The sequence below is a fragment of the Variovorax fucosicus genome, assembly GCF_030316825.1.
GTDB classification, from domain to species: domain Bacteria; phylum Pseudomonadota; class Gammaproteobacteria; order Burkholderiales; family Burkholderiaceae_C; genus Variovorax; species Variovorax fucosicus.
In genome coordinates this window covers 450,951-508,008 of the sequence record NZ_JASZYU010000001.1, presented here as the reverse complement: position 1 = coordinate 508,008, position 57,058 = coordinate 450,951, and the positions used below count along the sequence as shown (strand labels likewise).

The window sequence follows — 57,058 nt, the reverse complement described above, 5'->3', positions numbered from 1 at the left end:
GCTGGGCTATGCGGGCGTCTATTCAAGTTTCCTGCGCCATGCCGAAGCGGCCGCGAAGAAGTACGACCTGAAAACCGTGGACATCCTCGTCGAACTGGGCGCTCGCAAGATGGTGGGCGGCCAGGAAGACATGATCGTCGACGTGGCGCTCGACCTGCTGCGTCGATCCGGACAAGGCGGTGTGCATTCCGGATCCGCGGCGGGCGAGCTGGCCCCGCGCTGATCAGCCCAGCAGGTCGGCCAGCGTGCGCGCGATCACCTTGGTGGCGCGGCGCAGGTCTTCCAGCTGCAGGCGCTCGTCGCTGCGCTTGGCATGCGACTCCAGCACGGTGCGCGGGCCGGCGCCGTAGATCACGCCGGGAATGCCGGCCTCGCCGTACAGCCGCACGTCGGTGTAGAGCGGTGTGCCCATGGCCTTGATGGGCTCGCCGAACAGTTGCTGGCCGTGCTTCTGGATCGCCTCGACCAGCGGCTTGTTGCCGGCCAGCGGCTGCATTGCGTTGGCGAGCAGCATCCGCTTGATGTCGACCGTGATGCCGGCGCTCTGCGCGGCCGCATCGGCAATCACCTTGCGGATGTTCGCTTCGACCTCGACCGGGTTCTCTTCCGGGATCATGCGGCGATCCAGCTTGAACACGACCTTGCCGGGCACGACGTTGGTGTTGGTGCCGCCCTCGATGCGGCCGACGTTGAGGTAGGGGTGCGTGATGCCCTCGACCTTCGAGGTGACCTGCTGGTAGAGCGTGTTCTGCGCGTAGAGCGCGTTAAGGATCTTCACCGCGCCCTGCAGCGCGTCGACGCCGGTGGTGGGGATGGCGGCGTGCGCCATCTTGCCGTGCACCGTCACTTCCATTTGCAGGCAGCCGTTGTGAGCCGTGACCACCTCGTAGCTGAAGCCGGCTGCGATCATCAGGTCGGGTTTGGTCAGTCCGTTCTTGAGCAGCCAGCCCGGGCCGAGAATGCCGCCGAACTCTTCGTCGTAGGTGAAGTGCAATTCGACGCTTCCCTTGGCAGGCCTGGCGACGGCTTCGAGCGCGCGCAGCGCAAAGGTGAAGCTCGCGAAGTCGCTCTTGCTGACCGCGGTGGCGCGGCCGTAGATGGCGCCGTTGTCGATCTCGCCGCCATAAGGGTCGTGCGACCAGCCTTCGCCGGGCGGCACCACGTCGCCGTGGGCGTTGAGTGCGACCGTCAATCCGGCGGCGCCGTACCTGCGCCGCACGATCAGGTTGGTGATCGATTCGAGGCCGTAGTCGTTGACCTCCTGTGTCGGCACGGCATGCTTTTCGGCCTCGAAGCCGAAGTCCTTCAGCAGCTCGGCCGTGCGCTCGGCGTGCGGCGCGTTGTTGCCGGGCGGCGTGTCGGTGGGCACCTGGATCAGTTGCTGCAGGAACTTCACTTCATCGTCGAAGTGGGCGTCGATCCAGGCGTCGAGAGCGCTGTAGTCGTTCATAAGGCGGGCGTTTGGGCTTGTGTTGCGGGGGGACACCGTGGAACCGGCTTCGCCGGGCCACTGGTGTCGTCCCCTTGAGGGGGGAATCGAGCTACACGAAGTGAGCGAGAAACGGGGGTGGGCCTATCCCGTCGAGCAGAAGCTGGAACGCCTCGACTGCCAACTGGATGTCGTCGTTGGTGCTCGATTCGAGCGGGTTGTGGCTGATGCCCGAATTGATGCCGCGCACGAACAGCATCGCCTGTGGCATCACCTCGTGCAGCTTCATCGCGTCGTGGCCGGCACCGCTGGGCATGCGGAACAGCGGAATGCCGAGTGCGTCGACTGCCTTCTCCCAGCGCTGCTGCCAGGCCGCATCGCTGGGCGCCGCGGCGGCGCGCATGGTCTCTTCGAGCGTGTAGCGCACACTGCGGCGCTCGCAGATTTCCTTCAGCGCGGCCAGGATGTCGTCGACCAGGCGGTCGCGCTGTTCGTTGTTCGGCGCGCGGATGTCCAGGCTGAACCTGCACGCGCCAGGCACCACGTTGATCGAGCCGTTGGGCACCTGCAGCATGCCGACGGTGGCAACCGAGTCGCCGTCTTTCGCGGCACGCTGCTCGGCGAACAGGATCAGCTCCGCCGTCGCCGCGGCGGCGTCACGCCGCCGATCCATCGGCGTGGTGCCGGCATGGCTGGCCATGCCGATCACCTCGCCCACGTAGCGCACGCTGCCGTTGATCGAGGTCACGATGCCGAGCGGGTAGTCGAGCTCGGTGAGCACCGGGCCCTGCTCGATGTGCACCTCGACGAAGCCGAGGTACTTCGACGGGTCGCGCTGGATCTTCGGGATGTCTTCGGGCTTGAGGCCGGCATGTGCCATGGCGTCGCGCATGGTCACGCCGTCGGCATCCTGCTGGTCGAGCCAGGCGTTGTCGAAGTGGCCGATCAGCGCCCCCGAACCGAGGAAGGTGGCCTTGTAGCGCTGGCCTTCCTCTTCGGCAAAGCCCACGACTTCGAACGCGAACGGGAGGCGCCGGTTCTGCTTCTTGAGCTCGCGCACGCAGGCCATCGGCACGAAGATGCCGAGCCGCCCGTCGTACTTGCCGCCGTTGCGCACCGTGTCGTAGTGCGAGCCGGTCAGCAGCGCCTTGGCATCGGGCGTGCTGCCTTCGTAGCGCCCGACCACGTTGCCGACTGCATCGATGTGCACCGTGTCGAAGCCGCATTCGCGCATCCAGCCCGAGATCTGTGCGGCACACGCGCGGTGCGCGTCGGTCAGGTAGGTGACGGTGAGCTGGCCCAGCTCGGCATAGCCGGGATCGGTGTGCACCGAGAGCTGTTCCTGCCAGTCCCACACGTCGTTGCCGAGCGTGAGATCGCGGCCGAACTTGTCGTCCAGGCGGATCTCGGCGATGCGATGGATGTTGCGCAGCGCCTCGCCCAGCTCGAACGACGGATGGTGGTGCAGCCGGCGCTCGAAGGTCGCGATGATTTCGCGCTTCGCGAGCCCGGTGCCGCGCGGCCCGCGCACCGCCAGGATGAACGGAAAGCCGAACTTATCGCCATACGCCTTGTTGAGCCCGCGGATGTGGGCGAACTCCTCGGGCGTGCAGTTGGTCAGGCCGGCCTTGCCCTGTTCGTTGGTGGATTCGGCCGTCAGCGTGTTGCTTTCCATCGCCTTGCCGGCCAGCTCTGGGTGGACGCGGATCAGGCCGATCTGCTCGTCGCTGCTGGCACGCTGCAGCACCTGCACCATCGCCAGCTTCAAGTGCGCAAGCGAGCGAAATGGCCGTGCAGCCAGCGCGCGCTCGGCCACCCAGGGCGAATGCTCGTACACGCCCTCGAGCAGGGCCACCGCTTCGGCCGCCGGGGCGGCGTTCAGTTGTTGGATGGTGAGCGGCATGTCAGGCTCCAGTGGGCGCGATGAACGGATGCACCTTCTTCCAGTGCTGCGCGATGTCGATGCGGCGGCAGACCCAGACCCGGTCGTGCTTTTGCACGTGGTCGAGAAAACGCTGGAGCGCGCCAATGCGGCCGGGCTTGCCCAGCAGGCGGCAGTGCATGCCGATGCTCATCATCTTCGGTGCGGTTTCGCCTTCGGCGTAGAGCGCGTCGAAGCTGTCCTTCAGGTAGTTGAAGAAGTGGTCGCCGGTGTTGAAGCCCTGCGCCTGCACGAAGCGCATGTCATTGCAGTCGAGCGAGTAGGGCACCACCAGGTGCGGCACCACGGTGCCGTTGGTTCGGGCGACCTGCATCCAGAACGGCAGGTCGTCGCCGTAGTAGTCGCTGTCGTACTCATAGCCGCCCTGGTCGACCAGCAGGCGGCGCGTGTTGGGGCTGTCGCGGCCGGTGTACCAGCCGAGCGGCCATTGACCGCCGGTCATGTCTTTCAGCACGTGCGTGGCCAGATCCATGTGGCGACGTTCGTTCGACTCGGGCAGGTTCTGGTAGTGGATCCAGCGCAGGCCGTGGTTGGCGATCTCGTAGCCGTTCTTCATGAAGGTGTCGAGCAGCTCGGGGTAGCGCTGCACCGCCATGCCGACCGCGAAGATCGTCATCGGCAGGCCGCGCGATTCGAACTCGCGCAGGATGCGCCAGACGCCGGCGCGAGAGCCATACTCGTACATCGACTCCATCGTCATGTGGCGGTTTTCGTAGGCCTGCGCCGTCACGAGTTCGGACAGGAAGGTCTCGGAGGTCGGGTCGCCGTGCAGCGGGTTGTTCTCGCCGCCTTCCTCGTAGTTGAGGACGAACTGCACGGCGATCTTCGCCTTGTTCGGCCACTGGGCATGCGGCACGTCGCGGCCGTAGCCGACCATGTCGCGCGGGTAGACGGAGGGTTGGGTGTCGTCGGTCATGACAAGGCCAGTGAGATGTCGTTGGTGGGCACCTTGCGGTCGAAGGTCAGGTTCGCTTCGACGTGCTCGAGGTGTTCGGTCATGAGGCGCACGGCGCGCTCTTCGTCACGGGCGGCCAGCGCTTTCACGATGTCGGCATGCTCGTCGTTCGAGTGTTCGGCGGCCGTGGCGCTCTGGTACATCAGCGTGATGAGTGCGCAGCGCGAAATCAGTTCGCCGAGGATCTGCGCCAGCACGGTGTTGCCCATGAGTTCGGCCATGCGCACATGGAAGTCGCCGAGCAGTTCGGTGCGGCCCGATACGTCGGCGCCGGCCACGGCCGACTTTTCGAGCGCGACGTGCTCCTTCAATGCCTTGATCTTGGACGGGGTGACGGTGCGCACGAACTCGCGCGTCATCGCGGCTTCGAGCATGCGGCGCACCGCGAACACCTGGCGCGCCTCGTCGACCGCCGGTGCAGCCACGAAGGCACCGCGGGCCGGCTCGAGCCGGATCAGGCGGTTCTGCGAGAGCTGGAACAAGGCTTGCCTCACCAGGGTGCGCGACACGCCGAAGTGGTCGGCCAGCTTCTGCTCGGCCAGCTTGGTGCCGGGCTGCAGGCGGTGATCGACGATGGCCCGGGTCAACGCATCGACGATCGAGCGGGTGGCGGTGGAGGACTCCATGAAATTCATGATAGCCCCAAAGCCAATAACTGTATACACTTTTGTCCACTGGAATTTCCGGCAGACATACAAGGAGCGATCCATGGGCCTGAGCACCCACGTACTGGACACGATGCACGGCGGCCCTGCGGCCGGCATGGAGGTGGCGCTGTACACCACCGACGGCGAACAGGCGACGCTGGTGCGTCGCTTCACGCTCAACGCGGATGGCCGCAGCGATGGCCCGCTCTATGACAACAACACGATCAAGGTCGGCACCTACCGCCTGGTGTTCGATGTGGCGGGCTATTTCCGCCAGCGCGGCGTGAAGCTGCCCGAGCCGAATTTCCTGAACAAGGTGGCACTCGATTTCGGCGTGGCGCACACCGACCAGCACTATCACGTGCCGCTGCTCGTAAGCCCCTGGAGCTATTCGACGTACAGGGGATCATGACCCCGACTTTTCGTGGGGCCGCCGCGCACGGCCGCCCGAAGCGGCCGGCCCGCCCCCGGAAGGGGGTTGGCGGAGCGACACGAAGTGCGCGCAGACTGGGGGCGAGCGATGAACTAAAGCTGGCCCTCGGTAAGGGTGTCCAATTGGAAATGCCCCCCTTTGTCCCACAACCAGGTGTCGGTCCAGGTGACCTTGCCGAGTTGCGTCGCGGCCGGGAACGGCGAGGCCGCCAGGACGGTGCGTTCGATCTCGGCGATGACTTCGGGCGCGTGCTTCGGCGCACGCATCCAGTGCATCGACAGCACCTTCCCGTTGGTGTCCAGGTTCACCTGCAGCGTGCCGACCGCGTACAGGATCGGTGGCAGCTTGCCTGCGTAGACACGTTCGCGGTTGGCCTCATACACATGGCGCGCCGCATCGCGCCGGTAGTCGCGCGGGTTGCCCGCGGCGGAGGCGCGGGGCACCGGCTTGCCGGCGGGGCCGGGCTGGGGCGTTGCGTCGCTGAGCTGGCCGGGCACCGGCGAGGTGATGGGTGCGGTCGGGCCGGTGCTTCCGCAGCCGGCAAGCCACAGCGGGGCGAGCAGGGCGGCCATGCGGCCAAGGTGGCGGGGTGTGGGCAGGCAAGTCATCCATCGGTTTATACCGTGCCGCGCCGTGCGCCAAACTGCCGGAGCGTTACACGATGAACGGCGCCGTCGACGAACTGCTGGCGCGGCTCGCGCACGAGAACGCGGTGCTCGTGCGCATCACGTCCACCCAGGGCTCGGCGCCGCGCGAGGCCGGAACCTGGATGGCAGTCTGGGCCGACGGGCTGACCGGCACCATCGGCGGCGGCCAGCTGGAGTTCCAGGTCACGCAGGTGGCGCGCGACATGCTGGCGGGCGCGCCGGCGGTCGACGGGGTTCAGCGCTACCCGCTCGGGCCCAGCCTCGGCCAGTGCTGCGGCGGGGTCGTGTTCCTTTCGTACCAGCAGGTGAGGTCTGTCGATGCGCCGGCCTTGCGCAGCGAGCTGGTGGCGAAGCTGCGGCCGGTCGCGCTGTTCGGCGGTGGGCATGTGGGCGCCGCACTGGCCCGCCTGCTGGCGACGCTGCCGTTTTCGGTGCGCTGGATCGACAGCCGCGACGGGGTGTTTCCCGCCGCGCTGCCGGCGCAGATCGAATGCGAGCACTCCGAACCGGTGCAGGGCGCGGTGGCCCAGCTCGCACCCGGCTCGCGCGTGCTGATCATGAGCTTCAGCCATGCCGAGGACCTCGACATCGTGATCGCCTGTCTCAAGCGCCTGCGCGAGCACGACGACCTGCCCTATGTCGGCCTGATCGGCAGCAAGACCAAGTGGGCGACTTTCCAGCATCGGCTCGAGGCACGGGGTTTTTCTGCCGCAGAAATGGATCGCGTGACCTGCCCGATCGGGGTGCCCGGCATCGGCGGCAAGGAGCCGGAAGTGATCGCGGTCGCCGTAGCGGCACAGTTGTTGCTGGATTGAGTTGGCCCAGAGAAAAAAGGCCACGACGGAAGAAACGTGTATACACTTCGGTTCACAGCAATCCGCCGCAGCGGAGCCAGGCGTCCCGCGCCTGCGTTCGCGGCTTTCTTTCTGCTTGCAGTGCCCGCCGTGGTAAGCAGACGCCAAAGCTACCTCGGCGCCCGCATGCGCCGACAAGGTTGAGAGCACATGGAAAGCTACTACCTCGATTGGGCCAATCTGCTGCTGCGCTGGGTGCACGTCATCACCGCGGTCGCCTGGATCGGCGCATCCTTCTATTTCGTGATGCTGGACAACAGCCTCGAGAAGCCGCAAGACCCCGAATCGCTCGACAAGGGCGTGGGCGGCGAGCAATGGGCAGTGCACGGCGGCGGCTTCTACAACATGCAGAAGTACCTGCTGGCACCGAAGAAGGTGCCGGACCACCTGCACTGGTCGTACTGGGAGAGCTACACCACCTGGATCACCGGGTTCGCGCTCTTCACGATGTCCTATCTCTGGAACGCGAGCACCTACCTCATCGACAAAACCAGGATGGACTGGCAGCCCGGCGCCGCCATCGGCGTGGCGCTGGCCTTCTTCGTCGTGTTCTGGATGGTCTACGACAGCATTTGCCAGATCTTCGGCAAGCGCAAGAACGGCGACACCATCGTCGGCGTGCTGATCGCGCTGTTCATCGTGTTCGCGACCTGGCTGGCCTGCCAGTGGTTCGCAGGCCGCGCGGCCTTCTTGCTGGTCGGCGCGATGATGGCCACCACCATGAGCGGCAATGTGTTCTTCTGGATCATCCCCGGCCAGCGCAAGAACGTGGCGGCACTGCGCGAAGGCAAGCCGGTCGACCCGGTGCATGGCCAGCGCGGCAAGCAGCGCAGCGTGCACAACACCTACTTCACGCTGCCGGTGCTGTTCGCGATGCTGAGCAATCACTACAGCTTCACCTACACGCACAAGTACAACTGGATCGTGCTGCTGCTGATCATGCTGGGCGGCGCGGCGATCCGCCAGTTCTTCGTGGTGCGGCATCGCTTCAAGCTCGGCAACGCGGGCAACCCGCTGCCCTATGCGTTGTTCGGTATCGCGGTGCTGGGTCTCACGATCGTCTGGATGAAGCCTGAGCCGGCTCCGGCGCCTGTGGCCGGTGCCGCGGCGCCCAAGGTGGTGTTCGGCGATGTGCAGAAGGTGCTGGAGCAGCGCTGCTACCAGTGTCACGGCGCGGCATTGCAGATGAAGAACGTGCGGGTCGATTCACCCGACCAGGTGACGGCGCACGCCCAGGGCATCTACCAGCAGGTGGTGGTCACGAAGATCATGCCGATGAACAACGCCACCGGCATCACCGATGCCGAACGTGCGCTGATCGGCAAGTGGTTCGAGGCTGGCGCCAAGACAAACTAGGCTCGTGCACAGTCAGCGCGCCGCCAGCGCCAGCTGCACTGCGAGTTGGTTGTGACGCTCCACCAGCGGCCCCAGGTCGACCGTGGCGAGTTGCCCCTCGCGCACCACCACGCGGCCGTTCACCACCGTCCAGGCGGCGGTGGGGCTGGCGCAGAGCAGCAGGCTCGCCACCGGATCGTGCACCGCGCCGCCGGCGAAGCCCAGCGTGCGCAGATCGAACAAGGCCATGTCGGCGCACATGCCTGGCGCCAGGTGGCCGATGTCCGTGCGGCCGAGCACTTCGGCGCTGCCGCGCGTGGCGACCGCCAGCGCGTCGCGCGCCGTCATTTCGCCCGGGCCATGATCGCAGCCGAACGGCTCGAGCGAGCGCCGCACGCGCGCCATCAGCATGGCCTGGCGCGCTTCGCCGAGCATGTGCGCGCCGTCGTTGCTGGCACTGCCGTCCACGCCCAGGCCGACGGGCACACCGGCGTCGATCATGCGGCGGATCGGTGCCAGGCCAGAGGCCAGCCGCATGTTGCTGCAGGGGCAATGGGCCACGCCGGTTTTTGTTTTCGCGAACAGCGCGATGCCCGCTTCGTCGAGCTTGACGCAGTGGGCGTGCCACACGTCACGGCCGACCCAGCCCAGATCCTGTGCGTACTCGGCCGGCGTCGCGTCGAACTTCTCGCGCGTGTAGGCGATGTCGTGGTCGTTCTCGGCCAGGTGCGTGTGCAGGTGCACGCCAAAGGCACGCGCCAGCCTGGCCGACTCGCGCATCAGGTCGCGGCTCACGCTGAAGGGCGAGCAGGGCGCCACGGCGATGTTGAGCATCGCGCCGTACGAGGCATCGTGCCAGCGCTCGATCAGGCGTTGCGTGTCGGCGAGGATCGCGTCTTCTCGCTCGACCACGCTGTCGGGCGGCAGGCCACCGGCCGACGCGCCCACGCTCATGCTGCCGCGCGACGCCACGAAGCGCATGCCGATTTCCTGCGCCGCCTCGATGCTGTCCTCGAGCCGCACGCCGTTGGGGTAGATGTAGAGGTGGTCGCTGCTGGTGGTGCAGCCCGACAGCAGCAGTTCGGCCATCGCGACCTGTGTCGACACCTGCACCATCTCCGGCGTCAGGCCGGCCCAGATCGGGTAGAGCCCACGCAGCCATGCAAACAGCTCGGCGTCCTGCACGCCCGGGATTGCGCGCGTCAGCGACTGGTACATGTGGTGATGGGTGTTGACCAGGCCCGGAATCACCAGATGGCCGCGTGCGTCGATCACCTCGTCGGCGTCTTGCGGCAACTCGGCCGCCGGGCCGATGGCTTCGATCAGGTTGTCGCGCACGAAGACCGATGCGTTCTTCAGTTCGGTGCGCGCATCGTCGAAGGTCGCGACGCAATCGGCATGGCGGATGAGCAGGGTGGTCATGGCGCGCGACAATCAACAGAAGGTGAATGGAGACACTGACATGATCGCATCGAACGACGGGGGCGCGACCCCCGATCCCGTGATGGCGCCCCGCGCCTTTCTCGAATACCTCTATCGCGTGGCGGTCGATCGCGCACTGCCGCTGTCCACGCTGGGTGCGCACCTGCCCAAGCCGCCGAAGGGCCGCACGCTGGTGCTCGGCGCCGGCAAGGCCGGCGGCTCGATGGCGCAGGCGCTCGAGGCGCTGTGGCCGGCCGAGGCACCGCTCTCGGGTCTGGTCGTCACGCGCTATGGCCACGTCCCGCCACGGCCCAAGGGGCTGGCGCAACGCATCGAACTGGTCGAGGCGGCGCACCCCGTGCCCGACGCCGCGGGCGAGCAGGCTGCACAGCGCATCCTGGCGCTCACCGAAGGGCTCACGGCCGATGACCTGGTGCTGTGCCTGATCTCGGGCGGTGGCTCATCCCTGCTGGTGTTGCCGGCCGAAGGCCTAGCGCTGGCCGACAAGCAGCGCATCAACAAGCAACTGCTCGAAAGCGGCGCCAACATCGGCGAGATGAACTGCGTGCGCAAGCATCTGTCGCGCATCAAGGGCGGACGGCTGGCCGCGGCCTGCGCACCGGCGAAGGTGGTCACGCTCACGATCAGCGATGTGCCTGGCGACGAGCCCGCGATCATCGCGAGCGGCCCGACCGTGCCCGACCTCACGACCTGCGCCGACGCGCTCGCCATCCTGGACCGCTACCGCATCGAATTGCCGGCCGCCGTGCGCGCCGACCTCGAAAGCGGCGCGCTCGAAACGCCCGACCCGCAAGACGCTGCCTTCGCCGGCAACGAGGTGCATCTGATCGCGACACCGCAGCAGTCGCTCGAAGCCGCCGCCGCAGCCGCGCGCGCCGCGGGCATCGACGCGCACATCCTCAGCGACGAGATCGAAGGCGAATCGCGCGAGGTCGGCAAGGTGCATGCGGCGCTGGCCCGATCGGTTGCGCACCGCGGCGCACCGTTTGCGCGGCCCTGCGTCATTCTTTCGGGCGGCGAAACCACGGTCACGATTCGGCCGCGCCAGCCCGGCCAGGCCAAGGGGCGCGGTGGGCGCGCCGGCGAGTTCTGCCTGGGCTTGGCGGGTGCGTTGATGGGCGTGCCCGCCGTGTGGGCGCTGGCGGCCGACACCGACGGCATCGACGGCGTGGAGGACAACGCAGGCGCTTTCGTCACGCCCGACACGCTGACGCGCGCCGAGGCGGCGGGCCACAAGCTCTCGGGCTTTCTGGATCGCAACGATGCCTACGGCTACTTCGACGCGATCGGTGACCTGCTGGTGACAGGGCCCACCCACACCAACGTCAACGACTTCCGGGCGCTGCTGATTCTCTAGCGCAATGCTAGGCTGCGCCTCTGCCGTCACCCCGGGTGCCTCAATGAACAACGCCGACGACCAGGCCAGCAAGCATCGCCAACGCGCCAGCCCCGATGGTTCGCGCGGCCATCGAACGCGGCGGTCGCGGCGGCGCCGGGGTTTCAGGGCCTATGCGGGGCTGCTGGTGATCGCGCTGATCGCGGTGGTCGGTGCGTGCCTGCTCTACCTGTGGACGTCCGAGCCGATTCCTGCCGCCGCAGCGCCCGACCGGCCGGCAGTGGCGCGCGGCGAAGCGGTCGAGCGAACCGCCGCACTGGCGCCGCTGAACCTGCCGGCCGACCACGCACCGCATGGCTCCGGCATGGAATGGTGGTACTACAACGGGATCCTCGACGCCAAGACCGGTGAGCGCTATGCGTTCCACGTCGCGGTCTTTGTCGCTAACACGCTGGTCAAGCACACGGTCATGCATGTCGCGCTGACGGACCTGCAGACCGGCAAGCGCTTTTCCAGCCAAAGCCGAACCGGTGGTGTTCCGGCGCAACGCGTCGCCAATGGCTATGACTTTCGGCAGGAGGGCTGGCGGGTCGCTGCGTCCGGCGCTTCGCACGTGTTGAGCGCTTCCTTTGAAGGGGCGTCGATCGCACTCGACCTGAGCGATTCGGCCCCTGTCGTCGCGCACCGCGCGGCAGGATCCAAGACGCCGGGCCTGCTCGATTTCGGCGCGAGTGGCATCAGCTATTACTACTCGCGCCCGCGCATGTCGGCGCAAGGCAGGATCTCCGTCGGTGGCGCGCCCGTCCAGGTGAGCGGCCAGGCATGGTACGACCACCAATGGGGCGATTTCGATGTGCTGAGCCTCGGCTGGAACTGGTTTGCATTGCACCTGGCCGATGGCTCCGACCTGATGCTCTATGAGCTTTTCGACAGGGAGGGCCGCAAGGTGACGACTGCCGGCACGATATCGACGGCGAGCGGATCGACGCCGATCCAGCCCGGCGAGGTCGAACTGCTGCCGGTCACACGCTGGACCAGCCCGCGCACCAGGATCGACTATGCGGTCGGATGGCGCATCAAGCTGCCCTCGGGGGTGCTGGACGTCAAACCTTTTTATGCCGACAGCGAATTCGATTCGAGTACGACAACGGCAAACGTCTATTGGGAGGGGCCCGTGAAGGTGACCGGGGCCACCACCGGCGAGGGATTCCTGGAGCTGAGCGGATACGACCGGCTCAGCGCCGCGCCTACGAATCGCAGATAGCCCGCGCCACGCGCGTCGCGGTTAGTTAAGTTGCTCGAGGTGATCGAGGAACAGTGGCGTCACTTCGCGCAGAAACGCCATTTCGGCCACGTCGATGGTTCGAGGTTCCAGATCGAAATGAATGAACGTCCCGTAGGGCGTTCCGCCAGCGCGCGTCAGCAGCCGGCCGTAGTACGACTCGACCAGGCCGACGTAGGGGCGGTAGTTGATCAGGATCTTGTCTTCCGAGACGTGGTCGGTCACGAATTCGCCGTGTTCGATCGCGTGCCGGCAGAAGCTCTTTTCGAGCGGAACCGCCTTCAGCCAGGTGCGGTACTCGGACAGCCGGTCGAACACATGCTCTGCGCGCAGCACGTCGCCGCTCAACTTGTAGATGGCCGTATATCGGAAGGGTGTCCGATCGTTGAGCATTGCCAATGCGGGACGAATCCCGTGGGTGGCAAGCACGCTGCGTACCGTGTCAATCTGCGCGGGCAAATCAATCTCAAGCATGGGGATCCGGGGTTAGGCGAAGTGCACAGGGCGTAGGCTGTCGGCGTCGATCGATGCGAATTCTAGAGACGTTCGCAAACCCTGCGGGGTCGCGGTCTTTTACTTTTGCAACGCGGCGCATTCCGTCACGGTTACCCGTACCAGGTAGCTCGTCGCTGTTCATCGAAAGTGCTACGTGGGCAAATCCGTTACCGCGCCACAAATCGCCATTGCCCCTCAGAATGCTGCGAATGAATGCCCCTACAACTTTGTCTGCCGACGCCCTCGCCGGCGCCGTTGACCCCGATCCGCAGGAGAGCGCCGAGTGGCGCGAAGCCTTCACGGCACTGGTCGCCGCGCACGGCCCGCAGCGCGCGCGCCAGATCCTCGATGGGCTGGCGCAGCTCGCGCGCCAGCAGCGCATCGGCTGGCAGCCCGAGTTGTCGACCCCGTACATCAACACCATCGCGGTCGATGCGCAGCCTGCATTTCCCGGCGACCTCGCGATCGAGGAACGCCTCGCTTCGCTGATGCGCTGGAACGCGCTCGCAATGGTGGTGCGCGCCAACCATTCCTACGGCGAGCTCGGCGGCCACATTGCCAGCTATGCGAGTGCGGCCGACCTGTTCGAAACGGGCTTCAACCACTTCTTCCACGCACGCAATGAAGCGCACGGCGGCGACCTGGTGTTCTTCCAGCCGCACAGCGCGCCGGGTGTCTACGCACGGGCCTACCTCGAAGGGCGCCTCAGCGAAGGCGACCTGCTGCACTACCGCCAGGAACTCACCGCGCCAGCCTTCATCGACGGCAAGGGCGCGCGCGGCCTCAGCAGCTACCCGCACCCGTACCTGATGCCGGACTTCTGGCAGTTCCCGACCGGCTCGATGGGCATCGGGCCGATCAGCTCGATCTACCACGCGCGCTTCATGCGCTACCTCACGCACCGTGGGCTGCTCGACTGCAACGCGCGCCGGGTGTGGGGCGTGTTCGGCGACGGCGAGATGGACGAGCCCGAATCGATGAGCGCGCTGACGCTGGCCGCGCGCGAGAAGCTCGACAACCTGGTGTGGGTGGTCAACTGCAACCTGCAGAGGCTCGATGGCCCGGTGCGCGGCAACGGCCGCATCATCGACGAGCTCGAGAAGCTCTTCGCCGGTGCTGGCTGGAACGTCATCAAGCTGGTCTGGGGCAGCGACTGGGATGGCCTCTTCGCGCGCGACACCACCGGTGCGCTGGCCCGCGCCTTCGCCCATACGGTCGACGGGCAGATGCAGACCTTTGCCGCGAAAGACGGCCGCTTCAATCGCGATACTTTCTTCGGACAGAACGACGAGTTGAAACGGCTCGCGCAGGGCATGACCGACGAGCAGATCGACCGCCTCAAGCGCGGCGGCCACGACCTGGTGAAGATCCATGCGGCCTATGCCGCGGCGGCAGCACACAGCGGCCAGCCGACCGTGATCCTCGCCCACACCAAGAAGGGCTATGGCATGGGCAGTGCAGGGCAGGGCCGCATGACCACCCACTCGCAGAAGAAGTTCGAGAGCGCCGATCTGATCGGTTTTCGCAACCGCTTCCACCTGCCGCTGAGCGACGAGCAGGCGACCTCGCTGGCGTTCTACAAGCCGGCCGACGACAGCCCGGAGATGCAGTACCTGCAGTCGCACCGCGCAGCGCTCGGCGGCGCCATGCCGCGGCGCGAAACGGCTTGCGACATCGTGCCCAAGCCCGAACTCGCCGCCTATGCGCAGTTCGCGGTGGCGGCCGACGGCAAGGAGATGAGCACCACGATGGCCTTCGTGCGCATGCTCGGCGCGCTTCTGAAAGACCCCGCACTGGGCCCGCGCGTGGTGCCGATCGTGGCCGACGAGGCCCGTACCTTCGGCATGGCCAACCTGTTCAAGCAGGTCGGCATCTACTCCAGCGTGGGCCAGCGCTATGCGCCGGAAGACATCGATTCGATCCTGAGCTACCGCGAAGCCACCGACGGCCAGATCCTGGAAGAAGGCATCAGCGAGGCCGGCGCCATCGCAAGCTGGACGGCGGCGGCCACCAGCTACAGCGTGCACGGCCTGGCGATGCTGCCGTTCTATATCTACTACTCGATGTTCGGCTTCCAGCGCGTGGGCGACCAGATCTGGGCCGCGGCCGACCAGCGCGCACGCGGCTTCCTGCTGGGTGCGACCTCCGGGCGCACCACGCTCGGCGGCGAGGGGCTGCAGCACCAGGACGGCACCAGCCACCTGATCGCCGCGACCATTCCGAACTGCAAGGCCTACGACCCGGCCTATGCGGGCGAGATGGCCGTGATCGTGGACGCCGGCATCCGCGAGATGCTGGTCGAGCAGAAAGACGTTTTCTACTACGTCACGCTCATGAACGAGAACTACGCGCAGCCCAGCCTGCCGCCCGAGGCGCATGCGGACGTGCTGCGCGGCTGTTATCGCCTCGCCGGCGATCCGGCTGCGGCGCCGCAGGCCAGGGTCACGCTGCTGGGTTCGGGCGCGATCCTCACCGAGGTGGTGAAGGCGGCGCAGCAACTGGCGGCCGAAGGCATCGCGGCCGAGGTGTTCAGCGTGACGAGCTGGAGCGAACTCGCGCGCGACGGCGTGGCCTGCGAAGCGGCGGCCGCCAAGCCCTTCATCGCGCAGCAGCTGGCCGGCGGAACGGGCCCGATCGTGGCCGCCACCGACTATGTGCGCGCCGTGCCGGAGAGTGTTCGCGCGTTCCTGCCCGCGGGCCGGCGCTACGTCACGCTGGGCACCGACGGCTTCGGCCGCAGCGACACGCGTGCCGCGCTGCGCGACTTCTTCGGCGTGGATGCGGCGAGCATCGTGCGTGCGGCGAAGGCGGCATTGGGTTAAACGCGCGGCTGTCCTGTCACCCGGAAATCGGGCGATCGGGCCACCACCGTGCCGATCTCCTGCATCAGGGCCCGCGCTCCCGGTGAAGGGAAGGCGCCCAGCCGCTGGGTGATCCCGATTTCGCGGCGCGTCTGGTCCAGCGGGAAGTCCAGCACGACGAGGCTGCCGTCACGGATTTCGTAGCGCAGCTGGTGGGCCGAGATTGCGGTCAGCATGTCGCTTTCGAGCAGCAGGCCGCGCAGCACGGCGAGGTCGCCGGTCTCGACCGCGGGCACCGGCGGCGCCTGCCGCGCGTCCGAAAAAAAGCGCTCGAGGAGTTCGCGCGACGGTGCGCCGTGGCGCGAGAGCGCCCAGGTCGCCTGGCGCAAGGCATCGAAGTCGATGCGTGAGGCGCGCGTGAGCGGATGGCCGGCGCGGGCGATCACCGAAATGCGATCCTCGAACAGCGCCTCCTGCTGCAGATCCCTGGCCTCGTCGGCGCTGCGCAATGCGCCGAGGATGAAGTCGATGTCGCCGCTGCGCAGCGATGCTGCCAACGCGTCGTACGGGCTTTCGACCGTCGCGACATGCAGTTGCGGATGGCGCGCGAGCAGCGAAGCGATCGCGAGCGGCAGGATGCGCGTGCGGCCGAGCGGGAGTGCCCCGACGTTGACGCTCCCCTGCAACGTCCCTTCGCTGGCCGCGATGTCCGGCCCGATGTGCCGCAGTTCCGCAAGCACCCGCTTGAAGTAGAACGCCACGGCCTCGCCCGCCGCCGTGGGCGCCAGCCCGCGCGTCTTGCGATCGAAAAGCGCGATGCCGAGCCCGCGCTCCAGTGCCTTCAGCGCACTGCTGATGGCCGGCTGCGTGATCCCGAATTCGCGCGCGACCATGGGCATGTTGCGGTTTTCCACAAGGCTCGCGATCACGGCAAGGCGTCGGCCGTTGAGGATCGAGGTGAACAGCGAATTGACGCCGGCAGAGGCCCTGTTGCCGTCGCGCAAGACGAGCTGGCCGCCTGCGTCTTCGAACTCGCGCTCGATGCGGCGCGCCCGCGCCAGCACCAGCTCGCCGTACGAGTTGAGCGTCATGCCGCGCGAGCGGCGATCGAACAGCGGCCGGCCCAGCGTTTGCTCGAGCTCGGAGATGGAACGCGTGACGCCCGAGGCGACGCGGTACAGATCCTCGGAGGCCGCGGCAATGCTGCCGGCCGCCGCCACCGCCGAGAACGCGTGCAGGTGCCGCAGGTTGATGGCAAGGGCGCCACCGTGCGTCCTGTCGATAACTTTGTCTTGTAGTTCCCTGCGCTTCACGGTCGCTTGTGTCCTCTTGTAAATGGGCTCGATGGTGCTTCGGGTAAACCCCATTCAATAAGAAAGTCTGATGGAAGGGTAACGCGAATTCAGCCCACGCACCGGTGTCGGCCATCACACTCGACGCCAAGCCATCAACCATTGGATTGCAGATGATCATCGACTGCCACGGCCACTACACCACGGCGCCTAAGGCGCTGGAAAACTGGCGCAACCAACAGATTGCAGGTCTGAAGGATTCCGCGCTGAAGCCCCGCGTCTCGGATCTGAAGATCAGCGACGACGAGCTGCGCGAATCGATCGAGAGCAACCAGCTGCGCCTGATGAAGGAACGCGGCAGCGACCTGACGATCTTCAGCCCGCGCGCCAGCTTCATGGCGCATCACATCGGCGACTTCGAGACCAGCGCCACCTGGGCCGCGATCTGCAACGAGCTCTGCCACCGCGTGGCACAGCTTTTTCCGGATCACTTCATCGGCGCGGCCATGCTGCCGCAGTCGCCGGGCGTGGATCCGCGCAGCTGCATCCCCGAGCTGGAGCGCTGCGTGCGCGAGTACGGCTTCGTCGGCATCAACCTCAATCCGGATCCATCGGGCGGCCACTGGACCTCGCCGCCGCTATCGGATCGCCACTGGTATCCGCTCTACGAGAAGATGGTCGAGCATGACATCCCGGCGATGGTGCATGTGAGCACGAGCTGCAATGCCTGTTTTCACACCACCGGCGCGCACTACCTGAATGCCGACACCACGGCCTTCATGCAGTGCCTGACTTCCGACCTGTTCAAGGACTTCCCCGCGCTGCGCTTCGTGATCCCGCACGGTGGCGGCGCAGTGCCCTACCACTGGGGGCGCTTTCGCGGCCTCGCGCAGGAGCTGAAGAAGCCGCTGCTGAAGGACCATTTGCTGAACAACATCTTCTTCGACACCTGCGTCTACCACCAGCCCGGCATCGATCTGCTGACGCGCGTGATCCCGGTCGACAACATCCTGTTCGCGAGCGAGATGATCGGCGCCGTGCGCGGCATCGACCCGGAAACTGGATTCTTCTACGACGACACGCGCCGCTACGTGGACGCAACGCCGATGCTCGACGCCGACACGCGGCACAAGGTGTTCGAAGCCAACGCGCGCCGCGTCTACCCGCGCCTTGACCGCGCCCTCACTGCCAAAGGCCTTTGACCATCATGTCCACCTCCCATACGCTCCAACAACTCGGTGTCGTCCATCGCAGCATCACCCGCGCCGACCCGGCCGCGGTCGAGAAGCTCTCGCGCTTCGGGGTTTCGACCGTGCATGAGGCCCTCGGCCGGCTGGGGCTGATGCAGCCGCGCATCCGCCCGATCTATCCTGAGGCGCGCTTTTGCGGCACGGCAGTGACCGTGCTGCTGCAGCCCGGCGACAACTGGATGATGCATGTGGCAGCCGAGCAGATCCAGCCCGGCGACGTTGTGGTCGCCGGCTGCACCTCCGACAGCACCGATGGCTTCTTCGGCGACCTGCTGGCCACCTCGTTCCAGGCGCGCGGCTGCAAGGGCCTGGTGATCGATGGCGGGGTGCGCGACGTGCGCGACCTCACCGCGATGAACTTCCCGGTGTTCAGCCGCGCCATCCATTCGAAGGGCTGCATCAAGTCGACGCTCGGTTCGGTCAACGTGCCGGTGGTGTGCGCCGGCGCGCTGGTGCAGCCGGGCGACGTGGTGGTGGCCGACATCGACGGCGTGGTGGTGGTGCCGGCGGCGCGCGCGCAGCAGGTGGCCGATGCGGCCGAGGCGCGCGAGGCCAGCGAGACCAGCAAGCGTGCGCGCTTCGCCGCCGGAGAACTGGGCCTGGACATGTACGCCATGCGCGAGTCGCTGGCCAAGGCCGGCCTGCGCTACATCGACTGACCGCGACAACTGCCCACACACCCATGGCTCGCATCATCGGCGCCGTCGCGTGTTCCCACACGCCCACCATCGGCTTCGCCTTCGACAAGAAGAAGCAGCAGGATCCAGTGTGGGCGCCCATCTTCGAGGCCTTCGGGCCCGCGCAGCGCTGGCTCGCGGACAACAAGCCTGATGTGCTGTTCTTCATCTACAACGACCACGTCAGCTCGTTTTTCTTCGACCACTATTCGGCCTTCTCGCTCGGTGTCGGCGAGCGGCACGAGGTGGCCGATGAAGGCGGTGGCGCGCGCGATCTTCCCGCGCTGGCGGGGCACCCGGCGCTCGCGCAGCACATCGGCCGCTCGCTGGTGGCCGACGAGTTCGACATGTCCTTCTTCCAGGATCGGGCGCTGGACCACGGCGTGTTCTCTCCGATGTCGCTGCTGTGCCCCCACGAGCCGGACTGGCCGATACCGGTGGTGCCGCTGCAGATCGGCGTGCTGCAGTCGCCCGTGTCGTCGGCGCGGCGCTGCTACCGGCTCGGGCAGGCATTGCGGCGCGCCATCGAGAGCTATCCGGAAGACCTGAAAGTGGCGATCGTCGCTACCGGTGGGCTGTCGCACCAGGTGCACGGCGAGCGGGCGGGCTTCAACAACACCGCATGGGATGCGCAGTTTCTCGATCTGATCGAGAACGACCCGGTGCGGCTCACCGAGATGACGCAGGCCGAGCTCGCCACCCTTGGCGGCATGGAAGGCGCGGAAGTGATCATGTGGCTGGTGATGCGCGGCGCGCTCTCCTCCAACGTGCGCAAGACGCACCAGAGCTACTACCTGCCGTCGATGACCGGCATCGCGACTGCGATCTACGAGAACCTGGCCAGCCCGCCTGTTGCCGGCGAAGTGCAGCGGCACCGGCGCCACATGGACCAGCAGCTGGCGGGCATCGAGGCGCTGGAGGGCAGCTATCCATTCACGCTCGAGACCAGCGTGCGCGCCTATCGTTTGAACAAGTTCCTGCACGGCATGACGCGCCCGGAACATCGCGCCCGCTTCGCTGCCGACCAGGAGGCGGCATTCGAGGCGGCCGGCCTGACTGCGCCGGAACGCGATCTGGTGCGCCGGCGCGACTGGCGCGGGCTTATCCACTACGGCGTGATCTTCTTCATGCTGGAGAAGCTGAGCGCGGTGGTCGGTGTCTCCAACCTGCACATCTATGCCGCCATGCGCGGGCAGTCGCTGGAGGAATTCCAGCAAACGCGCAACGCGCCCGGCGCGCTGTATTCGGTGGCCGGCAAGGACGCGGCACCGCAGACCTGGAACAAATCATGAAGATGCCTTCTCGCCGCCCTCTGCTTGCCTTGTTCGCCCTCGCGGGGCTGCTGGTGCTCGGCATGTCATCGAACGCTGGTGCGGCCGATGCCTACCCTTCGAAGCCGATCAGGATCATCGTCGGCTACGGCGCCGGCGGCGCGGTGGACCTGATTGCACGCTCGGTCGGCCAGCGGATGGCGAGCACCCTCGGCCAGCCCGTCATTGTCGAGAACAAGCCCGGCGCGGGCACCAACATCGCAGTCAAGGCGCTCATCACCAGCCCGTCCGACGGCTATACCCTGATGCTGGCGGCCAACGCCCTGGCGGTGAACCCCGCGCTGTTCCAGCCGGCGCCCTACAACCTGGAACGCGACCTGACGCCGGTGTCCCTGGTCGGACGCGTGCCGGTGGTGGCTGCGGTGCGCGAGGGCTCGGAGTTCAAGACCTTGCAGCAGCTGGTGGCCGCGGCCAAGGCGAAGCCAGGTGCGATCAGCGTGGCAACGCCGGGCAACGGCTCGACGCCACATTTGGCCATGGAGCTTTTTCAGCACACCGCCGGGCTTTCGCTGCGCCACGTGCCCTACAAGGGTGGCTCGCAGGCGCTCACCGACGTCATGGGCGGCCACGTGGACGTGGTGGCGGTCAACGCGCTCGAGGCGGCGCCACTTGCCAAGGCAGGCACGCTGCGGGTGCTGGCGCTGATGAGCCCCGAGCGCGCGGCGGTGCTGCCCGGCGTGCCGACGGTTGCGGAGTCGGGCTATCCCGGCTTCGAAGCCAGCGTCTGGTACGGTTTCGTCGCACCGGCCGGGCTGCCCCAGCCGATCCAGGCCAAGCTGCACGAGGCGGTGCAGAAGGCCCTCGAATCCGCCGAGGTGCGCGACCAGCTCGCCGCGGCGGGCGGCGTCGCCCTGCCGGGGCCCACGGCGCAATTCGACAAGCTGCTCAAGAGCGAGGCGGCCCGCTATGGGAAGCTGATCCGCGAAGCCAACATCAAGCCGGATTGAGACATGGCATCAACCCATCTTTGTCGGCAGCCACAGCGCGATGATGGGGAACGCGATCAGGATCACGAGCCGCAGAATGTCGGTCACGATGAAGGGCAGCACGCCCTTGAAGATGGTGGTGAAGCTCACGTCCTTCACCACGCTCTTGATGACGAAGACGTTCATGCCCACCGGTGGATGGATCAGGCCGAGCTCCACCGTCATCACGATGATCACGCCGAACCAGATCGGATCGAAGCCCAGCGCCACGATCACCGGAAAGATGATCGGCACGGTGAGGATGATCATCGCCATCGCGTCCATCAGGCAGCCGAGCACCAGGTACATCAGCATGATCAGCGCAAGCACGCCGTAGCGGCCGATGCCCAGGCCGGTGAGGAATTCGGTCAACTTCTGCGGGCTCTGCGTGATGGTCAGGAAGTAGCCGAACAGCAGCGCGCCGATCAACACCGTGAACACCGCGGCCGCGGTGCGCGTGGCCGACAGCAGTGCCTCGCGGATTTTCGGGCCGTCGAGCTTGCGCCGCAGCAGGCCGAGGATGAAGGCGCCGCTCGCGCCGACGCCACCGGCCTCGGTCGGGGTGAAGAAGCCGCCGTAGAGCCCGCCGATCACGAACACGAACAGCACCAGCGGCGCCCACACCGCCTTCAGGTCGACCAGGCGCTCCGACCAGGGCTTGTGCTCGCCGGCCGGCAGCCAGTCGGGCCGCGCCCGCACGATGATCGCGATGGTCATGACGTACATCGCCATCGCCAGGATGCCCGGCACGATCCCGGCCATGAACAGCTTGCCGATGTCCTGCTGCGTGAGGATCGCGTAGACCGCGAGCACGGTCGATGGCGGCAGGATCGCGCCGAGGGTGCCGCCGGCTGCGATCACGCCGGTCGAGAACGACTGCGGGTAGTTGAAGCGCCGCATTTCCGGGTAGGCCACCGCGGAGAAGGTGGCCGCCGTGGCCACCGACGAGCCGCAGATGGCCGCGAAGCCGCCGCAGGCCAGCACCGTGGCCACGCCGAGCCCGCCGCGCAGGTGGCCGATCATCGAGTTGGCGGCCTTGAACAGTTCGCGGCTCACCCCGGACACCGACACCAGCGCGCCCATCAGCATGAACATCGGGATCACGCCGAAGGTGTAGTCGGTAACGGTGCGCATCGAGGTCTGGCCGACCAGCTTGAGCGCAGGGCCGGGCCCGACGATCCAGCTGTAGCCCACCACGCCCACCAGTCCCATCGCCATGCCGACCGGCACGCGCAGCAGCATCAGTGCGAACAGCACCACGAAGCCCAGCACTGCAATCGCGTCGGTGCTCATTCGTCCGCCTTTTGTTCGGGCCTGGCTTCCTGGAGCAGCTCGGGCTGGAAGACCAGGCGGTAGGTGCGGATCGCGATCAGCAGCACCGCGCACACGTCCCCGAACCAGGCGACCGCGTAGAACGGCCAGGTCGGGATGTTGAGGTCGTAGGTCTGCACGTTGTCGGCCCAGGTGCCTCGCACCTTGTCGAACAGCATCGTGGTCTGCACCGCCACCACGAACAGCAGCACCAGCGTGGCGAACACGTCGATCACGCGCTTCATGCGCGGGCCGGCCGCCGTCCACACCAGGTCGACCGTGATGTGGCCGCCGCGGTAGCTCGTGGCCGCGATGCCCCAGAAGATCAGGATGCCGAGAAACATGCGGCCGAAGTCGTAGGCGTCGGGGATCGAGGTGTTGAAGAACTTGCGCAGGACCACCGCGACGAAGATGTTCAACGCGACGAGGCCCACGAAGATGGCGGCCAGCCACTCGATCGTATTGATCATCCGGTCCATAACGCCGGTGCGCGCTTTCACAACGGCTCCAGTGGGCGTATTCGCCGCAAGATCACAGCGCCGACTTGTACTTCGCGAGGCTGGCCTTGAGCGAGTCCATCACCGCCTTCGGATCCTGCCCAACCTTCTTCACGCCCTCGGCCCACTGCGCCTCGCCGGGTGCCACGGCCTTGCGCCAGGCGTCGAGCTGTTCGGGCGTGAGCTTGTAGACCTCGTGGCCCGGCAGGGCGGCGATCTTGGCGCGGCCGGCAAACTCGAAGTCGGCCCAGGGCGCTGCGACCTTCTGCGCCCACTCGCTGGTGCAGTGGTCGTCGATCACCTTCTTCTGTGCGGCCGACATGCTGTCGTACTTGCCCTGGTTCATGGCCCAGACGAAGTTGGTGACGTAGAGCGGCACGTCCATGTGGAAGTTCACCACCTTGTCGATGCCGAACAGGCTGATCGATCCCCACGGGAAGGTGATGGCGTCGGCCACGCCGCGCTCCAGCATGTCGCGCGACTCGGGTGCCGAGGCCTGCACGTTGGTGCCGCCGAGCGAGGTGACCATCTGGCCGATCGTGCTGGTGGCCGGTCGGATCTTCATGCCCTTGATGTCGGTCGGCAGCAGGATCTTCTTGCGCGCATGGAAGGTGCCGGGGTCGTGCACGAACGCGAAGCAGTACTTCACGTCCTTCATTTCCTTCGCGGCATAGGGCCGGTACCAGGCGTCGATGGCGGCGGAGCCCTCCTTGCCGTTGGAGAACAGGAAGGGCAGGGACGAGCCAGCCATGATCGGGAAGCGGCCGGGCTGGTAGCCCGGGTTGACGTAGGCGAAGTCGGCGATGCCGTCGCGCGCCATGTCGTAGTGGTCGAAAGCCTTGCCGAGCTGTTCCGACGGGAACAGCGTGGCCGTGATGCTGCCGTTCGACGCCTTCTTGATGTCGTCGGCCCAGGCCTGCAGCGACGGGTTGAGCGGATGCTGCGCCGGCACCCAGCTCGAGAGCTTGAGGTTGACCGGCTTGTCCTGCGCCAGTGCCGGCGACTGGGCTGCGAGGGCCAGCGCGGCGGCCAGGGCCAGTGTGGTGAAACGGTACGAAGTCATCGATGTCTCCTGCTGGGTGGCTGCCCAATTAATGAACATGTTAAGTTTTAGCGGTCTCGGGCGTTGCGTATATCCGCGTTTACCTTGAGTCAGCGCGGTTGCGGGTTGCGTTTCATCCAGCGGATCGGCTGCGCGAGCACCGGCCGTGCGGGTGCGCCGGCGCGCTGCAGCACGGCGTCGAGTGCGATGCCGGCGTCGTCGGCCAGTGCGGCGCTGCGCGCGGCAGCGATGGCCGTGGCGCGCACGGTGGGTGCGCCGTCCGGCAGCGGTGCCGTCGCCAGGTGGTCGATCACGTGCAGCAGGTTGGCCTTGCCGCGTTCGAGGGTGGCGCCGTAGCCCTTGATGAGCCGGCCGCAGAGCGCGATTTCGTGGCCGAGCCGCCAGTCGGTTCGGGTGCCGGCGACCACGGCGGCGAGCCAGCGCTCGATCAATGCCTGCTCCTCTGCGAAGCGGCTGCCGCGCTTTCTCAACCAGCGCAGCGAGGCGAGCACGCGCAGCGACAGCATGCCGAACACCGAATGGCTGCCCACCTTGAGCGGCAGCGCCCAGGGGGCTCTGCCGCGCGCCTGCCGCGCGCGATCCCAGGCGGTCACGCGTTGCGCCGGCGCCCGCGGCAACAGCGCCGCGAACTCGGCTGCGCCGGGCTTGAAGTGGTCGTAGACCTTGACGATGTCGTCCGCGCCGGCTTTCACCTCGGTGTGCACGCGCAGCGTGCGGCTGGCCCGGCTCTTGAGTTCGGCCACGCGCACGATGTCGTCGAAGGCCATCCACAACGCCAGCCAGCGTGCCATCTCTCGCGTGACCGCGAAGCCGTTGGCGCCAGCCGGATCGGCGGCGCGCTCGGCTGCCAGCACCTGCTGCAGGCGCGCGACGTACAGGGCGGCATAGCCGGCGTCCTGGTAGTCGAGCAGCCGCGCATGGCCGAGCGCGAGCATCGCGTGCACCGGCAGCGGAAAGGCCTGCGCCACATCGGGCGGCAGCGGCTGGGGGACGGGCGCCGAGGGCTCCTGGTTCGACAGCAGACTCGTCACCAGCGCCGCCTGCGCGCGCGGCGCACTCACCGCGTCGAACGCCCTGGCAAAGCCGCGCAGGCTTGCCGCGGCCATCTTGTCGACCTGCTCCGGTGCGGCGGTGTCGCGCCCGCGCACGACGGCCTCGTAGGCCTTGCGCGGAAACGGAAACAGGCCGCTGCCGGCAATGGCGCCGAGCATCACGGCGCTGACCACGGTGCCGGCCTCGCGCGCCATCGTGCCCATGTCGAACACATGGTGCTCGCGGCTGAAGCTCTTCACCGTGTCGAGCAGGCGCTGGGCGTCGGCGCGGCCATCGCCCGGCTGCATGCGCTCGGCGGTCGTGAGCGTGCGCGACGACGAGGTGATGACCAGCGTGCGCTGCGGCCCGCTCATGCCGTTGCCGATCTGGCGCGCGGTCTCGAGCAGCTCCGACGAGACGATCGCGTCCAGCGTGCCCGGCACGGGGCTCAGGCTGAACACCGGCCGCCGGCCGCCGAGCTGCGCCAGCGGCACCGGGAACACCTCGACGTAGTAGGTGGTGGCGCCGGTGCGTTGCGCCACGCCCGGGATCGAGGTGCTTTGCGCCGCGTAGCCGGCATGGCGTGCGATGTCGACCAGCCACTCGGTCAGCACGCCGCCGCCTTCGCCGCCGAGTGCGCAGACCAGCAGGCTGATCGGCTGGGTGCGGTTCATCGTGGTCGTCATCGCGATCAGGCCGGTTGCAGCGCGCGCAGCATGCGGGAACGCAGGCCGTGCAGCAGCCGCTCGTGCCACTTCGGGTTCTGCACCACCTCGGCCCGGTAGAAGCTCGGGCACAGCGTGGCCGCGTGCGCGTTCTCGCCGCAGAGGCCGCAGCCGACGCAGCCGTCGATCACCACCGCCACCGGGTCGACCTTGAGCGGATCGGGGTTGTCCTTGACCGTGAGGGTAGGGCAGCCCGACAGGCGGATGCAGGCGTGGTCGCCATTGCACACGTCTTCGTCGACGCCGTACTTCACGCGCACCACGCGTTCGCCGCGCTGCAGCAGGCTGGCCAGCCAGGGCTTGATGCGGCGTTGCCGCTCGAGCTGGCATTCGCCTTCGGCCACGATCACCTTCAGGCCGTTGAAGTCGCTGGTGAACGCCTCGTTGAGCGTGGCCCGCATCTTGTCGACGTGGTAGGTGTGCACCGTGCGCATCCACTGCACGCCCAGGCCCTTGAGCGTGGCCTCGATGGTCTGGTTGGTCTCGACCAGGCTGCGCTGCTTGTCCGGAGCTTCGGCCTTGGCCGCGTCGTCCGGCGTGGAGATGATGTCCTGCGTTCCGGTGGCCGAGGTGTAGCCGTTCTTGAAGATCAGCAGCACCGCGTCGTCGCCGTTGAAGAGCGCGCTCTGCACGCCGGTGAGCAGGCCGTTGTGCCAGAAGCCACCGTCGCCCATGATCGAGAGCGCGCGCCGCTTCATCATCGGCGACACGCCGGCCCGGCTGGCCAGGCTCATGCCGTAGCCGAGGATCGAGTGCCCCATCGAGAACGGCTCGAAGGTGCCGAAGGCATGGCAGCCGATATCGGCCGCGATGTGCACCGGCCCGTTGTCGAGCTGCGCGAGCTTCAGCGCCGAGAACACCGGCCGCTCGGGGCAGCCGATGCAGAAGCTCGGCGGGCGGTTCGGCAGCGGCGTGCCGAGCTGCGCGGCAACGGCGGCACGGCGCGCCTTGTTGCCCTGCAGCCAGCCCTGCGCCGCATCCTGCGCATGGCCCGGCAGCCAGCGCGCAGTGAACGCGCCGATGCCGGCCGAGAGCACCTCGACGCCGTATTCGCCGGCCGCCTGCAGCATGTCCTTGCCGTGCAGCGGCGTCTGGATGTCGCGCCGGCGCAGCAGCGTCGCCAGCTCCTGCTCGATGTACTCGGGCTGGCCTTCCTCGACCACCAGCACCGCGCGCTTGCCCATGCAGAAGTCGGCCAGTTGTTCGGGCACCAGCGGCCAAGTGACGTTGAGCACCAGCAGCGGGATCGCGCTGTCGCCGAAGGCATCGGCCAGGCCGAGTTGTTGCAGGCTGCGGATCAGTGCGTTGTAGAGGCCGCCCTGCACCACGATGCCGAGGTCGGCGTGTTCGCCGGGCATCAGTTCGTTCAGGCCCTGTTCGGCGATGTAGCGGCGTGCCGCCGGAATGCGCTCCTCGCCCTTGAGCTTTTCGTGGCGGAAGGTCACGGGCGGGTGCGCCAGCCGCATGTAGTCGAAGCCGGCCGGCTCGGCCATCAGCGCCCGGGTCGAGATCGCCGGTGCCAGGTTGTCCTTGCACTCGAAGCTGCCGCGCACATGGCAGGTGCGGATGCGCAGTTCCATCATGCAAGGCATGTTCGAGTGTTCCGACAGGCGAAAGCCATGCTCGACCATGTCGACCATCCTGCCGAGATCCGGCCGCGGATCGAGCAGGCACATGCTCGACTTGAGCGCGTAGGCGTGCGTGCGCTCCTGGATCACCGAGGCGCCTTCGCCATAGTCCTCGCCGACCACGATCAGCACGCCGCCTGTAACGCCCGGCGACGACAGGTTGGAGAGCGCGTCGGCCGCGACGTTGGTGCCGACGATCGACTTCCAGGTGACGGCGCCGCGCAGCGGGTAGTGGATCGAGGCGCCCAGCATCGCGGCGGCCGAGGCCTCGTTGGAGCAGGCCTCCACATGCACGCCGAGTTCGTCCATGTACGGCTTGGCCTGGACCATCACGTCGAGCAGGTGCGAGACCGGCGCGCCCTGGTAGCCGCCCACATAGGAAACGCCCGATTGCAGCAGCCCCTTGGTGATCGCGAGGATGCCCTCGCCATGGAAGGTGTCGCCTGCGCCCAGGCGCAAAGCCTCGATTTCCTTGCTGAAAGAAACTTCCATCTTGTCTCGTCGTCGTTGTGGCTATGGGGTGTCGCGCCGCGCAGTGTGCGGCGTGCGGCTCATGGCTTCAATAGAATCAAGCGCCTATCGCACATGAATGCCATGCATATTGACACGCTCGACCTGAACCTGCTTCGGCTGTTCGATGCGGTCTACCGCGCGCGCAGCGTGAGCCGCGCCGCCGAGGCGCTTGGTATCACGCAGCCGGCTGCGAGCCACGGACTCACGCGGCTGCGCTTGCTGCTGAAGGACGCGTTGTTCACGCGTGCGCCGGGCGGCGTGGCGCCAACGCCGCGGGCCGAGCGGCTGGCCGTCGCCGTGCGCTCGGCGCTCGCCACGCTGCAGCACGCGCTGGACGAGCCGGATCGCTTCGACCCCGCGGCCTCGAGCCAGCGTTTTCGCATCCACATGAGCGACATCGGCGAAAGCCGCTTCCTGCCGGCGCTGATGGCGCGGCTCGGCGAACTCGCGCCCGGCGTGCAGATCGAAACCTGGCCGCTTGCACCGGCCGAGATCGCGCCTGCGCTGGACAACGGCCGTATCGACTTTGCCTTCGGCTTTCTGCCGGAGGTCAAGGACACGCAGCGCGCGCTGCTGCTGAAAGACCGCTACATCGTGCTGCTGCGCGAGGGCCATCCGTTCGCGCAGCGCAAGCGCAGCGGCACTGCGCTGCTGGAGGCCATGCGCCGGCTCGAGTTCGTGGCGGTTCGCACCCATGCCGATACCTTGCGCATCCTGCAACTGCTCAAGCTTGAGGACCGCCTGCGTCTCACCACCGAGCATTTCATGGTGCTGCCCGCCATCGTGCGCGCGACCGATCTCGCCGTGGTGATGCCGCGCAACATCGCGCGCGGCTTTGCGCAGGAAGGGGGCTATGCGATTGTCGAACCGGCCTTTCCGCTGCGCGACTTCAGCGTGTCGCTGCACTGGAGTCGGCGCTTCGAGGGCGATCCGGCCAACCGGTGGTTGCGGCAGGTGATTCGGGAGCTGTTCGCGGAGGGGTGAGTCCTTTGTTCGAGGCGGGCTCAGGGCGGCGGGGCACGCTGCTCCGCGAATGTCCCCCGGGCTTCGCCCTCCTCCTTTATTTCGCTGCGCAGCGTGCCCCACCGCCCTGATCCTGGAAGCGATGTGACCGTTTCGCGCTGAGCACCACGAGCGTGCCCAGGCCGCTGGTGGTGGGTGGCCCCTGCAGCGAAATAAAGGAGGAGCCGAAGGCGGGGGACATTCGCGGAAGGGGCCACCCGCCGCCAGCGGCCCACCCCACAGGCCGACCCCGAAACGCTCAGCGACAAGGCATCGCTTCAAGGCAGGTTCTCCCGAAAGATCACCTGGCTGCGGGTTGACTCCACCGCGATCAGCGCCTCGCGCCCGTCGCGCAGGTTGGTGAAGATCCGCACGCAGTTCATCAGCGTGGTCTGCGGGCTCTGGGTGATCACGGCGTCCATGCTGCCGTCGATCAGCAGGGCGCGCGTGTCGGGCGTGAGGCCGTGGCCGACGAACACCACCTTGTGGTCGCGGCCGGCCTCCTTGAGGGCACGCGCCACCCCGTCGGAAGCGCCGCCGATGTTGTAGATGCCGGCCAGCTCCGGATGCTGGTCGAGCAGGGCGCGGGTCTGGCGGTAGTTCTTCTCGGCATCGTCCTGGCCCTCGCGCAGGCCCACCACCTGCAGCCGCTTGAACAGCTCGTCGATCACATGCAGAAAGCCGGCCTCGCGTTCCTCGTGCGCGCGGTAGCTGCGGCTGCCGGCGATCAGCGCCACCTTGCCCGTGGCGCGCGCACCGATGAAGCGGCCGATCAGATAGCCCGCGGTGCGGCCGGCTGCGCGGTTGTCGAGCCCGATGTAGGCCGCGCGAGCGGAGTTCGAGAGGTCGGAGATCAACGTGATCACCGGCACGCCCTGCGCGGCCAGCGTGCTCACCGCCTCGCGCACGGCCGGATGCTCGAGCGCCATCATCGCGATGCCGTCGCTGCGCTTGCCATGCCGCAGCAGCGCGGCCGCGAGTTCGTGCGGGTTGAAGCTCTCGATGAATTCGGCGCGGCAGGTCACGTTGAACGGCGCCCAGTGCTCCTGCGAGTAGCCCACCATGTCGCCGAGCATGCGGATGAAGCGGTTGGTGCCGGCCGGCAGCAGAAACTGCAGCCGCAGCGGCGGCGGCGCGAGCGCTGCGTAGAGGCCGGTTTCGGGCAGGTAGTCGAGCGCCTTGGCCGCCTTCAGCACGCGCTGGGCGGTCGCGTCGCGCACGCCGGGGCGGCGGTTCAACACGCGGTCGACGGTGGCGGTCGAGACCTGCGCCGCACGCGCGATGTCGGCCACGCGGGCACGGCCGGCGGCGTCGGAAGAATGCCCTGGGTTAACCCTCATACATCAAAAACCATCAGAGTCGAAGTTTGACGGGAGCGCATGCGCCTTCTATCGTTCGCATGCCTTTGATTCAATGATGCATCAAATCGCATCAGACACACAACGGAGACAACGCATGCCATCGATCACCCGCCGCAGCGCACTGCGCACGCTTTCAGCCCTTCCCGCCGCGAGCATCGTGACGGCCTTGCCGCGCATCGCACGCGCCGCCGAGTTCTCCTACAAATACGGCAACAACCTGCCGCTCAGCCACCCGCTCAACATCCGCGCGCAGGAGGCGGCCGACCGCATCGCGAAGGAAAGCAATGGCCGGGTCGAGATCAAGATCTTCCCGAACAACCAGCTCGGCGGTGACACCGACATGCTGGCGCAGGTGCGTTCGGGCGGCATCGACTTCTTCACGCCGTCGGCGCTGGTGATCGCCACGCTGGTGCCGGTGGCTGCGATCAACGCGGTCGGCTTTGCCTTCTCCGACTACAACCAGGTCTGGGGCGCGATGGACGGCAAGCTCGGTGCCCATGTGCGCGACGCCATTTCCAAGTCGCGCCTCTATGCCTTCGAGAAGATGTGGGACAACGGCTTTCGCCAGACCACCAGCAGCAAGGCGCCGGTGGGCAGTGCCAAGGACATGGACGGCCTGAAGATCCGTGTGCCGGTGAGCCCGCTGTCGATCTCGATGTTCAAGGGCCTTGGCGCCGCGCCGGCCAGCCTGCAGTTCAGCGAGGTCTACTCCGCGCTGCAGACCAAAATCGTCGACGCGCAAGAGAACCCGCTGCCGATCATCCAGGTGGCCAAGCTCTACGAAGTGCAGAAGTTCTGCTCGCTCACCAACCACATCTGGGACGGCTACTGGTTCATTGCCAACGGCCGCGCATGGGAGGCCTTGCCTGCCGACCTGAAAACCATCGTGGCGCGCGCCATCAACGATGCGGGCATGCAGCAGCGCGAAGACATCCGAAAGCTCAACGAGTCGGTGGTCGGTGACCTGCAGGCCAAGGGGCTGACCATCAACCGGCCGACGGCCGACAGCTTTCGCGCCAAGCTGCGCGACTCCGGCTTCTATGGCGAGTGGAAGGGCCGCTTCGGCCCCGAGGCCTGGGCGCTCCTCGAAGGCACCGTCGGCAAGCTCGCCTGATGTCGGCCGCGCTGCATCCTGCGGTCGTCAGCGCCGCGCCGCTCAACGCGCTGGGCCGCTGGGCCGGGCATGCCGACCGGTGGCTCGGCCACACGGTCGAAAGCCTGGCCGCGCTGCTGGTGCTGGCCGAAATCGTGGTGCTGTTCGCGGGTGTCACGGCGCGCTACGCCTTCCATGCGCCGCTGGTCTGGTCGGACGAGCTGGCGTCGATCCTGTTCCTGTGGCTGTCGATGCTCGGTGCCGTGGTGGCGTTGCGCCGCGGCGAGCACATGCGCATGACGGCGCTGGTCGACAAGCTCTCGCCGCCGCGCCGCGCGATCCTCGATGCCTTCGCCATCGCGGCGTCGGTGGCGTTCCTTGCGCTCGTGGCCTGGCCGGCGATCGACTATGCGCATGAAGAAGCGTTCATCGTCACGCCCGCGCTCGAAATCAGCAACGCCTGGCGCGCGGCGGCCATTCCGATCGGCATTGCGTTGATGATCGTGGTCGCGTTGCTGCGGCTGCTGCGCATCTGCAGCGGCCGCCAGATTGCGGTGGCGCTGCTCGGCACGGCGGCCGTGGTGGGGCTGTTCTGGCTGGCCGGGCCGCTGCTCGCGCCGCTGGGCAAGCTGAACCTGGTGATCTTCTTCATCGGCGTGGTGGCGGTCACGGTTTTCTCGGGCGTGCCGATCGCGTTTTCGTTCGCGCTCGCCACCTTCGGCTACCTGGCGCTGACCACACGCACGCCGATGCTGGTGATGGTGGGGCGGCTCGACGAGGGCATGTCGCACCTGATCCTGCTGGCCGTGCCGCTCTTCATCTTCCTGGGCGCGCTGATCGAGATGACCGGCATGGCGCGCGCCATGATCCAGTTCCTGGCCAGCCTGCTGGGCCACGTGCGCGGCGGGCTGAGCTATGTGCTGATCGGCGCGATGTACCTGGTGTCGGGCATTTCGGGCTCCAAGATTGCCGACATGGCGGCCATTGCGCCGGTGCTGTTCCCCGAGATGAAGAAGCGCGGCGCCAAGCCGGGCGATCTGGTGGCGCTGCTGGCCACCACTGGCGCGCAGACCGAAACCATCCCGCCATCGATCGTGCTGATCACGATCGGCTCGGTCACCGGCATCTCGATCGCCGCGCTGTTCACCGGCGGCCTGCTGCCGGCGGTGGTGCTCGGTCTCTGCTTGTGCGTGGTGGTCTGGTGGCGCTACCGCGGCGAAGACCTGAGCGGCGTCGAAGTGCACACCAAGCGGCAGATCGGCCGGCTGTTCGCGGTCGCGCTGCCGGCGGTGCTGCTGCCCTTCGTGATCCGGGCTGCGGTGGTCGAAGGCGTGGCCACCGCCACCGAGGTGTCGACCATCGGCATCGTGTATTCGGCGCTGATCGGCCTGGTGATCTACCGCCAGTTCGACTGGTCGCGCGTCAAGCCGATGCTGGTCGAGACGGCCTCGCTCTCGGGCGCCATCATCTTCATCGTCGGCTGTGCCACCGCCATGGCCTGGGGACTCACGCAGTCGGGCTTCTCGCAGGATCTGGCGAAGTGGATGGCCGCGATTCCGGGCGGGAGCTACGGTTTTCTGGCCATCTCGATCATTGCCTTCATCGTGCTCGGCAGCGTGCTCGAGGGCATTCCGGCCATCGTGCTGTTCGGACCGCTGCTGTTCCCGATTGCCAAGGCCGCGGGCGTGCACGAGGTGCACTACGCAATGGTCGTCATCTTTGCGATGGGCATCGGCCTGTTCGCGCCGCCGTTCGGTGTCGGCTACTACGGCGCCTGTGCGGTCAGCAAGGTCGATCCCGGCGAGGGCATCAAGTACATCGGCGGCTACATCGTGGCGCTGCTGGTCGGGCTGATCCTGGTCGCGGCCATCCCCTGGTTCTCCATCGGCTTCCTCAAGACCTGAACAACAACATCCTCACGGAGCAAGCAATGAGTCGATTCCTCGGCGAGATTCGCCAACTGGGCTATGTCGTGCACGACATCGAGGCCGCGATGGACTACTGGAGCAAGACGCTGGGCGTCGGTCCCTGGTACTACAACCCCAAGGTGCCCATCGTCAACTACCGGTACAAGGGCGAGGCGCACCAGCCGCACAACTCGGTGGCGCTGGCCAATTCGGGCTTCGTGCAGGTCGAGCTGATCCAGACCCGCAACGACGTGCCCTCGATGTACCGCGACTTTCTGCAGGCCGGCCGCACCGGGCTGCAGCACATTGCGTACTGGACGGCCGACTACGACGCCGATCTGGCGCGCCTCACACGCCAGGGCTTCAAGCCCGTGATGAGCGGCGAGGTGGGGGAGCGCGGCCGCTTCATCTATTTCGACACCGAGTACCACCCGGGCACGGTGATCGAGCTGTCCGAAGTTGCAGGCCCCAAGGGCAAGATGTTCGACCTGATCCGCGAATCGTCCGTCGGCTGGGACGGCAGCAATCCGGTGCGCCCGTTTCCCGACCTCGGCAAGCTCTGATGGCGCTGGATCGCATCCACGCGAGCTACCTGATCGAGACGCCGCTCGCGCCCGAGGCCGTGGCCGAGGTGATGGCGGGCGAGCAGTCGTGCGGCACCTTCACGCGGGTCGAGGGCGAGACCGATGCGCTGCGCGCGCGGGCGCGGGCGACGGTCGAGGCGGTCGAAGAACTCGCCGCCGTCGACGCACCGTCGCTGCCCAACGCGTTGCTCGAGCGCAAGGGCACGCCGGGGCCCTGGCGGCGCGCGCGCGTGCACCTGTCGTTTCCGGTCGCCAACATCGGCGCGAACCTGCCGACGCTGGCCGCGACCGTGGCCGGCAACCTCTACGACCTCGGCGAGGTCACGGGCCTGCGGCTCGAAACGATGCACCTGCCCGCGAGCTATCGCAACCGCTTCGAGCTGCCGCGGCTCGGCATTGCGGGCACGCGCCGCGTCACCGGCGTGGCGCAGGGTGCGCTGGTCGGCACCATCATCAAGCCGAACGTCGGCTTTTCGGCGGCCGAGACGGCCGAACTCGTGGGCCGCCTGTGCGCGGCGGGTGTCGATTTCATCAAGGACGACGAGGTCAGCGCCGACCCCGACCACGCGCCGCTGGCCGAGCGCGTGCCGGCCGTGATGGCGGTGGTGCGCGAGCACCAGCAACGCACCGGCAAGCACGTGATGGTGGCCTTCAACATCACCGACGAAACCGACGCCATGAAGCGCCATGCCGACCTGGTCGAGCGCGAAGGCGGTTCGTGCGTGATGGCGAGCCTCAACTGGTGTGGTTTCTCGGCCATCCAGACCTTGCGGCGCCACACCGGGCTGGCGCTGCACGGGCACCGCAACGGCTTTGGCGCGATGTCGCGCCATCCGATGCTCGGCATCGGCTTTCAGGCCTACCAGACGCTGTGGCGCCTGGCCGGCGTCGACCACATGCATGTGCACGGTCTGCAGGGCAAGTTCGCGCAGGCCGACGAGGAGGTGATCGGTTCGGCGCACGACTGCTTCGCACCGCTGGCCGAAGGCGTCGACGACGCCGTGATGCCGGCTTTCTCGTCCGGCCAGTGGGCCGGCACCGTGCCCGCCACCTGGGACGCGATCGGCCGCGACGACCTGCTGTTCATGTCGGGCGGCGGCATCCTCGCGCACCCGGGCGGCGCGGCGGCCGGCGTGGCAAGTATCCGCCAGGCCTGGGCGGCGGTGCGCGCCGGCACGCCGCTGGCCGACGCCGCGCGCACCCAGCCCGAACTGGCGCAGGCGCTGGCTTTCTTCGGCAGATGATGGGCGCCGCCGGGCCGCCGTCGATCGTTTTCTACGGTGATGATTTCACCGGCGCGACCGACGCGCTCGGCACCGCCGCGCGCGCCGGCCTGCGCACGCTGCTGTTCCTGGCCGTGCCCGACGACGCGCAACTGCAGCGCGCCGGCGCGCTCGATTGCATCGGCATTGCCGGCGCGGCGCGTTCGATGCCACCCGACACAATGCGCGCAGAGCTCGCGCCCGTGGCTGCGCTGTTCCGGCGGACCGGCGCGCGGGTGCTGCACTACAAGTGCTGCTCGACCTTCGACAGCGCGCCCGAGGTCGGCAGCATCGGCGTGGCGGTCGAGGCACTGCGTCCCGCCGTGGCCCAGCCCTGGGTCGCGGTGATTGGCGGGCAACCCGAACTGCAGCGCTATTGCCTGTTCGGCAACCTGTTCGCGGCGGCCGGGTATGGCGGTGCGGTGTGCCGCATCGACCGGCATCCGACCATGAGCCGGCACCCGGTCACGCCGATGCACGAGGCCGACCTGCGGCGCCACCTGGCGCTGCAGGGGTTCGAGGGCGTGCAGTCGCTGCCGTATCTCGCGTATGCGCGCGCCGCGGCAGCCGTGCAGGCCGACATCGAGACACTCGTCGGCCAGGGCACCGGCGCCATCCTGTTCGACGTCGCGCAGCAGTCCGATCTCGCCGTCATCGGCGCTGCGTTGCAGGCGCGGGCGCAGGCCGGCCCGTTGCTCGCGGTCGGCCCGAGCAGCGTGCTGCAGGCGCTTGCGCAGCAGCGTGCGCCCGCGGCGCCTGTTCCGGTGGCGGCGGCCGAAGGCCCCGTGCTGGTGCTGGCTGGCAGCCTGTCGCCCGTGACGGCGCGGCAGGTGGCGGCCGCACGCTCCTACGAACTCGTCCCGCTCGATGCGCGCGCCCTGGCCGACGCGGCACCCTCGCACCTCGACGCGGTGGCGAGTCAGCTTTCGGCGCGGCTGGCGGCAGGTCGCAATGTGTTGGCCTGCACCGCGCCGGGCGCGGCCGACCCGGAAGTGCCGGCCCTCGCCCTTGCAAAGGCCGGTGGCCTGCTGCTCGCGCGCGTGCTGGCGGCCACGCCGCTGAAACGCGTTGGCGTGGCCGGCGGCGACACCTCCAGTCATGCGGTGCAGGCGCTCGATGCCTGGGGCTTGTCGTACCTGGCGGCGCTGTCGCCCGGCGCGGCGCTCTGCCGCCTGCACAGCGACGCCCCTTCGCTCGATGGCTGCGAGATCCTGCTCAAGGGCGGGCAGATGGGCGGCGAAGACGTGCTCGAGCGGCTGGTGCACGGCACGCGCTGACGGGATGGCCCCGGGGCCCCGCCCGACCGGGCCCGACAATTGCTGTCTGATTGCCGCGGGTACCCGTGTAAACCCGAATAAGGTGCATACGGGGCCGGACATACGCACTATGGTGAGGGTTGTATGCGTCCGCGGCCTCGAAGCCCTAAGTTCGGTAGCGCCGGTTTTCGCACCCACGACAGCAATCAATCCATGAGCAGCAACACAAGCAGCCAGCCCCTTCGCTTCTTCCACCGCGACCGGATCGTCGAGGTGAGCGGCGTGCACCCCACCCGCACCGTGCTCGACTGGCTGCGCGAAGACGCGCGCTGCACCGGCACCAAGGAGGGCTGCAACGAAGGCGATTGCGGCGCCTGCACCGTCGTCATCGGCGAGCTGGCCGAGCCGGGCGCGCCGGGCGCGGTCGGCGGGTTGCAGCTGCAAACGGTCAACGCCTGCATCCAGTTCCTGCCGACGCTGCACGGCAAGGCGCTGTTCACGGTCGAAGACCTCAAACGGCAATGCGGCAAGTCGCTCGACACCCGGCAGCACGACAAGCACGCCGTGCGGCAACTGCACCCGGTACAGCAAGCCATGGTCGAGTGCCACGGCTCGCAGTGCGGCTTCTGCACGCCGGGCTTCGTGATGTCGCTGTGGTCGAGCTACGAACACCACAGCGCAGCCGGCACGCAGCCCACGCGCCAGCAGTTGGCCGACGAACTCTCGGGCAACCTGTGCCGTTGTACCGGCTACCGGCCGATCCTCGACGCGGGCCAGCGCATGTTCGACCTGCCCGCCGTGCGGCTCGACACGCAGCCCGTGGTGCAGGCGCTCACCGCCTTGCAGCGCGAGGGCACCTTCGACTACAGCGCCGTCTCCGGCGGGCGCACCGACCGCTTCCACGCGCCGACCACGCTGGCCGAGCTGGCCGCCCTGCGCCTTCAGAAGCCGGATGCGCAACTGCTGGCCGGCTCGACCGACGTCGGCCTCTGGGTGAACAAGCAGTTCCGCGATCTCGGCGACATCATCTATGTCGGCGACGTCGCGGAAATGAAGGCCGTGCGGGAGCAGGGCGGCGAGCTCTACATCGGTGCCGGTGCCTCGCTCGAAACCGCCTGGCACGCACTCGCACAGCGCTTCGAGGGCCTCACCGACGTGTGGCTGCGCTTTGCGTCGCCGCCGATCCGTAATGCCGGCACCATGGGCGGCAATGTCGCCAACGGTTCGCCGATCGGCGACTCGGCGCCGGTGCTGATGGCGCTCGACGCGCAGATCGAGCTGCGGCAAGGCGAGTGCGTGCGCCGCATGCCGCTGGCCGGGTTCTACGTCGACTACATGAAGAACCAGCTCGAGCCGGGCGAGTTCGTGCAGGGCATGGCCGTGCCGCTCTCGGTGGCAACGCGCCGCGTACGGGCCTACAAGATCAGCAAGCGCTTCGACTGCGACATCTCGGCGCTGTGCGCCGGCTTCTCGATCGCGCTGGACGGCGACACGGTCAAGGAGGTGCGGCTTGCATTCGGTGGCATGGCGGCCGTGGTCAAGCGCGCGGCGCAGGCCGAGGCCGCGCTGCTCGGCAAGCCCTGGACGCAGGCCAGCGTGAACGCCGCCAAGCTCGCGTTGGCGCAGGATTTCAAGCCCCTGTCGGACATGCGCGCCTCGGCTGCCTACCGGCTGCAGGTGGCGCAGAATCTGATTCAGCGCCTGTGGCTCGAGACGCGCGCCACCGACGCCCTGCCGCTGGAGGCGACCAGCGTCTGGAGCGTGATGCCGCACGTGATGACCCCCGGCGTCTGAGGAAATCGAGATGAACAAACCCATCGATGCCCGCCTGATGCAGCCCGCCGAGGCGTTCGCCGACTACCTGAAGAATGCGGCCGCGCGCATCGACGTCGGGGCCGAAGCCAGGGCCCACGACGACGGCGCACGCGTCGGCATCAGCCGGCCGCACGAGTCGGCGCAACTGCATGTGGCCGGCGAGGCGACCTACATCGACGACATCCCCGAACTGACGGGCACGCTGCATTGCGCACTCGGCCTGTCGCCGGTGGCCAACGGCCGGCTCACGGGCATGGCGCTCGACGCGCTGCGCGCGCTGCCCGGCGTGGTTGCCGTGCTGTCGGCGGCCGACATCCCCGGCACCAACGACTGCGGCTCGATCGTTCACGACGACCCGATCCTCTGCAGCGGCGACATCCGCTATCTGGGCCAGCCGGTGTTCGCGGTGATCGCCGAAACACGCGACATCGCGCGCCGCGTCGCGGCCAGGGCGAAAGACGTGTTGACGATCGAGGCCGCGCCGCCGGTGCTCACGCCGCAGCAGGCCCATGCCAAAGGCCAGTACGTACTGCCGCCGATGCATCTCGAGCGTGCCACGCACGAAGGTGGGGCCAAGGCGGCCATCGCGAAAGCGCCGCACCGCCTCCGGTCGACCTTCGAGGTCGGTGGCCAGGAGCAGTTCTACCTGGAAGGGCAGATCAGCTACGCGATCCCCAAGGAGGGCGGCGCCATGCATGTGCACTGCTCGACCCAGCACCCGAGCGAGATGCAGCACCTGGTGGCGCACGCGCTGCGCCTGCATGCCAACGAGGTGCATGTCGAATGCCGCCGCATGGGCGGTGGCTTCGGCGGCAAGGAATCGCAGTCGGGCCTGTTCGCCTGCGTGGCGGCGATCGCGGCGCACACGCTGCAGCGTCCAGTGAAATTGCGGCTGGACCGCGACGACGACTTCCTGATCACCGGCCGGCGCCACTGCTTCTGGTACGAATACGAAGTCGGCTACGACGACGAGGGCCGCATCCTCGGCGCCGAGATCTCGATGGTCTCGCGCGCCGGGCATTCGGCCGACCTGTCGGGCCCCGTGATGACGCGTGCGATGTGCCATTTCGACAATGCCTACTGGCTGCCCGACGTGTCGATGCACGGCTACTCGGGCAAGACCAACACGCAGAGCAACACTGCGTTTCGCGGCTTCGGCGGGCCGCAGGGTGCCATCGCGATCGAGAACATCCTCGATACGGTGGCGCGCGAACTGGGACGCGACCCGCTGGACGTGCGGCGCCTCAACTTCTACGGCAAGACCGAGCGCAATGTCACGCCCTACGACCAGGTCGTGACCGACAACATCATCGAAGAGCTGGTGACGCAGCTCGAAACCAGCAGCGACTACCGCGCGCGGCGCGCAGCCACTGCCGCGTTCAACGCCGCGAGCCCGGTGCTCAAGCGCGGCCTGGCACTGGCGCCGCTGAAGTTCGGCATTTCGTTCAACGTCAAGCACTTCAACCAGGCCGGCGCGCTGGTGCATGTGTACACCGACGGCTCGATCCTGGTGAACCACGGCGCCACCGAGATGGGCCAGGGCGTCAACACCAAGGTGGCGCAGGTGGTGGCGCACGAACTCGGCGTGAGTTTCGAGAGCGTGCGCGTCACCGCCACCGACACCACCAAGGTCGCCAACACTTCGGCAACGGCGGCCTCCACGGGTGCCGACCTGAACGGCAAGGCCGCGCAGGATGCGGCGCGGCAGATCCGCGAGCGGCTGGCCGCGTGCGCGGCCGAGCGGCATGGCGGCGATGCGGCTGCGGTGCAATTTGCCAACGACAAGGTCGTCGTCAATGGCCGCACGCTCGATTTCTGCACGCTGGTGGCCGAGGCCTACATGGACCGCGTGCAGCTCTGGTCCGACGGCTTCTATGCAACGCCGGGCCTGAGCTGGAACAAGGAAACCATGAAGGGCCGGCCCTTCTACTACTTCGCCTACGGTGCGGCCGTGAGCGAGGTGGTGGTGGACACGCTCACCGGCGAATGGAAGCTGCTGCGCGCCGACATCCTGCACGACGCTGGCCGCTCGCTCAACCCGGCCGTCGACATCGGCCAGGTCGAGGGCGCCTTCATCCAGGGCATGGGCTGGCTCACCACCGAAGAGCTGATGTGGCATCCACAGAGCGGCAAGCTCACGACGCACGCACCGAGCACCTACAAGATCCCGACGGCCAACGACTGCCCGCCGGTGTTCAACGTCCAGCTGTACGAAGGCGACAACTTCGAAGACTCGATCCACCGCAGCAAGGCGGTCGGCGAGCCGCCGCTGCTGCTGCCGTTCTCGGTGTTCTATGCCATTCGCGACGCCATTTCGTCGGCAGGCGACCACAAGGTCGACCCCCCGCTGCGGGCGCCCGCGACCAGCGAAGCGATCCTCAATGCCATCACGGCGGTGCAGGCGCTCCCAGCCTGATCAGCCATGCGTGACCAGGCGCTCTTCGACAAGATCGATCTTCACTTGATCCGGGTTCTGCACACCGTTCTGACCGACCGCAGCGTGTCGCGCGCGGCCATCCGCCTGGGCATGTACCAGCCCGCCGTGTCGGCCGCGTTGAAGCGCCTGCGCGAGCTCTCGGGCGACCCGCTGCTGGTGCGCTCGGGCTCGGGCATGGTGCCGACCGATGCCGGGCTGCGCATGATCGAGCCGAGCGCCAGCATCCTGCGGGCGGCCGAGGTGCTGTTCAGCGATGCGCGGGGCTTCGACCCGCAAACGGCCGAAAGCACCTTCCGCATCGCCGCGAGCGATTATCTGGATCCGATCTTCCTGCCGATGCTGGTGGCGCAGATCAAGAGCCAGGCGCCGATGTGCAAGATCGAGATCCATCCGCTCTCGCCCGATTCGGACTATCACGGCCACCTGTCGCTCGGCCATGTCGATCTGGTGATCGGCAACTGGCTCAAGCCGCCGGAAGACCTGCACATGGCGCGCCTGTTCGGCGACGAGATCGTCTCGCTGATCAGTCTCGACCATCCGGCCGCGCGGCGCGGCTGGGACGTCGGCACCTGGCTCGCCGCCGAGCACATCGCACCGACGCCGATGCATCCGGGCGCGCGCGGCATCATCGACCAGATGCTCGACGGGCTGAACCTGCAGCGCAACATCACAGCCCGCTGCGCGCATTTCGGGCTGATCCCGGACATGGTGGCGTCGAGCCTGCTGGTGCTGACCACCGGGCGCCAGTACTGCGAGCGTTTCACCGCGCGGCTGCCAGTGAAAATTGTCGAGTGCCCGGTCGCACTGCCGCGCCTGATGTACTACCAGCTGTGGCACGAGCGGACCCATTCGTCGAGCGCGGCGCGCTGGCTGCGCGACCGCATCAAGTCGGTGGCGGCGTCTCTGCGTCCGGTGCAGGGTGCCGGTGCCGGCTCCGCGAAACTTTCGGTTATTGAAGACAAACAACGGGATCGGGCATGACACCCTTCAGACTCCAGCTTGCAAACATCACCAAGCGCTATCCGGCCGTGGTGGCCAACAGCGATGTATCGCTGACCGTGCAGCCCGGCGAAACGCATGCGGTGCTGGGCGAAAACGGCGCCGGCAAATCGACCTTGATGAAGATCATCTACGGCTCGGTGAAGCCCGACGAGGGCACGGTGAGCTTCAACGGCCAGCCGGTGAACATCCGCAACCCGCAGGAGGCGAGGGCGCTCGGCATCAGCATGGTGTTCCAGCACTTCAGCCTGTTCGACACGCTCACGGTGGCCGAGAACGTCTGGCTCGGGCTCGACAAGAGCCTGGCGCTGATGGAGGTGACGCAGCGCATCACGGCCAAGGCCCGCGAGTATGGGCTCGACATCGACCCCTCGCGCCCGGTGCACACGCTTTCGGTCGGGGAGATGCAGCGCGTCGAGATCATCCGCGCGCTGCTGACCAACCCCAAGCTGCTGATCCTCGACGAGCCGACCTCGGTGCTGACGCCACAGGCGGTGCACAAGCTCTTCGTCGTGCTCAAGCAGTTGTCGTCGGAGGGCTGCAGCATCCTCTACATCAGCCACAAGCTGCACGAGATCCGCGAGCTGTGCACCGCGTGCACCGTGTTGCGCGGCGGCAAGGTCACGGGCGTGTGCAATCCGCAGAACGAAAGCAACGAGTCGCTCTCGCGCCTGATGATCGGCGCCGAGCCGCCGCCGTTGCAGCACCGCGAACTCAAGACCGGCGCGGTCGCGCTGCGCGTCAAGGGCCTGACGCTGGCGCGAGACGACCAGTTCGGTGTCGACCTCGATGGCGTCTCGCTCGATGTGCGGGCCGGCGAGGTGGTCGGCATCGCAGGCGTTTCCGGCAACGGGCAGAAAGAGCTGCTCTATGCGCTGTCGGGCGAAGACACGCGGGCAGAGCCAGCCATGATCGAGATGTTCGGCCATCCCGCCGCGCGCCTGCGCCCGCGCGGGCGGCGCAAGCTCGGCGTGCACTTCGTGCCCGAAGAGCGGCTCGGCCGCGGCGCGGTGCCGACGCTGAGCCTCGCACAGAACATGCTGCTGACGCGCGACAACGCGATCGGCAAGAGCGGCTGGATCCGCATCGGCGCGCTGCAGACGCATGCCGAAAAAATCATCGCGCGCTTCAACGTCAAGGCGGGCGGGCCGGGTGCGGCGGCGCGTTCGCTCTCGGGCGGCAACCTGCAGAAATTCATCGTCGGGCGCGAGATCGATGCCAACCCCAAGCTCTTCATCGTGGCGCAGCCGACCTGGGGCGTCGACGTCGGCGCAGCGGCGCTGATCCGCGGCGAGATCCTGGCGCTGCGCGACGCCGGCTGTGCGGTGCTGGTGGTGAGCGAAGAGCTCGACGAGTTGTTCGAGATCAGCGACCGGCTGTATGTGATCGCCAAGGGGCAGCTATCGCCCTCGGTCGATCGGGCCGCGGCCACCGTGCCGCAGATCGGCGAATGGATGAGCGGCTTGTGGCAAGGCGCCACCGCTGCACGGGAGGCCGCCCATGCTTAAGCTCGAAGCCCGCCCGCAGCTCTCGCGGTTCTGGAGCTACGGCTCGCCGATCCTGGCGCTGCTGATCACGGTGGTGATCGGCATGGCGCTGTTCGCCGCGCTGGGCAAGGACCCCGTCAAGGGCCTGCTCGTGTTCTTCTGGGAGCCCATCCGGAGCGGCTATGCGCTGGGCGAACTGATGGTCAAGGCGACGCCGCTGCTGATCATCGCCCTGGGCCTTGCCGTCTGCTTCCGCTCCAACGTATGGAACATCGGCGCCGAGGGGCAGTTCGTGATCGGTGCGATCGCGGCCGGCTATGTCGCTCTGCTGGCCGACAAGAGCACCGGCCCCTGGATCGTGGCGGCCATCATCGCGGCCGGCGTGCTGGGCGGCATGGCCTGGGCCGCGATCGTCGCGCTGCTGCGCGACCGCTTCAACGCCAACGAGATCCTGGTCAGCCTCATGCTGGTGTACGTGGCGACACTGGTGCTCGGCTACGTGGTCGCGGGCCCGCTGAAGGATCCGATGGGCTTCAACTTTCCGCAAAGCAAGACCTTCGACGCGGTGACGCAGATCCCGCGGCTCATGAAGGGCTCCCGCGTGAGCATCGGGCTCTTGATCGCGCTCGGCGGCGTGGCGGCGCTCTGGATCTTCCTGTTCCGCACGCGGGCCGGTTTTGCGCAGCAGGTCGGCGGCCTTGCGCCGGCAGCGGCGCGCTACGCGGGTTTCTCGGCCCGGCGCGCGGTGTGGATCGCGCTGCTGACCTCGGGCGGCGCGGCCGGCCTTGCCGGCGCGCTCGAAGTCGCAGGCCCGATCGGTCAGCTCACGCCCTACGTGCCGGCCGGCTACGGCTTCGCCGCCATCATCGTGGCTTTCGTCGGGCGGCTGCATCCGGTCGGCATGGTGTTCTCGGCCATCCTCATGAGCATGTTCTACATCGGCGGCGAACTGGCCCAGTCGCGCCTCGGGCTGCCCAAGTCGCTGACCGGCGTATTCCAGGGGCTGCTGCTGTTCACGCTGCTGGCCTGCGACACGCTGATCGCCTATCGCGTGCGGCGCAAGGCCGCGCCGAAGCCGGCGCCCGTATCGTCGCTATCGCCGGGCACGGCCTCCCTGCAGGTCAGCACACCCCTCACCGCGCAGCCTGTCGCGCACGCCACCGAAGGAGCTCTCTGATGGACGGGTATGCACTCCTGCTGGGCTCGATGCTCAGCGCCGGCACGGTGCTGGCGATCGCTTCGCTCGGCCTCCTGATCAACGAGAAGGCCGGCATCGTCAACCTCGGCGCCGAGGGGCTCATGCTGTGCGCCGCGATCGCCGGCTTTGCTGTCACGGTGCAAACCGGCAGCAGCTGGCTCGGCTTTGCCGCCGGCATGGTGACAGGGGCATTCCTTGCGGCCGTGTTCGGCGTGCTGGTGATCTGGCTCAACACCAACCAGTACGCGACCGGGCTCGCGCTGAGCCTGTTCGGCGTGGGCTTTTCGGCCTTTGCCGGGATCAACTATGTGCAGGCCAAGCTGCCCGAGAGCGTGCAGTACAAGCTGCCGTTCCTGGGCGATCTGCCGCTGGTCGGGCCGGCGCTGTTCCGGCACCACCCGATCGTCTACTTCGCGGTGCTGCTCACCTTTGCGCTGATCTGGTTCCTGTACCGCACGCGCTCGGGTCTGGTGCTGCGCTCGGTCGGCGAGTCGCCGGAGTCCTCGCATGCGCTCGGCTATCCGGTGCGGCGCATCCGTTTCCTGGCAGTGCTCGCGGGCGGTGCGCTCTGCGGGCTGGCGGGTGCCTACCTGTCGGTGGTCTACACCGGCCTGTGGGTCGAGAACATGGTGGCCGGCAAGGGCTGGATCGCGCTGGCGCTCACCACCTTTGCCACCTGGCGGCCGGCGCGCGTGCTGCTCGGCGCCTACCTGTTCGGCGGCGTCACGATGCTCGGCTTTCACCTGCAGAGCGTCGGCGTCGACATTCCGAGCCAGTTCCTGAACATGATGCCGTACCTCGCCACCATCGTGGTGCTGGCGCTGATTTCGCGCAACCCGGCCTTCATTCGCATCAACATGCCGGCGTCGATCGGGAAACCGTTCTACCCCGGCTCATAATCCGTTTGTGTTTTCTTGTTTCGCAACTTGCCTTTTGAGGATTTCCGACAATGAATGATCTGATGAACAAGCGTTCCCTGCTCAAGCTGGCGGCCCTGACGGCCGTCGCTTCGGCCGCCCTCGTGGGTTGCGGCAAGAAGGAAGAGGCCGCACCCCCCGCTGCCGCCCCGGCCGCACCGGCACCCACCGCCGCCGCACCGGCTCCGGCTGCGCCGCTGAACATCGCCTTTGCCTATGTCGGCCCGGTCGGCGACGGCGGCTGGACCTTCGCGCACGACAACGGCCGCAAGGCGCTCGAGAAGGAATTCGGCGACAAGATCAAGACCACCTTCGTCGAGAGCGTGCCCGAATCGGCCGACGCCGAACGCGTGTTCCGCGATCTCGTGGGCCAGGGCAACAAGCTGATCTTCGGTACCACCTTCGGCTACATGGAGCCCATGCTCAAGGTCGCGGCCGACAGCAAGGAAGTCAAGTTCGAGCATGCCACCGGCTACAAGACCGCCGAGAACATGCGCACCTACGACAGCCGCACCTACGAAGGCGCGTACATGGCCGGCATCATTGCGGGCGCGATGACCAAGAGCAACACGCTCGGCGTGGTCGGCTCGGTGCCGATTCCCGAAGTGCTGCGCAACATCAACAGCTTCACCATGGGCGCACAGTCGGTCAACCCGAAGATCACCACCAAGGTCGTGTGGGTCAACGAATGGTTCAGCCCGCCGAAGGAAACCGAAGCGGCCACCGCGCTCATCAACGGCGGTGCGGACGTGCTGTTCCAGAACACCGACTCGCCAGCCGTGCTCAAGACCGCGCAGGAAAAGGGCAAGCGCGCCTTCGGCTGGGATTCGGACATGACCGCCTACGGCCCGAAGGCCCACCTGGCCTCGGCCGTGATCAACTGGAGCCCGTACTACATCAAGGCCACGCAGGACGCGCTCGACGGCAAGTGGGCGACCGGTGCCAGCTGGTGGGGCGTGAAGGAAGGCGCGATCGACATCGTCTCGCTCGCCGACGACATTCCGGCCGACATCAAGACCAAGGTTCAAGAGGTCAAGAAGGGCCTGAAGGACGGCACCTATTCGATCTGGAAGGGCCCGATCGTCGGCCAGGACGGCAAGGAGCTCGTGGCTGCCGGCGCGGTGGCCGACGACAAGTTCCTGTCGGGCGTGAACTTCTACGTCAAGGGTGTTGACGGCAAGGTCCCCGGCGAAAAGAAATAGGCTCGCCCCCAGGCTGCGCGCACGTCGTGTCGCGCGCGCCTTCCCCCTACCGGGGGCAACACCAGCGGCCCGGCGAAGCCGGTTCCGCGGTGTTTGTGCGAAGGAGCACTCCACCTATAGAAGGCTGCCGGTTTGGCAGCCTTTTTTTGTTTGAGCGAGCTGCGATGCGCCGGGCATCAATTTGCTTTGGGCACAAAGGAAACCTGGCCCTGGGCGAGCACCAGCGTCCGGCCGTCAAGCGATGTGACGGTGCCACCAAGACCCAGGACGAGCCCACCCTTCGCCCGCGTGGCGACCGACGTCACGACCCATTCCAGAAGCACGCTCTCGGTCGCCTTCACCGCGTGGAGAAGTTCGAAGGAGAAGTTCATGCCGAGCACGCTTCCCCTGGAAGAGAAGTGCGTTGCAGTCAGCCCCATCAGAAGAGACGTGGTATGCGTGGCGCTGGCGATCAGTCCACCGAAGCGGGTGCCCGTTGCGTAGTCGGCGTCGACGTGCAGCGGATTCTCGTCGCCAGCAGCGAGCGAGAAGGATCGAACCTGCTCCTCGTCGAAAGTGTGAGCTCGCGAGAACCGGTAGCCGGTTCCCACGTCGGGACGATCGGTACGGCACACCTCAAGCATGGTCGGCCAGACGTGTGATGGCGGCCGCGCTTCCTGCCTCTTCACGGAGCTTGAATTTCTGAATCTTTCCGGTGGCCGTCTTGGGTAGCGTGTGAAAGAAGACGCGTCGTGGGCATTTGAAATGCGCAAGTCGCGCCCGGCAAAAGGCAACAATGTCCTGCTCCGACGGCGGCGCCACGCCAGCCCTCAGCTCGACGAACGCGCAGGGGACTTCGCCCCACTTCTCGTCGGGCTGGGCCACTACGGCCGCGTGCAGCACCGCCGGATGACCGTGGATGACATCTTCCACCTCGACCGAAGAGATGTTTTCCCCGCCGGAGATGATCACATCCTTGGAGCGATCGGTGATCTGCACATAGCCGCTGTCATGCTGGACTGCGACATCGCCGGTACGGAACCAGCCGCCGGCCAGCGCCCTGCGCGTCGCCGCCTCGTTCTTGAAATAGCCCATCATCACCGTGTTGCCGCGCAGCATGAGTTCGCCTGCGGTCCGGCCGTCCTGGGGCACAGGCTCCAGCGTATCGGCGTCGCCCACCATGAGGCCCTCGAACATGGCCGCACGCGCGCCCTGCCGGACTCGAAGTTTTCCCTGCTCTGCTGTGGGAAGCCGGTCCCAGTCGTCCTGCCATTCGCAGCTCACGGGCGTTCCGCACACTTCGGTGATGCCGAAGACGTGCTCCACGTCGAAGCCCATCGCACGAACCGCCTCCAGCACAGCCAGCGGGGGTGGCGAGCCGGCCGTGAGCACCCGCACCGGGCGGGGCAAGGTCTTGCCCTGGGCCGAGTCCGACAGCATTGCCATGACGATAGGCGCTGCACAGAGATGGTCGATGCCTTGCGAGTCGATCGCTGCCATGACCGCCTCGGCAGAAACCTTGCGCAGGCAGACGTGCGTTCCTGCCGCGGCGGTGATGCCCCATGTGAAGCACCAGCCGTTGGCATGGAACATCGGCAGCGTCCACAGGTAGCGCGGTGCCTTCGGCACCGACCAGTTGGTGATCTGCAGCTGGCTCATCAGATAGGTGCCCCGATGGCTCGCCACGACGCCCTTGGGATCGCCGGTGGTGCCGGAGGTGTAGTTCAGTGCAATGGGCTGCCACTCGTCGCTCGGCCAGATGCCGGCAAACCGCGGATCGCCGCCGGCCAGGAGCGACTCGTAGTCCACCTCGCCGATGGGCGCACCCGCCGGCGCCAAATGGTCGTTGATGTCGATGACGATGGGACGGTGGTCCAGCAAGGCCAGCGCCGCTGCGGCGACGCCGGCGTATTCCCGGTCGACCATGAGCAGCTTGCACTCGCCATGCCGGAGGATGAACGCCACGCCCTCGGCATCGAGTCGATGGTTGATGGCATTGAGCACTGCACCCGACAGGGGAACGCCGAAGTGGGCCTCCAGCATGGCCGGCGTGTTCGGTGCCAGAACAGACACCGTGTCGCCAGCTTGAATGCCTCTGGCCACCAGCGCGGACGCGAGCCGATAGCAGCGCTCGCGCGTCTGCGCCCACGTGCGTGTCAGCTCACCATGGACGACCGCGATGCGCCGGGGATGGACAAGGGCAGCCCGGTCCAGGAACCCCAGCGGCGTGAGCGGAACGTGGTTGGCCGCGCAGCGGTCCAGGCCCATTGCATAGGATGCAGCGCTCATGTCGTGGCCTCCTTCGGGTGCTCGTGGAAAGTGGTGAACGAAGACACCGGCTCCCGCTCGGTGGCCAAGGTGTTCTCGATGGACGATTCGTTGGCATGGCCGAGGCTCATGCCGCAGACGAGCATCTGCCCGTCCGGGATCTGCAGATGGCGAGCGATCTCGCGGTGAAACTTGAGGAACGCCGCCTGCGGGCAGGTGTGCAGATGGCGAGCTCGCGCCGCCACCATCACGCTCTGCAGGAACATGCCGTAGTCGATCAAGCTACCTTCCTGCAACTGGCGATCGACGGTGAAGAACAGGCCGACCGGCGCATCGAAAAAGCGGTAGTTGCGCCCGTGCTGAAGGTGCATGCGGGCCTTGTCGCCCTTTTCGATCCCGAGCAGCCCGTACAGGTCCCATCCCACTTTGCGGCGTCGCTCCAGGTACGGCGTCACCCAGTGGCGCGGATAGTAGTCGTAGGGTTCGGTCAGTTCAGCTGCGCGGGCTGGGTCGTCGTCAACTGCTGCAATGGCGGCACAAAGCTCGTTCTTGGCAGCGCCGGTCACAACGTGCACGCGCCAAGGTTGCATGTTCATGCCCGATGCACTGTGGCTGGCGGTTTCGAGGATGGCCTCGATCTCGCGCGTCGGCACCGGGGTCGGTAGAAATGCGCGCACGCTGCGCCGCGTCACGATGGCCCAGTCCACGGCCTCCCGAAGCGTCTGTCGGTCCAGCAACGACGCTGTCATTCGTTCCATCGGTGATGCCCTTCCAAGAGTGAACGGACCGCGAAGGTCTCGCCACGCACTGTAAGAAGGCCAACCCGTCGCGTCGATGCCCGGGCACTCCAACCGGCATGGGGTGCGCTGCCACCTTGGCGATCCACTGCTATCGCTTTGACTCGCCGGCTGTCCGATAGGCGCCCGGGCTGACGCCGGTCCATTTCTTGAACGCTCGGTGGAACGCGCTGGTCTCCTGAAAACCGGTCCGCGCTGCGACTTCCGACACGGTCATCGATGACGCAGAGAGCAGGTCGATCGCAATGTCGCGACGCAAATCGTCCTTCAGCCGCTGGTAGCTCAAGCCCTCCTGCTGCAACCGCCGCTGCAGCGTTGTGCCGGACACGTGCAAATCCTGGGCTAACTTGTCGACTTCGGGCCATTGGTTCGGCGATTGACTGCGCAGCTGACGTCGGACGATGGCGCTGGTGCTCGCTTCGTTGCGGTACTGCACAAGCAGGTTGCCCGGGGCCTCCGCCAGAAAGGCATCGACCGTATCGACGGTTTCGGCAATGTCGAGGTCCAGCAGGGCACTGTCGAAGACGATGTGCGTCGAGTCACCACCGAAGACCACGTTCTGACAGAAGCGGGTGCGGTAGTGGCTGTCATCGACAGGCGGCGGACACCGGAACTGCATTTCCCGAAGCGGAATGCGGCGATGAACCAGCCAGCACGCCAGGCCGTGGACCAGGATGAACCACGTGCCGTAGCCGAACAGTCTGCGCATCACGCCTGCGTCATGCAACACGATGCGTGCATCAGCGTCCGTGCGGATCAGCTCGCCCCGAAAATCGTCCAGCGTGGCATGCAGGAAACGCAGCATTCGACGCAATGCGTGCTCGAGGTTGTGTGTGTTGACAGCAGCGCGTGTCATGAGCGCGAAGCTGCCGCGCCGCAGACCGTGGCTGTCGAGGCCGAAAAACTCATCGTCCATGAGGTCGGCGAGCGCAACCCACATGCGCGAGTACGCGACCGCGGGTATTCGGGCGCGAGGTGACTGAAGCAACTCCCGATCCAGGGTCGCCGCCTCGAACACGCGGCTGAGGTCCATGTTCCTGAGAGAAGCGGCGTGGAGTGCCTCATGGACCAGTTCGATGGAAACAGTGCCCTTGGTGCCGGCAAGACTCATCACCGCACTGTAAGTTGAAACACGGCGAATGCCGGGTCTATCGAACACCCGCTTCGCAGGTCTCGCGCCAGAACGTCTCCGCGGCGCGCCCCAGCGCGATGTGGTCCCGGTACAGGCGAATCTCCAGAGGGATGCGCCACCTTGGAAGTGCTGCTTCGACCAGGGTGCGGGATGCAAGGTCTTCTGCGATCAGCGTCCGCGGCAACCAAGCAAGGCCTCGACCTTCGAGCGCCATCGTTCGAAGTACCGAAGCGAGGTGCGCCGAAAACACGACATGAACTGGCAAGGGTTCGAGTTCTGCACCCCACACGGCCCGGACGATGCGGCCCAGGCCAGACTCTTCGCTGTAGCTAAGAAGCGGCACTTGGTTCGCCCGCAACTCCGGTAGCCAGTGCCGAGCTTTGCCGGTCGCATCGGCAGCCGAAACCGGGATCAACTCATCGGTGCCCACCTGCATCGACGCGTAGCCCGAGGCTTCGAGCGCTCCCCGTGCTTTAGGGTGAGAGTGGCACAGGAGCAGATGCACCTTGCTTTGCTGCAACAGCGATTCGCAGCGCTGCAGGACATCTGAGTCAAGTTGGATGCGGCCCACCGGCGACCTTGCTTCCATCCCGCGCAACCACCCAGGCAGGAAGGTGAACGACAGCGCATGGGTGGATGCGAGGCGCAGCGTGCTCGAGTTGGCTTCGGCAACCGTTCGGGCCTCGCCGGGCAGCCTGGCAACGTGAACCAGAAGATCCCGTGATGCGCCACGAAACCACTCGCCGACCTCGGTCAGTTTGGCCGGCTGGACGCTGCGGTCGAACAGATCGGCACCCAACCACTCCTCCAGCGATCGAATGCGCCGGCTGAACGCGGGCTGGGTGAGATGCCTTTCATCGGCAGCCCGGGAGAAATTGCCAGTCTCGGCAAGCACCAGGAAGTCGTCGAGCCACAGAAGGTTCATGGCCGGTTCTTTCAAAGCATGGAAGGCGAGAAAAACAGCATTGGTCAGCAAGGCGTCAACGCGCGAGCATCTCGCTTCCGAACTTACCTCAACAGGAACCATACATGAAGATCGTAGAAATCCGGGAAAGGACACTTCCCATCAGCTCGCCCATCCGCAACGCCTACATCGACTTCAGCAAGATGACGCTGAGCCTCGTCGCCGTTGTCACCGATGTGATCCGCGATGGCAAGCCGGTGGTTGGCTACGGCTTCAATTCGAACGGCCGTTATGGCCAGGGCAAGCTGATGCGCGAGCGCTTTATCCCTCGCATCATGGAAGCCGACCCGAGCTCGCTCGTCGACGACGCTGGCACGAACCTCGATCCGCACAAGATCTGGAACACGATGTTCACCAACGAGAAGCCGGGCGGCCATGGCGAGCGTTCGGTGGCGATCGGAACGATCGACATGGCCGTCTGGGACGCCGTTGCCAAGATCGAAGGCAAGCCCCTGTTCCAGTTGCTGGCAGACCGCTATGGCGACGGCAAACCGAACCGCAAGATCTTCGTCTACGCCGCCGGCGGCTACTACTACCCCGGCCAGGACCACAAGAAGCTGCAAGATGAAATGCGCAGCTACATCGACCGCGGCTACACCGTGGTCAAGAAGAAGATCGGCGGCGCCTCGCTCGACGAAGACCTGCGTCGCATCGACTCGATCATGGAAGTGCTGCAAGACGGCCAAAAGCTGTGTGTCGATGCCAACGGGCGCTTCGACCTTGAAACCGCTATCGCCTACGCGAAGGCGCTTTCGCAATACGACCTCTTCTGGTACGAGGAGCCGGGCGACCCGCTCGACTACGAGCTGCAAGCGGCGCTGCGCAACTTCTACACGAACCCGATGGCCACGGGCGAAGACCTGTTCTCGATGCAGGACGCGCGCAACCTCATCCGCTACGGCGGCATGCGCCCCGATCGCGACTGGTTGCAGTTCGATTGCGCCCTGAGCTATGGCCTGGTCGAGTACTTGCGCACGCTCGACATGCTGAAGGAACACGGTTGGTCGGCCAGCCGCTGCATCCCGCACGGCGGCCATCAGATGTCGCTCAACATCGCCGCGGGCCTGGGCCTGGGCGGCAACGAGTCGTACCCCGACCTGTTCCAGCCCTTCGGCGGCTTCCCCGATGGCGTGAAGGTCGAGAACAGCTTCGTCACGCTGCCCGACCTGCCGGGCATCGGCTTCGAAGGCAAGGCGGACCTGTATCGCGAGATGCAGGCGCTCTCCGCCTGAAGCAAGCGCCAAAGCAAACCCAAGGAGACACAACCATGAAAAATGCATGGCGCTGCGGCGCCGGCCTGACCCTGTTCGCCGCAGCCTCGATGGCTTGCGCCGAGTTCCCTGAAAAGCCGGTCACGCTGGTCGTGCCGTTCGCGGCCGGTGGACCGAGCGACAAGATTGCCCGCGACTTGGCGGAGGCGCTGCGCAAGCCACTCGGCCAGACGGTAATCGTCGACAACGCGGCCGGCGCGGGCGGCACCATCGGGTCGGCCAAGGTGGCGCGCGCCGCACCGGACGGCTACACGCTGCTGGTCCACCACATCGGCATGGCGACCGCGCCCGCGCTGTACCGCAAGCTCAGCTACAAAGTCCCGGATGACTTCGAGACGCTGGGGTTGATCAATGAGGCACCGTCGGTGCTGATCGGCAAACCCAGCCTGGAGGCAAGGAATTTCGGCGAACTGCGCCAGTGGATTGCCTCCAACGGCGGCAAGGCCAATCTGGCCCACGCCGGGCTCGGCTCGGCGTCCCACCTGTGCGGCCTGATGTTCCAAAGCGCGCTCAAGACCAACATGACCCCGGTGCCGTACAAGGGCACCGCACCGGCAATGACAGACTTGATCGGCGGGCAGGTCGACCTGATGTGCGAACAGGCAACCAATGCGGTGCCGCAGATCGAGGGAAAGAAGGTCAAGGTCTACGGCGTGACAAGCCTGAAGCGCCTTCCGCTGCCATCGCTTAAAGACACGGCCACGCTGTCGGAGTCCGGGCTCAAGGATTTCGACGTTCAGGTCTGGCACGGTCTGTATGCCCCCAAGGGCACGCCCCCCGCGGTGCTGGCCAAGCTCAACTCTGCCTTGCGTGTCGCGCTGAAAGACCCGGAACTGATCAAGCGTGAAGAAGCGCTGGGCTTGACGGTTGTCAATGACGAGCGGCTTGAACCCGCCGGTCACCGCAAATTCATCGAAGCGGAGAAGACGCGCTGGTCAAAAGTGATCAAGGACGCCGGCGAGTACGCCGACTGAAGAGCTGGGCGAGGCCACTCAAGGGCCCGTCCTTCCATCCTGATGCTGCTTCAGGCTGCAGCGCGGATTTCCTCCAGCGCCGCCAGCGCATGGCCCGGCAGTCTCAGCGAAGCCGCTGCGATGTTTTCGCGCAGGTGTGCCACCGACGAGGTGCCCGGAATCAACAGGATGTTGGGCGAGCGTTGCAGCAGCCACGCCAGCGCCACCTGCATCTGCGTGGCACCAAGCTGGCTCGCCACGTTCGACAACGCGGTCGACTGCAAAGGCGTGAAGCCACCAAGCGGAAAGAAGGGCACATAGGCGATGCCCGCAGCGGCCAGTTCATCGATCAGCTCATCGTCGCCGCGGTGTGCGAGGTTGTACTGGTTCTGCACGCAGACGATGCTGGCGATCCCGCGTCCCTCGGTGATCTGGGTGCGCGTGACGTTGCTAAGGCCGATGTGGCGCACCAGCCCTTGGCGCTGCAGTTCGACCAGCGCGGTCAGCGGTGCCTCGATCGAGCCCTCGGCCGGCCCGTGCACGTCGAACATGACGCGCAGGTTGACCACCTCCAGCACGTCAAGGCCAAGGTTGCGCAGGTTGTCGTGCACAGCGTGGGCCAGGTCGTCGGCCGAGAGCGCCGGGTTCCACGAAGCATCCGCGCCGCGCAGGGCGCCGATCTTGGTGACGAGGGTCAGGTCTTTCACGTAGGGGTGCAGCGCCTGGCGGATCAGTTGGTTGGTGATGTGCGGGCCGTAGAAGTCGCTGGTGTCGATATGGTTGACGCCAGCGTCGACAGCCGCCCGCAAGACCGCCAGCGCTGCGTCCGTGTCCTTCGGCGGGCCGAAGACACCCTTGCCGGCCAGTTGCATGGCGCCGTAGCCGAGCCGGTTCACGGTACGGTCGCCGAGTCGAAATGTGCCTGCTGCGGCGATGTCTTGAGAGGTCATGGAATGGTCTTTGGGTGACTGATGAAGCGACTGTATGCAGCAAGGCGGCGTGCAACAATCCACTTCAATCGGCACGGGCTGTACGAAAAACAGAACAATAAACAGCCGGCCCGCGAACCATGACCACGAACCTCGCAGACATCAATGCTTTCCTGGCCGTGGCCCGCGCCTCCGGTTTTCGGGAGGCCGCCCGCGTCACGGGCAGCAGCGCTTCCAGCCTGAGCGAAGCGGTGCGCCGCCTCGAGAACCAGCTCGGCGTGCGCCTGCTGCATCGCACCACGCGCAGTGTGGCGCCCACCGAAGCTGGCGCGCGACTGCTGGATCGGCTCGAGCCCGCTCTCAAGGAAGTCGATGCCGCACTCGATCTGATCAATGGTTTTCGCGACAAGCCTGCCGGCACGCTGCGGCTGAACGTGCCCATCAGCGCTGCGCGTCTTGTGCTGCCGCGTATCGTTCCGGCCTTTCTCGCGGCCTACCCGGACATCCGGCTCGAAGTGATCGCAGAAGACAGCTTCGTCGACGTGCTTGCCGCGGGCTGCGACGCCGGCATCCGCTACGAAGAGCGCCTCGAGCAGGACATGATCGCCATCCCGATCGGTCCGCGCGAGCAGCGTTTCGCCGTGGCCGCCTCGCCGGCCTATTTGAAGAAGCATGGCCGACCGAAGCACCCGCGCGAACTGCTGGAACACGCATGCTTGCGCGGCCAGTTTGCAAGCGGATCGACACCCGCCTGGGAGTTCGAACGCAAGGGCGAGCGCGTCAAGATCGAGCCCACCGGTCCGCTGCTGGTGCGCATCGGCGCGGCCACCGACCTCGCGGTCGATGCGGCCGTGGCTGGCAGCGGCATCATCTATCTGTTCGAGGACTGGCTGCGGCCCTACATCGCACGCGGTGAACTTGAGCCCGTGCTTGAGCCGTGGTGGCCGCGTTTCTCCGGGCCGTTCCTCTATTACACCGGCCGCCGGCATCTTCCGACCACCCTGCGAGCCCTCGTGGATTTCGTCAAAGCCATGCCGCCGTGGCAGTGACGAGTGCGCGGATTCTGCGCAAATCGCTGGATTTCTTGCCTGTTTCTATGAGGGCGAGCCTCATTTGTAGATAGCGCTTTGCTTGGCGAGTAGAGTTCTTCGCGCAGGCTCCACTCCACATGGCACCCAGACAGTACGACACGGCACGGCACAGATCGCCACAAGAGACGATGGTGCACGTCATCGGCGCACGCGTCGCGCAAGCGGGCGACTACGAAACACCTATCGCCGGCCTCAGCTTCTTTCGGCGTGATTTTCCCGCTCTGCCTGCAGTCTGCATGGTGGAGCCCAGCGTCGTCCTCGTCGCCCAAGGTGCGAAGCAGATGTGGGTAGGCGGCAAGGCCTATCCCTATGACACCTCGCGATTCCTCATCACCTCATTGGACATACCCGCCAATTCAGAGGTGAGAGTGGCAAGCCCACAGCAGCCCTGTGTGGGTCTGGTTTTGAAGCTTGATGTGCGCACACTCGCCGAACTCATCGCGCAGGGCAGCCTGCCGCCGCATCGCGATCGCTCGGTCGGAGTGGGTGTGGGAATCGGTGCAGCAACGCCCGGCCTCTTGGCGCCGATCGTACGGTTGCTGGAACTGCTGGATGAACCCGAAGCCATCGCTGTTCTCGCACCGCTGATCTATCGAGAAATTCACTACCGGCTGCTGATGAGCGATCAAGCGGCGAAGCTGCGACAGATCGCCTCCGTGGATGGGCAGGGTCACCGGATTGCAAAAGCCATCGACTGGCTGAAGCTGAACTACGCCGCGCTGCTCCGCATCGATGAACTCGCGAACCGCGTGCAGATGAGCACACCTACGTTTCATCACCACTTTCGCGAGCTCACCGCGATGAGTCCGTTGCAGTACCAGAAGTGGCTGCGATTGAGCGAGGCAAAACGATTGATGCTGAATGAACATTTTGATGCATCGAGCGCCGCCTTCAAGGTGGGATACGAGAGCCCGTCCCAGTTCAGCCGGGAGTACAGCCGATTGTTCGGTGCGCCGCCCAAGCGAGACATCGAGATGCTGAGAGGGGGAGCAAAGGGCGCCGGAATGCTTGGGGAAAGTCGAACTGGCCAGGCGTGATGCGCCGAACACGTGCGGTATTGCGGGCCGTCACCGAACGTCGTGAGATCAGCGGATCAGGCAAGAAAACAAGCGGAATGCTCTACCAATCGCCGCGGAGCTCCAGAAAAATGAAGATCCGAGCCCGCTTGCTCCGATCCGGCGTGCAACAGCAGCCATTCGCCTATTGCCAGCGCTATGGGCTCGCGATATCAGCAGTGATCGCCGAAATACCCGAACCTCGAACAACAGGAG

General features: G+C 66.7%; 48 protein-coding genes (1 of these 48 running past the window's edge). 28 read left to right on the top strand and 20 right to left on the bottom strand.

Annotation, left to right across the window (positions count from 1 at the left end):
• On the top strand, positions 1-223 hold the 3' end of the coding sequence (dmpG, locus tag QTI05_RS02345; RefSeq protein ID WP_286622760.1) for a 4-hydroxy-2-oxovalerate aldolase. Its footprint begins 845 nt before the window's first position; 223 of the gene's 1,068 nt are visible here — the last part of the coding sequence; its start codon lies beyond the left edge, outside the window; its stop codon occupies positions 221-223.
• Here the strand turns inward: dmpG and QTI05_RS02340 are convergent, their stop codons facing one another.
• From QTI05_RS02340 to QTI05_RS02325, 4 genes are all read right to left on the bottom strand, one after another.
• Positions 224-1,450, bottom strand: a complete 1,227-nt coding sequence (locus QTI05_RS02340) for a M20 family metallopeptidase (protein WP_286622759.1) — start codon at positions 1,448-1,450, stop codon at positions 224-226.
• Positions 1,451-1,541: 91 nt separating this feature from the next.
• Positions 1,542-3,332 carry a 2-oxo-4-hydroxy-4-carboxy-5-ureidoimidazoline decarboxylase gene (uraD, locus tag QTI05_RS02335; RefSeq protein WP_286622758.1) on the bottom strand — a complete coding sequence of 597 codons (1,791 nt, stop codon included), beginning with the start codon at positions 3,330-3,332 and terminating at the stop codon, positions 1,542-1,544.
• A gap of 1 nt (position 3,333) precedes the next feature.
• Positions 3,334-4,287, bottom strand: coding sequence for an allantoinase PuuE (gene puuE / locus QTI05_RS02330; protein ID WP_286622757.1), 954 nt, complete (start codon positions 4,285-4,287; stop codon positions 3,334-3,336).
• Complete coding sequence (locus tag QTI05_RS02325; RefSeq protein ID WP_286622756.1) at positions 4,284-4,961, bottom strand: GntR family transcriptional regulator; 678 nt, start codon at positions 4,959-4,961, stop codon at positions 4,284-4,286. Before QTI05_RS02325 ends, puuE begins: the two co-directional genes overlap by 4 nt.
• A 73-nt stretch (positions 4,962-5,034) precedes the next feature.
• Between QTI05_RS02325 and uraH the strand changes: the two genes are divergently transcribed.
• The gene (uraH, locus tag QTI05_RS02320; RefSeq protein WP_286622755.1) at positions 5,035-5,385 is read left to right on the top strand and encodes a hydroxyisourate hydrolase; all 351 of its coding nucleotides are present in this window, start codon (positions 5,035-5,037) and stop codon (positions 5,383-5,385) included.
• A 113-nt stretch (positions 5,386-5,498) separates the two neighbouring features.
• Here the strand turns inward: uraH and QTI05_RS02315 are convergent, their stop codons facing one another.
• Positions 5,499-5,978 carry a hypothetical protein gene (locus QTI05_RS02315; protein ID WP_286622754.1) on the bottom strand — a complete coding sequence of 160 codons (480 nt, stop codon included), beginning with the start codon at positions 5,976-5,978 and terminating at the stop codon, positions 5,499-5,501.
• 89 nt (positions 5,979-6,067) lie between these two features.
• Between QTI05_RS02315 and xdhC the strand changes: the two genes are divergently transcribed.
• Both xdhC and QTI05_RS02305 read left to right on the top strand, forming a co-directional pair.
• Positions 6,068-6,868, top strand: coding sequence for a xanthine dehydrogenase accessory protein XdhC (gene xdhC, locus QTI05_RS02310; RefSeq protein ID WP_286622753.1), 801 nt, complete (start codon positions 6,068-6,070; stop codon positions 6,866-6,868).
• Between the two features lie 189 nt (positions 6,869-7,057).
• The gene (locus tag QTI05_RS02305; RefSeq protein WP_286622752.1) at positions 7,058-8,263 is read left to right on the top strand and encodes a urate hydroxylase PuuD; all 1,206 of its coding nucleotides are present in this window, start codon (positions 7,058-7,060) and stop codon (positions 8,261-8,263) included.
• 12 nt (positions 8,264-8,275) lie between these two features.
• On the opposite strand, the gene QTI05_RS02300 is transcribed toward QTI05_RS02305, so the two are convergent.
• A complete protein-coding gene (locus tag QTI05_RS02300; protein WP_286622751.1) occupies positions 8,276-9,664 on the bottom strand; it encodes an 8-oxoguanine deaminase in 1,389 nt (462 codons plus the stop codon).
• A gap of 40 nt (positions 9,665-9,704) precedes the next feature.
• On the opposite strand from QTI05_RS02300, the gene QTI05_RS02295 reads away from it, so the two are divergent.
• Both QTI05_RS02295 and QTI05_RS02290 read left to right on the top strand, forming a co-directional pair.
• A complete protein-coding gene (locus QTI05_RS02295) occupies positions 9,705-11,042 on the top strand; it encodes a glycerate kinase type-2 family protein (protein ID WP_286622750.1) in 1,338 nt (445 codons plus the stop codon).
• 43 nt (positions 11,043-11,085) lie between these two features.
• Positions 11,086-12,285, top strand: a complete 1,200-nt coding sequence (locus QTI05_RS02290; RefSeq protein WP_286622749.1) for a lipocalin-like domain-containing protein — start codon at positions 11,086-11,088, stop codon at positions 12,283-12,285.
• A gap of 21 nt (positions 12,286-12,306) precedes the next feature.
• Here QTI05_RS02290 and QTI05_RS02285 read toward each other — a convergent pair whose 3' ends face one another.
• On the bottom strand, positions 12,307-12,777 hold the full coding sequence (locus tag QTI05_RS02285; protein WP_286542233.1) for a hypothetical protein: 471 nt from the start codon (positions 12,775-12,777) through the stop codon (positions 12,307-12,309).
• Positions 12,778-13,007: 230 nt separating this feature from the next.
• On the opposite strand from QTI05_RS02285, the gene mdeB reads away from it, so the two are divergent.
• Entirely contained in the window at positions 13,008-15,620 is a 2,613-nt protein-coding gene (gene mdeB / locus QTI05_RS02280) for an alpha-ketoglutarate dehydrogenase (protein ID WP_286622748.1), read from the top strand.
• On the opposite strand, the gene QTI05_RS02275 is transcribed toward mdeB, so the two are convergent.
• Positions 15,617-16,912, bottom strand: coding sequence for a LysR family transcriptional regulator (locus QTI05_RS02275; protein ID WP_286622747.1), 1,296 nt, complete (start codon positions 16,910-16,912; stop codon positions 15,617-15,619). The genes mdeB and QTI05_RS02275 overlap by 4 nt on opposite strands.
• A gap of 152 nt (positions 16,913-17,064) precedes the next feature.
• Here QTI05_RS02275 and QTI05_RS02270 point away from each other — a divergent pair, with 152 nt between their 5' ends.
• Genes QTI05_RS02270 through QTI05_RS02255 form a run of 4 tightly spaced genes read left to right on the top strand, consistent with a single transcriptional unit; the run spans position 17,065 to position 21,096 of the window.
• The gene (locus QTI05_RS02270) at positions 17,065-18,093 is read left to right on the top strand and encodes an amidohydrolase family protein (protein WP_286623333.1); all 1,029 of its coding nucleotides are present in this window, start codon (positions 17,065-17,067) and stop codon (positions 18,091-18,093) included.
• 5 nt (positions 18,094-18,098) lie between these two features.
• On the top strand, positions 18,099-18,800 hold the full coding sequence (gene ligK / locus QTI05_RS02265) for a 4-carboxy-4-hydroxy-2-oxoadipate aldolase/oxaloacetate decarboxylase (RefSeq protein ID WP_286542237.1): 702 nt from the start codon (positions 18,099-18,101) through the stop codon (positions 18,798-18,800).
• A gap of 23 nt (positions 18,801-18,823) precedes the next feature.
• Positions 18,824-20,110: a gallate dioxygenase gene (locus QTI05_RS02260; RefSeq protein WP_286542238.1), complete on the top strand. Its 1,287-nt coding sequence runs from the start codon at positions 18,824-18,826 to the stop codon at positions 20,108-20,110.
• Entirely contained in the window at positions 20,107-21,096 is a 990-nt protein-coding gene (locus QTI05_RS02255) for a Bug family tripartite tricarboxylate transporter substrate binding protein (protein WP_286542239.1), read from the top strand. Before QTI05_RS02260 ends, QTI05_RS02255 begins: the two co-directional genes overlap by 4 nt.
• A 9-nt stretch (positions 21,097-21,105) precedes the next feature.
• Here the strand turns inward: QTI05_RS02255 and QTI05_RS02250 are convergent, their stop codons facing one another.
• The 5 genes from QTI05_RS02250 to QTI05_RS02230 all read right to left on the bottom strand — a co-directional run bounded on the left by QTI05_RS02250 (position 21,106) and on the right by QTI05_RS02230 (position 27,862).
• Complete coding sequence (locus tag QTI05_RS02250; protein ID WP_286542241.1) at positions 21,106-22,407, bottom strand: TRAP transporter large permease; 1,302 nt, start codon at positions 22,405-22,407, stop codon at positions 21,106-21,108.
• Positions 22,404-22,925 (bottom strand): TRAP transporter small permease, encoded by a 522-nt coding sequence (locus tag QTI05_RS02245; RefSeq protein WP_286657780.1) that lies wholly within the window; start codon positions 22,923-22,925, stop codon positions 22,404-22,406. The genes QTI05_RS02250 and QTI05_RS02245 overlap by 4 nt, the downstream gene beginning before the upstream one ends.
• Positions 22,926-22,956: 31 nt before the next feature.
• The gene (locus QTI05_RS02240) at positions 22,957-23,985 is read right to left on the bottom strand and encodes a TRAP transporter substrate-binding protein (protein WP_286542243.1); all 1,029 of its coding nucleotides are present in this window, start codon (positions 23,983-23,985) and stop codon (positions 22,957-22,959) included.
• Positions 23,986-24,074: 89 nt separating this feature from the next.
• Positions 24,075-25,691: an indolepyruvate oxidoreductase subunit beta family protein gene (locus QTI05_RS02235; protein WP_286542245.1), complete on the bottom strand. Its 1,617-nt coding sequence runs from the start codon at positions 25,689-25,691 to the stop codon at positions 24,075-24,077.
• A 17-nt stretch (positions 25,692-25,708) separates the two neighbouring features.
• Positions 25,709-27,862 carry a thiamine pyrophosphate-dependent enzyme gene (locus QTI05_RS02230; protein WP_286622746.1) on the bottom strand — a complete coding sequence of 718 codons (2,154 nt, stop codon included), beginning with the start codon at positions 27,860-27,862 and terminating at the stop codon, positions 25,709-25,711.
• Positions 27,863-27,955: 93 nt separating this feature from the next.
• Here QTI05_RS02230 and QTI05_RS02225 point away from each other — a divergent pair, with 93 nt between their 5' ends.
• On the top strand, positions 27,956-28,867 hold the full coding sequence (locus QTI05_RS02225; RefSeq protein ID WP_286622745.1) for a LysR family transcriptional regulator: 912 nt from the start codon (positions 27,956-27,958) through the stop codon (positions 28,865-28,867).
• A 296-nt stretch (positions 28,868-29,163) separates the two neighbouring features.
• On the opposite strand, the gene QTI05_RS02220 is transcribed toward QTI05_RS02225, so the two are convergent.
• The gene (locus tag QTI05_RS02220; RefSeq protein WP_286542249.1) at positions 29,164-30,225 is read right to left on the bottom strand and encodes a LacI family DNA-binding transcriptional regulator; all 1,062 of its coding nucleotides are present in this window, start codon (positions 30,223-30,225) and stop codon (positions 29,164-29,166) included.
• 115 nt (positions 30,226-30,340) lie between these two features.
• Between QTI05_RS02220 and QTI05_RS02215 the strand changes: the two genes are divergently transcribed.
• The 12 genes from QTI05_RS02215 (at position 30,341) to QTI05_RS02160 (ending at position 46,403) form a co-directional block, all read left to right on the top strand.
• Complete coding sequence (locus QTI05_RS02215; protein ID WP_286542250.1) at positions 30,341-31,360, top strand: TRAP transporter substrate-binding protein; 1,020 nt, start codon at positions 30,341-30,343, stop codon at positions 31,358-31,360.
• Complete coding sequence (locus tag QTI05_RS02210) at positions 31,360-33,243, top strand: TRAP transporter large permease (RefSeq protein WP_286622744.1); 1,884 nt, start codon at positions 31,360-31,362, stop codon at positions 33,241-33,243. The genes QTI05_RS02215 and QTI05_RS02210 overlap by 1 nt, the downstream gene beginning before the upstream one ends.
• Positions 33,244-33,269: 26 nt before the next feature.
• The gene (locus QTI05_RS02205) at positions 33,270-33,809 is read left to right on the top strand and encodes a VOC family protein (RefSeq protein ID WP_286542252.1); all 540 of its coding nucleotides are present in this window, start codon (positions 33,270-33,272) and stop codon (positions 33,807-33,809) included.
• Positions 33,809-35,074 carry a ribulose-bisphosphate carboxylase large subunit family protein gene (locus QTI05_RS02200; RefSeq protein WP_286622743.1) on the top strand — a complete coding sequence of 422 codons (1,266 nt, stop codon included), beginning with the start codon at positions 33,809-33,811 and terminating at the stop codon, positions 35,072-35,074. Before QTI05_RS02205 ends, QTI05_RS02200 begins: the two co-directional genes overlap by 1 nt.
• Positions 35,074-36,369 (top strand): four-carbon acid sugar kinase family protein, encoded by a 1,296-nt coding sequence (locus QTI05_RS02195; RefSeq protein ID WP_444812884.1) that lies wholly within the window; start codon positions 35,074-35,076, stop codon positions 36,367-36,369. Before QTI05_RS02200 ends, QTI05_RS02195 begins: the two co-directional genes overlap by 1 nt.
• A 192-nt stretch (positions 36,370-36,561) precedes the next feature.
• Positions 36,562-38,142, top strand: coding sequence for a xanthine dehydrogenase small subunit (gene xdhA, locus QTI05_RS02190; protein WP_286622741.1), 1,581 nt, complete (start codon positions 36,562-36,564; stop codon positions 38,140-38,142).
• 10 nt (positions 38,143-38,152) lie between these two features.
• Positions 38,153-40,579 (top strand): xanthine dehydrogenase molybdopterin binding subunit, encoded by a 2,427-nt coding sequence (gene xdhB, locus QTI05_RS02185; RefSeq protein ID WP_286622740.1) that lies wholly within the window; start codon positions 38,153-38,155, stop codon positions 40,577-40,579.
• 6 nt (positions 40,580-40,585) lie between these two features.
• The gene (locus QTI05_RS02180; RefSeq protein ID WP_286542257.1) at positions 40,586-41,581 is read left to right on the top strand and encodes a LysR family transcriptional regulator; all 996 of its coding nucleotides are present in this window, start codon (positions 40,586-40,588) and stop codon (positions 41,579-41,581) included.
• On the top strand, positions 41,578-43,107 hold the full coding sequence (locus QTI05_RS02175; protein WP_286622739.1) for an ABC transporter ATP-binding protein: 1,530 nt from the start codon (positions 41,578-41,580) through the stop codon (positions 43,105-43,107). Before QTI05_RS02180 ends, QTI05_RS02175 begins: the two co-directional genes overlap by 4 nt.
• The gene (locus QTI05_RS02170; protein ID WP_286622738.1) at positions 43,100-44,263 is read left to right on the top strand and encodes an ABC transporter permease; all 1,164 of its coding nucleotides are present in this window, start codon (positions 43,100-43,102) and stop codon (positions 44,261-44,263) included. The genes QTI05_RS02175 and QTI05_RS02170 overlap by 8 nt, the downstream gene beginning before the upstream one ends.
• On the top strand, positions 44,263-45,183 hold the full coding sequence (locus QTI05_RS02165; protein WP_286622737.1) for an ABC transporter permease: 921 nt from the start codon (positions 44,263-44,265) through the stop codon (positions 45,181-45,183). The genes QTI05_RS02170 and QTI05_RS02165 overlap by 1 nt, the downstream gene beginning before the upstream one ends.
• Before the next feature lie 50 nt (positions 45,184-45,233).
• Complete coding sequence (locus tag QTI05_RS02160; RefSeq protein WP_286542263.1) at positions 45,234-46,403, top strand: BMP family ABC transporter substrate-binding protein; 1,170 nt, start codon at positions 45,234-45,236, stop codon at positions 46,401-46,403.
• Between the two features lie 176 nt (positions 46,404-46,579).
• Here the strand turns inward: QTI05_RS02160 and QTI05_RS02155 are convergent, their stop codons facing one another.
• The 5 genes from QTI05_RS02155 to QTI05_RS02135 all read right to left on the bottom strand — a co-directional run bounded on the left by QTI05_RS02155 (position 46,580) and on the right by QTI05_RS02135 (position 51,555).
• Positions 46,580-47,026 carry a MaoC family dehydratase gene (locus tag QTI05_RS02155; protein ID WP_286542265.1) on the bottom strand — a complete coding sequence of 149 codons (447 nt, stop codon included), beginning with the start codon at positions 47,024-47,026 and terminating at the stop codon, positions 46,580-46,582.
• Positions 47,019-48,671 carry an AMP-binding protein gene (locus QTI05_RS02150; protein WP_286542266.1) on the bottom strand — a complete coding sequence of 551 codons (1,653 nt, stop codon included), beginning with the start codon at positions 48,669-48,671 and terminating at the stop codon, positions 47,019-47,021. The genes QTI05_RS02155 and QTI05_RS02150 overlap by 8 nt, the downstream gene beginning before the upstream one ends.
• Positions 48,668-49,408 (bottom strand): nitroreductase, encoded by a 741-nt coding sequence (locus tag QTI05_RS02145; RefSeq protein ID WP_286542267.1) that lies wholly within the window; start codon positions 49,406-49,408, stop codon positions 48,668-48,670. The genes QTI05_RS02150 and QTI05_RS02145 overlap by 4 nt, the downstream gene beginning before the upstream one ends.
• 130 nt (positions 49,409-49,538) lie before the next feature.
• The gene (locus QTI05_RS02140) at positions 49,539-50,558 is read right to left on the bottom strand and encodes an AraC family transcriptional regulator (protein WP_286622736.1); all 1,020 of its coding nucleotides are present in this window, start codon (positions 50,556-50,558) and stop codon (positions 49,539-49,541) included.
• 37 nt (positions 50,559-50,595) lie between these two features.
• Positions 50,596-51,555 (bottom strand): LysR substrate-binding domain-containing protein, encoded by a 960-nt coding sequence (locus QTI05_RS02135; RefSeq protein WP_286657779.1) that lies wholly within the window; start codon positions 51,553-51,555, stop codon positions 50,596-50,598.
• A gap of 53 nt (positions 51,556-51,608) precedes the next feature.
• Here QTI05_RS02135 and QTI05_RS02130 point away from each other — a divergent pair, with 53 nt between their 5' ends.
• Together QTI05_RS02130 and QTI05_RS02125 are read left to right on the top strand one after the other, a co-directional pair.
• Positions 51,609-52,775: a mandelate racemase/muconate lactonizing enzyme family protein gene (locus tag QTI05_RS02130; protein WP_286622735.1), complete on the top strand. Its 1,167-nt coding sequence runs from the start codon at positions 51,609-51,611 to the stop codon at positions 52,773-52,775.
• 35 nt (positions 52,776-52,810) lie between these two features.
• Entirely contained in the window at positions 52,811-53,788 is a 978-nt protein-coding gene (locus QTI05_RS02125; protein ID WP_286622734.1) for a tripartite tricarboxylate transporter substrate-binding protein, read from the top strand.
• A 50-nt stretch (positions 53,789-53,838) separates the two neighbouring features.
• On the opposite strand, the gene QTI05_RS02120 is transcribed toward QTI05_RS02125, so the two are convergent.
• Positions 53,839-54,717, bottom strand: a complete 879-nt coding sequence (locus tag QTI05_RS02120) for an aldo/keto reductase family oxidoreductase (protein ID WP_286622733.1) — start codon at positions 54,715-54,717, stop codon at positions 53,839-53,841.
• A 119-nt stretch (positions 54,718-54,836) separates the two neighbouring features.
• Here QTI05_RS02120 and QTI05_RS02115 point away from each other — a divergent pair, with 119 nt between their 5' ends.
• Positions 54,837-55,745, top strand: coding sequence for a LysR family transcriptional regulator (locus tag QTI05_RS02115; protein ID WP_286622732.1), 909 nt, complete (start codon positions 54,837-54,839; stop codon positions 55,743-55,745).
• Positions 55,746-55,864: 119 nt separating this feature from the next.
• A complete protein-coding gene (locus QTI05_RS02110) occupies positions 55,865-56,824 on the top strand; it encodes an AraC family transcriptional regulator (RefSeq protein ID WP_286622731.1) in 960 nt (319 codons plus the stop codon).
• The last annotated feature ends 234 nt before the right edge of the window (positions 56,825-57,058 follow it).

Bases quoted from the DNA above. Each gene is read 5' to 3' on its own strand.
- mdeB (WP_286622748.1), top strand. From the start codon at position 13,008: ATGAATGCCCCTACAACTTTGTCTGCCGACGCCCTCGCCGGCGCCGTT.
- QTI05_RS02260 (WP_286542238.1), top strand. From the start codon at position 18,824: ATGGCTCGCATCATCGGCGCCGTCGCGTGTTCCCACACGCCCACCATC.
- uraH (WP_286622755.1), top strand. From the start codon at position 5,035: ATGGGCCTGAGCACCCACGTACTGGACACGATGCACGGCGGCCCTGCG.
- QTI05_RS02150 (WP_286542266.1), bottom strand. From the start codon at position 48,671: ATGAGCGCTGCATCCTATGCAATGGGCCTGGACCGCTGCGCGGCCAAC.
- QTI05_RS02220 (WP_286542249.1), bottom strand. From the start codon at position 30,225: ATGAGGGTTAACCCAGGGCATTCTTCCGACGCCGCCGGCCGTGCCCGC.
- QTI05_RS02235 (WP_286542245.1), bottom strand. From the start codon at position 25,691: ATGAACCGCACCCAGCCGATCAGCCTGCTGGTCTGCGCACTCGGCGGC.
- QTI05_RS02115 (WP_286622732.1), top strand. From the start codon at position 54,837: ATGACCACGAACCTCGCAGACATCAATGCTTTCCTGGCCGTGGCCCGC.
- QTI05_RS02340 (WP_286622759.1), bottom strand. From the start codon at position 1,450: ATGAACGACTACAGCGCTCTCGACGCCTGGATCGACGCCCACTTCGAC.
- uraD (WP_286622758.1), bottom strand. From the start codon at position 3,332: ATGCCGCTCACCATCCAACAACTGAACGCCGCCCCGGCGGCCGAAGCG.
- xdhA (WP_286622741.1), top strand. From the start codon at position 36,562: ATGAGCAGCAACACAAGCAGCCAGCCCCTTCGCTTCTTCCACCGCGAC.
- QTI05_RS02240 (WP_286542243.1), bottom strand. From the start codon at position 23,985: ATGACTTCGTACCGTTTCACCACACTGGCCCTGGCCGCCGCGCTGGCC.
- QTI05_RS02200 (WP_286622743.1), top strand. From the start codon at position 33,809: ATGGCGCTGGATCGCATCCACGCGAGCTACCTGATCGAGACGCCGCTC.
- QTI05_RS02120 (WP_286622733.1), bottom strand. From the start codon at position 54,717: ATGACCTCTCAAGACATCGCCGCAGCAGGCACATTTCGACTCGGCGAC.
- xdhC (WP_286622753.1), top strand. From the start codon at position 6,068: ATGAACGGCGCCGTCGACGAACTGCTGGCGCGGCTCGCGCACGAGAAC.
- QTI05_RS02140 (WP_286622736.1), bottom strand. From the start codon at position 50,558: ATGAGTCTTGCCGGCACCAAGGGCACTGTTTCCATCGAACTGGTCCAT.
- ligK (WP_286542237.1), top strand. From the start codon at position 18,099: ATGTCCACCTCCCATACGCTCCAACAACTCGGTGTCGTCCATCGCAGC.
- QTI05_RS02170 (WP_286622738.1), top strand. From the start codon at position 43,100: ATGCTTAAGCTCGAAGCCCGCCCGCAGCTCTCGCGGTTCTGGAGCTAC.
- QTI05_RS02125 (WP_286622734.1), top strand. From the start codon at position 52,811: ATGAAAAATGCATGGCGCTGCGGCGCCGGCCTGACCCTGTTCGCCGCA.
- QTI05_RS02250 (WP_286542241.1), bottom strand. From the start codon at position 22,407: ATGAGCACCGACGCGATTGCAGTGCTGGGCTTCGTGGTGCTGTTCGCA.
- QTI05_RS02165 (WP_286622737.1), top strand. From the start codon at position 44,263: ATGGACGGGTATGCACTCCTGCTGGGCTCGATGCTCAGCGCCGGCACG.
- QTI05_RS02215 (WP_286542250.1), top strand. From the start codon at position 30,341: ATGCCATCGATCACCCGCCGCAGCGCACTGCGCACGCTTTCAGCCCTT.
- QTI05_RS02155 (WP_286542265.1), bottom strand. From the start codon at position 47,026: ATGCTTGAGGTGTGCCGTACCGATCGTCCCGACGTGGGAACCGGCTAC.
- QTI05_RS02130 (WP_286622735.1), top strand. From the start codon at position 51,609: ATGAAGATCGTAGAAATCCGGGAAAGGACACTTCCCATCAGCTCGCCC.
- QTI05_RS02110 (WP_286622731.1), top strand. From the start codon at position 55,865: ATGGCACCCAGACAGTACGACACGGCACGGCACAGATCGCCACAAGAG.
- QTI05_RS02290 (WP_286622749.1), top strand. From the start codon at position 11,086: ATGAACAACGCCGACGACCAGGCCAGCAAGCATCGCCAACGCGCCAGC.
- QTI05_RS02325 (WP_286622756.1), bottom strand. From the start codon at position 4,961: ATGAATTTCATGGAGTCCTCCACCGCCACCCGCTCGATCGTCGATGCG.
- QTI05_RS02145 (WP_286542267.1), bottom strand. From the start codon at position 49,408: ATGGAACGAATGACAGCGTCGTTGCTGGACCGACAGACGCTTCGGGAG.
- QTI05_RS02180 (WP_286542257.1), top strand. From the start codon at position 40,586: ATGCGTGACCAGGCGCTCTTCGACAAGATCGATCTTCACTTGATCCGG.
- puuE (WP_286622757.1), bottom strand. From the start codon at position 4,287: ATGACCGACGACACCCAACCCTCCGTCTACCCGCGCGACATGGTCGGC.
- QTI05_RS02230 (WP_286622746.1), bottom strand. From the start codon at position 27,862: ATGGAAGTTTCTTTCAGCAAGGAAATCGAGGCTTTGCGCCTGGGCGCA.
- QTI05_RS02195 (WP_444812884.1), top strand. From the start codon at position 35,074: ATGGGCGCCGCCGGGCCGCCGTCGATCGTTTTCTACGGTGATGATTTC.
- QTI05_RS02160 (WP_286542263.1), top strand. From the start codon at position 45,234: ATGAATGATCTGATGAACAAGCGTTCCCTGCTCAAGCTGGCGGCCCTG.
- QTI05_RS02270 (WP_286623333.1), top strand. From the start codon at position 17,065: ATGATCATCGACTGCCACGGCCACTACACCACGGCGCCTAAGGCGCTG.
- QTI05_RS02210 (WP_286622744.1), top strand. From the start codon at position 31,360: ATGTCGGCCGCGCTGCATCCTGCGGTCGTCAGCGCCGCGCCGCTCAAC.
- QTI05_RS02225 (WP_286622745.1), top strand. From the start codon at position 27,956: ATGAATGCCATGCATATTGACACGCTCGACCTGAACCTGCTTCGGCTG.
- QTI05_RS02305 (WP_286622752.1), top strand. From the start codon at position 7,058: ATGGAAAGCTACTACCTCGATTGGGCCAATCTGCTGCTGCGCTGGGTG.
- QTI05_RS02205 (WP_286542252.1), top strand. From the start codon at position 33,270: ATGAGTCGATTCCTCGGCGAGATTCGCCAACTGGGCTATGTCGTGCAC.
- QTI05_RS02255 (WP_286542239.1), top strand. From the start codon at position 20,107: ATGAAGATGCCTTCTCGCCGCCCTCTGCTTGCCTTGTTCGCCCTCGCG.
- QTI05_RS02175 (WP_286622739.1), top strand. From the start codon at position 41,578: ATGACACCCTTCAGACTCCAGCTTGCAAACATCACCAAGCGCTATCCG.
- QTI05_RS02285 (WP_286542233.1), bottom strand. From the start codon at position 12,777: ATGCTTGAGATTGATTTGCCCGCGCAGATTGACACGGTACGCAGCGTG.
- QTI05_RS02295 (WP_286622750.1), top strand. From the start codon at position 9,705: ATGATCGCATCGAACGACGGGGGCGCGACCCCCGATCCCGTGATGGCG.
- QTI05_RS02300 (WP_286622751.1), bottom strand. From the start codon at position 9,664: ATGACCACCCTGCTCATCCGCCATGCCGATTGCGTCGCGACCTTCGAC.
- QTI05_RS02315 (WP_286622754.1), bottom strand. From the start codon at position 5,978: ATGGCCGCCCTGCTCGCCCCGCTGTGGCTTGCCGGCTGCGGAAGCACC.
- xdhB (WP_286622740.1), top strand. From the start codon at position 38,153: ATGAACAAACCCATCGATGCCCGCCTGATGCAGCCCGCCGAGGCGTTC.